We start from the raw sequence: 57671 nt of genomic DNA on the forward strand, positions 1-57671 counted from the left end.
TGGAGTTTCTGCAGTCCCTCGGCTTCGCTATGCCATGACGTAATTTGGGGCATCCTGACGACACGCCGTTCCTGTACTCACAGCAATACTCCAGCAGTCGAGTCGGTGCTCGAACTTTCACGATGGTCTTCATTGCGGCTGCCGGGAGCCCTCCTCGTCATTGAGCTGATGCGTCAGACCTTCGCGCAACGTGATCGGTGCTCCAGTACAGATTCACCTACCCGCGTGTGCCACGTGGCGCTAGGTCGTGGAACCGATGCGAAATACTCGCGATGCGGCATTTTCTGGTCAGGAACTCGGCCTCGGCACCGTCGTGCGTAGACACGCATGATTTGGTAGCCCAGACCGGGCACCATCTGCAGAAGTAGATCCTTGAATTCACTGGCATGAATTACGTCGTTGTGTTGCAGCGGCTCACCCTGCAGGAGCCCAAGCCGACGCCGCTGCCCGCAGTGATCTTGCAGATAAAGCCGCAGCCCTCGACCCACCTGCGTAGCAAAGAAGGATCTATGTCATGTTCGCGTGCTACTGTCTTGGACCCTCTATTGCCCTCAAGATAGTCCAGGACGGCAGCCCGCTTGAAATCTTCGTCACATCTTCCCATCAATCCTCCCAAAAGCTAGATCGGTGTCCAACTTCTGGGGGTCAGTTCACACTGGGGAGGCTCTTTTTTCGGTTGTGGAGCCATTCTAAGTGGCGGGCTACAAGCGCCCCACATTCACAAGTCAGGCAACGTCGTCCACTGCCATCTGCTTCCTGACGCGCGGGATCTCGTAGTGTTGACCTGGAAAGAAGGCTCTCTCGATCTCGCGGAGCCTGTTCACACCGATGCCTGTGATCTTGAGAAGCTCTGCCGGCTCCACCGCCTTCAGCTGCTCAGGAGTGGTGATTCCAGCCCTCAGCAAGGCCATGACTATGGACGGGTCGAGGGCGCCATTAAGAGATGAGCCGTGGATGTGTCGCACTGGCGAATAGACCCGTGCCGGTGTGAACGACTTACCTGGGAAGAACGCTCTCTCAATCTGACGGAAGCGGTACATGCCCAGGCCCCATATCTTCACGAGCTGATGCGGATAGGCCATGCGCAGCGCTTCCACCGTATGAATACCATTCCTTTCGAGAATACGCTTCACTCTTGGTTGAAGTATGTCGCCTAGGGGTGTTTCGGCTTGCGGCGTGGTTGTGTCTTCTTGCATGTTGCATGCATCATAAATTTGAATGCGGAGTCATCCTAGCTCCTGGATCCAGCTTGTGCCGACTCCCTATCTTCCCTCTGCAGTTCCATGAGCGCGCGCCATAGAGCAGGGCGGTACTTTGATTTCCCATCCAGAGCATCGTTCTTCAGATCGTCCCGGAAGTGAGGCACGTAGTACTGACCAGGGAAAAGAAGGGCTTCAATCTTTCTGAATGTTCGGGGGCCTATATCGGGCATTTGTAGCAGTTCTTCCGGGTAGAGTCGTCGTACCTCTTCCATGGTTTTAAGCCCGTTTCTCGCAAGGGCCCTCCAAAGTCTTGGGGGCAAAATTTCCTTCAGCAATGCGTCTTCTTGATCGTGTGTTTTGTGGATCATCCAATTCATGAATAAGATCATACAAATCAGAACTGACGAACACTTACAAACCCTTCTATTTAGTTGTTAACGCAACAGAATCGGATGGAAGATGTGATCAATGCCCAAGAAAAAGCCCTCCGAAGAGGGCTCCCAGATCAGCTAGATTTCCGTCGGCGCATGAGGCCTGCCAAACCAGCAATTAGACCAGTGAGCAGCATCGCTCCCATACCACCGAGTCCCGGCACCGGTGTTGGAGTCACAGGCGCAGTGCGCACCAGCGTGTTGACGAAGGAGGCTGTGTTGCCATTGGCTGCCGTGACCAGCGTCACCGGCGCGGGCAGGCTGGTGCTCCAGGTATAGCCCGAAGGGGCCGCGGGCATGGTGGGCGCTTCGCTCACGGTGCAGCTGGCGCCCTGAGGCACGTTGGTGATGGCGATGGCCCCTGCGTTGCTGCCGCTCAAGCTCACTGCCGTTGTGAAGCTGCCGTCTGCACCGCAGTTGGCGGTAAAGCTGAAGCTGCCGCTGATACCCGCTGGCGGGCCGCCGGCCACGGTCTTGCTGATCGTGATGTCGGTGTTGGCACGCGCCAAGGTGTTGACCAGCTGCGCGCTATTGGCCGCTGGCGGTGCTGCCATCGCCACGGAAACACTGGGCGCGGGATCTTCCACCCAGAGATGGTTGGCGGGCGGCGTGGGGCGTGTGCCTTCGGTCACCACGCAGCTGCCGCTAGCAATCACCGGCGTGATAGAAGTGCTGCCCGTGGTGGCCGTGTCCAGCGTGATCGAGGTGTTGATTGCTGGCGCGACCACGCCATCGCTGCCGGTGCAGACCACCGAGACGGGAAAGCTGCTGCCTGTCAGATCCACGGGCGTGATGTTGGCCGGCCATACCACCTGCTTGGAGATGGCAAGCTGCGCAGCATGGCAAGCGAGGCTTGCGGTGGCTGGCGTATTGACCTGGCCGGTGGGCGAGACAAAGTCAGAACCCGGCGTGATGGTGTTGGTCACCGACGGGGTGCTGATGCAGGCCTGGCGGCCGGCATCGGTGTTAGGCCATTGCACGGGCACGGTGATGGTGCAACCGCCTGAAGGGATGGTAAAGCCGTTGTCGCTGATGGTATTGGAGCCGACCGCGGCACTGAGGTTGCCCGCGGTGCAGGTGCTGCTCACCGCACCTGCGGCCACTACCAGAGGAGCCGGCAGGTTGTCGGTCAGGTTCACGTTGGCAATCGGGTTGGGCGTGCCGTTGGACAATGCGATGGTCAAGGTGGCGGTGTTGTCCACTCCGCCAAGATATATATCGGATTTATCAAAAGATTTCGCCACCTTGGGAAGTCCGCATGCACCCGTTTCGGAAGTGGCGGCATTGACGAAAGATTGAGCGACTTTACCTCGATTGGCAGTCCAACCTGGATCAATAAATGGTGAGACATCAACCACTGCAAACACGCAGGCGCCATTGCCAGAATTCGACTGAGTAGTAGGAACTAGCAAACCATATACGTTGTTGATAGGTGTTGGCCCTGCTGGTGGAAAGCTGGTTGGAGGTGTACCGGACGCAAGGTACAAAGCATTGCTTGCAGGAACATTGTTGATGTAAGTGATGTCACCACCCACAAATGGATTCAGAGGGGTGAATGAAGGCGAAAAAGGTGAGTTTGTATTCAATGGATATGAAGCGAATCCTGACGCTCCACTTCCCAAAGTGAAAGATGTTGCTGCGCCTGCGTTAAGGGCCGTGACCATCTTCGCTGCATTGCCTCCATTCCCGGCTTCACAGCAACCATCCACGAAGAAAACAATTGAATTTGCCCAGCGGTTAGCGACTGCATTCTGGATCACAGTCCAGTTGGTGTTGTCGATGGGGCGATATGTTCCGGCGACGACGACTATGTCGTATGGGCCTGGAGCAGAGGTGAACGTAGCCTGCGAGATCGCATTGGCATTCCCCAATATAGACATTCGAGTCAAATTCGCGGCACCCACGACGCTCTCAAATTCGTTTTGCAAATTCGTATACGCAAGTATTGCGTCAGCGTTTTCCGCGTTGGGCGCTGTCACATTTGTTGTGAGCAACAGAACCTTCTGTGCGAAGGCTTGTTGACTTCCTCCCCATAGCAATGTTGCTGTGAGCACAGCACCTAAAATCCGTAGGATGTTCCGCATGATCTCTCCAAAGCGTCTAAAAAGTTTGCTAAATTATGTTTGCATCCGATAGGGAATGTCCATTGATCAACAATGAAACGATGCTGATCGAACACAAAAGTGACATTTGTTCTACGTTCGCTTCCATAACTTCAGATCTTCGACAGATTTCCACTCATGTTTCCTGCAGTTATCTATAGACAATGTTGATTGAATGTTTCTAAATGTCAATAGGCGATATTCTTTGTAGGGTAAATGTGTGCCTTCGAGAGCCTTAGGGACTTTTCTCGTTCTAGATTAGGCTGGGATGACACCGAACTGGCACGGGAGTCTGTACCTTGGAGTCAGGAGGCGCTGATGTGCAACCGCTACCACTCCCCAGACAAAGGCTACATAAAGCAGTACTGGCGGCTAAACCCCCGGCAGTTGGGTCTGGTTGCCCGTGACGTGTTCTCGCGCTCGGCAGGGGGATTCATCCGGCGCGCCGTTGACGATTCGGGCTACAGCAAAGAGCTGGCCGTGGGCCGATGGGGCTTGATCCCCTGGTTCAGCAAGACACCTGACATCAAGTACAGCACCAACAATGCCCGTGCCGAGGAAGTGGCAGACAAGGCCAGCTTCAAAGACCCGTGGAAGCGCGGCCAGCGCTGCATCATCCCGGCGACCACCTTTGATGAGCCGAACTGGGAGAGCGGGAAAAATGTGTGGTGGAGGTTTGCCCGGGTCGACAGCGACCCTTGGGGCTTGGCAGGACTGTGGAACACCTGGAAGGACCCGGTGACCGGCGAGCTGATTGAGAGCTACACCATGCTCACGCTAAACGCAGACGGTCACCCGCTGATGAGCCGCATGCACAAGCCAGACCCGAAGCTTGCACCTGACAAGCAAGACAAGCGCAGCGTGATCCCTATCGAGCTGGGGGATGTTGACCAGTGGCTGGAAGGCTCGATCAAGGACGCGCGGGCGCTGCTGAAGCTGGCACCAGTCGAAGTGTTCGCGGCAGGGCCTGCCTAACTCTCGACATCCTCAGCAATCCACTGGTGGATCGTTTGATATGCCTGCCCTGGCATGTCGAGTAGGTGAGGGTGGCTGGCCTGCAGATACTCAGAGAACAGATGGATCTGCTTTCCCGAGTCGTAATACGGGAACCAGCCGTCGCTAAGGTCGCGCATGTTCTGGCGCCAAGCCCGCCAAAGACCAATGACAACACCGCGGCGTTCAGAAGTGGACATCTGGCTCCAAGCTTTAATAAAGGGCCACAGCATCAGAAGACAGTGGCGTGCTGCGGAAGATCATAGTGCCCAACACAGGCATAGCCTCCGGGAAGTCTGGCTTGATGCCATCCCATCGCTCGTGCTCTGTGTTCTACGACGACCTCTGATCATTCCTAACGTGCCACCGCCAGTAGTTCGTGCCCGATCGCACCTACTGAATTCTCCTATAACCGCTACAAAAAAGCGGTTCCTGTGCCGACGTCAGGATGCACTGGCAGCTTCGAGGTTTAGAGCAGCCATACAAGGATGACTTACTGCAATGACTGCTCTGTGTGTCACCAGTCATTGAACTCATTGAGCCGATAGACTGCAATCAGCCTCAAGCAGACATCTGTTGTGTATTCGTGAATGCTGCAACCCTGCAAATGTAGAGTTGCTGTCAATAATTAATAGATCAATTATTCAACAATTGTTGTATCATTGGTAAATGCAAGAAGCCCAAGTGATCCGCTCCCTCTCTGCCTTGGCCCATGAAGCACGCCTGCGCGTGTTTCGTGCATTGGTGGTCGCCGGGCCTGAAGGCCTGACTCCCAGTGCAATGGCCGAGCAGTTGGGGATAGCCCCCAATGCGCTGTCGTTTCACCTCAAGGAACTCTCTCACGCTGAGCTCGTGAGCCAGGAGAGACAGGGGCGCAATGTGCTTTATCGCGCGGCGTTTCCCGCGATGAATGGCCTGCTCGCGTACCTCGTCGACAACTGCTGTCAGGGCCAGGTTTGCACGCCAAATGCCTCGGCTTCGTGCCCTTGCTGAAGCTGTCTTTGCTAGGTGCAGTTCATCATGTTGACGGCGATTCTGATCTTCATCTTCACTCTGACCCTGGTTATCTGGCAGCCACGCGGCCTGGGCATAGGCTGGAGCGCCACGCTGGGAGCCGGTATAGCATTGCTGCTGGGTGTCGTGCACTGGACCGATATACCGGTGGTCTGGAACATTGTCTGGAATGCCACGGCGACCTTTGTCGCTGTCATCATCATCAGCTTGTTGCTGGACGAGGCCGGATTCTTTGAATGGGCCGCGCTGCACTTTGCACGTTGGGGAGGCGGAAGCGGCGTCAAGCTGTTTGCCCTCATCGTGCTGCTGGGTGCTGCCGTGTCAGCCTTGTTCGCCAACGACGGAGCGGCCCTCATTCTCACTCCCATCGTGATGGCTATGCTGGTCGCGCTGGGCTTCTCGGCGGCCGCCACGCTGGCATTTGTGATGGCGGCAGGCTTCATCGCCGATACAGCCAGCCTCCCGCTGATCGTCTCCAACCTGGTCAACATCGTGTCCGCCGACTTTTTCAAGATCGGGTTCAACGACTACGCATTGGTGATGGTGCCGGTCACGGTGGTATCGGTCCTGGCCAGCCTTGGTGTGCTGCTGCTGTTCTTCCGGGAAAGCATTCCTGCGAGCTACAACCTCGGCCAACTCAAGCTGCCTTCGGCAGCCATCCAGGACATGGCCACTTTCCGCGCGGGCTGGGTCGTCCTGGTCTTGCTGCTGCTGGGTTTCTTCGCGCTGGAGCCCTTGGGCGTTCCCGTCAGCGCTGTGGCAGCGGTCGGTGCTGCGATCTTGTTGGTGGTGGCGGCACGCAGCCCTGTGATCAGCACCCGGAAAGTGTTGCACGGTGCGCCTTGGCAGATCGTAGTGTTCTCGCTTGGTATGTATCTGGTGGTCTATGGGCTGCGTAACGCGGGTCTGACGGATTACATCGCGATGCTGCTGAACCAATTTGCAGCTGGTGGCATATGGACAGCATCGCTGGGAACAGGAGTGCTCTCTGCAGTTCTGTCATCCATCATGAACAACATGCCCACGGTGTTGATCGGAGCCTTGTCCATCGATGCGTCGACGGCCAGCGGAACCGTCAAGGAGGCCATGGTCTACGCCAATGTGATCGGCTGCGATCTCGGCCCCAAGATCACGCCCATTGGCAGCCTGGCCACGTTGCTGTGGTTGCATGTGCTCGCCAAGAAGGGCACAACCATTGGCTGGGGCTACTACTTCAAGGTGGGTGCGGTGCTGACCATGCCGGTGCTGCTCGTCACACTGGCGGCGCTGGCGCTGCGGCTCAGCCTGGCCTCATGAACCTTTGCAACGGGAGAGCAACTGCGATGAGCGACATCACGATTTACCACAACCCGGCCTGCGGCACTTCCCGCAATGTCTTGGCGCTGATCCGCAACAGCGGGGAGCAGCCTACGGTCATTGAATACCTCAAGACCCCGCCTGATCGCGCCACCCTCGTAGGTCTGATCCAAGCCATGGGCACGCCAGTGCGCGAACTGTTGCGCCAAAAAGGGACGCCCTATGACGAACTTGGACTGGGCGAGCCCAAATGGACGGATGGGCAGTTGATGGATTTCATGCTCCAGCACCCCATCCTCATCAATCGCCCCATCGTGGTCACCCCGCTGGGAACCCGCCTGTGCCGCCCATCAGAGGCTGTGCTGGACATCCTGCCGCAGCCCCAGCAGGCCGCATTTTCCAAAGAAGACGGAGAAGCCGTCATTGACTCGAATGGACATCGAATTGGCAAACTCTGATCTACCGAACCTGGACGAACAAGCTTTCGAAAAGCCCCTGCTGGACGGCCTATTGCCCGCACAGCGTGCGACACATGCGCCTCGCATTCTGCTGCTGTATGGCTCTGTTCGTGAGCGCTCCTACAGCCGGCTGCTGACCGAAGAGGCGGCGCGATTGCTGCGCACGATGGGTGCCGAACCTCGGGTGTTTGATCCCTGGGGTTTGCCGCTGCCTGATGCGGCACCGGACGACCACCACAAGGTCCAAGAGCTGCGCGAGCTGGCCCAATGGGCGGAGGGTATGGTGTGGACGTCACCAGAACGCCACGGTGCCATGACCAGTATTCTCAAAGCACAGATCGACTGGATACCTTTGTCAGTGGGTGCGGTTCGTCCGACGCAAGGCAAGACATTGGCCGTGATGCAAGTCTCGGGCGGATCGCAGTCCTTCAATGCGGTCAACCAGATGCGCGTTCTGGGCCGCTGGATGCGCATGATCACCATCCCCAATCAGTCGTCCGTTGCCAAGGCATTCGCAGAGTTCGATGAGTTTGGCCGTATGAAGCCTTCTTCGTATTATGAAAGGGTGGTGGATGTGATGGAAGAGCTGGTTAAATTCACACTGCTCACCCGAGACTGTTCGGACTATCTGGTGAGCCGCTATAGTGAGCGCGGTGAAAGTGCCCAACTGCTGTCTGATCGGGTCAACCAAAGCAGCATCTAAGAGATAAGGCAAGTCAGCCCAGAATTTCTTTGAGGCCAATCCAGCAGCTGCATCTTTGCTTCTTGATGGACGGCAATATGTCGACAGCGCCACTTCATCGCTGTTGAGAGCGGACCTTGCTATGTGTTTGTTTGCAGCGGCGGCTTTAAGTTGTAAGGCAGACCTATAAGGATGACTCGCTTCAATGATGCTCTGGGCGCTACCAGTCGTCGAACTTGTTGAGCTGGCGGACTGCAACCAGCCTGTAGCGGTAGTACAAAATCCGTCGATCCTAAATATTTTCAGTCATATATCCCTGACCTGATGCGGTAGCGGTTTGCTGCAAAGCGAGCTGTTTCGCATTGATTTCATCTCTCTTCCATCCATCTAGCGCCCCTGGCTTTCGAGTCCGGGGCGCTTTTCTTTATGTCAGGAGTTTCTATGTCTATCCAATGTCCCCACTGCCATTCTCTGAATGTGCGTGCCAAGGGTATCGCCAAGGAGCTGGGCCAACGTGTTGGTTCTGCCGCTGGTACAGCCACGGGTATTGCAGGTGCCATGCAAGGTGCCACCACTGGCGCATCCGTCGGGTTTGTGGCTGGCCCCGTCGGTGGTGTTCTCGGTTCCTTGCTCGGCGCCATCATCGGTGGTGTGCTCGGCGGTACCGTGGGTCACGAAGTCGGCGGCCGCATCGGCGAGCAGATCGACGAGACCTATCTGGACAACTACGAATGCCAAAGCTGCGGCAATTCGTTCAAGGCTTGATGCAAGGAGATCACCATGTCCCATCTCGTCGAAACCATGGCCTACGCAGTGCAGGCCCCCTGGCACCAACTGGGCAATAACCTGCCTCGCAAGCAATCCCTCGATGTCTGGGCGCAGGCCGCAGGCATGCAGTGGCAGATCCTCGAAACACCTGTTCGCTATCTGGCGGCTGACAACTCGGAAGCGTCTTCTTCCATGTATGCCGAGCCCATGGAGTTCCCCGACCAGAAGGTGCTCTACCGCAGCGACACCAAGGCACCCCTGTCAGTGGTCAGCAACCGCTACCAGGTGGTGCAGCCCCGGGATGTGCTGGAGTTCTACCGGGATCTCACGGAGGTCGCAGGCTACGAGCTCGAGACGGCTGGCGTGCTCAAGGCGGGCCGCAAGTTCTGGGCCTTGGCCCGTACCGGTAAGTCAGCGGCCCTCAAAGGCGATGACGTTGTCAACGGTTATCTGCTCTTGGCGACCTCCTGTGACGGCACCCTGGCCACGGTCGCCATGCCCACCACCGTGCGGGTGGTCTGCAACAACACCCTGGCGATTGCCCTGCAGGGAGCAACCAATGCCGTGAAGGTCTCCCACTCCACCCGCTTCGATGCCCAGGCCGTCAAACGCCAGTTGGGCATTGCCGTGGGCCAATGGGATTCCTTCATGTACCAGATGCGCACCCTGGCAGAGCGCAAGGTCAAGAGCCACGAGGCCATGAACTTCTTCCTGAAGGTGCTGTGCGCATCGGACAAGCCGGGCTCCAGCGGAGCAGGGCAGTCCACGGGCCTCACCAACGAGCGGGCCTTGCAGAAGGCGCAGATGCTCTTTGACGGCCATGGGCGCGGTGCCACCCTGTCCGCGGCCCAGGGCACGGCCTGGGGTTTGCTCTGTTCCATCACCGAGTACGTGGACCACGAACGCCGGGCCCGCAGCCAGGACAACCGCCTAGACAGTGCCTGGTTCGGTGTGGGGGCTGCGGTCAAGCAGCGGGCACTGGAGCATGCCTTGCAACTGGTGGCCTGAATCCACGGTCTTGCGGCGCGTCCTTTGCCCTTCGGCCCTTGGCCTTCTCCCTCGGTCCCTTCAGTTCTCCTTCAAAGCTTCCCAACGCCATAGGCCCTCACCACTGCGATGAGGGCTTTGTGCTTTGGGCTTTCGAGAATTTGAGGGCAGGGGCTTGAAGAAGGGGGAGGGGGGCAGTCGCCTGCTTTGGTCTTTCCTTGCCTGTTTCTTTGTCTATTTCTTCACCCATTTCACTGGAGGCACCATGCCGACACCTGTTTCTACACATATCCCGGCCTCACAGGCCAGACGTCCTGCGCTACGCCTCGTTTCTACCCGGGACATGCCTCGCGAGACCTGGCTGGATGTACGCCGCCAAGGCATCGGTAGCTCCGATGCGGCCGCTGCCGTAGGGCTCAATCCCTACCAGTCCCAACTTGAGTTGTGGATGCACAAGACCGGCAAGGGCCATCTCCTCCCAGTTGTGGATCCCAACGAAGAGACCAGCCCCATGTACTGGGGCACTTTGCTCGAACCCATCGTCGCCGCCCACTACACCAAGCGCACCGGCAACAAGGTGCGCCGGGTCAATGCGGTCCTGGGCCACCCCCAGGTTCCCTGGATGCTCGCCAATATCGACCGGGAGGTGGTGGGAGCTTCTGATGTCCAGATCTTGGAATGCAAGACTGCAGGCATCAACGGTGCCAAGCTCTGGAGAGATGGCGTTCCGGAATACATCCAGCTGCAGGTCATGCACCAACTGGCTGTGACAGGCAAGCAGGCCGCCGATGTGGCCGTCCTGATCTGCGGGCAGGAGTTGCAAATCCACCGCATCGAGCGGGACGAGACCATGATCACCCAATTGATGGCCTTGGAGGCGCAGTTCTGGGAACGAGTTGCGACTGGACAGGCGCCAGACGCAGATGCGTCGGACAGCACGGCAGTTGCGCTGCGCAGCCTGTACTCGCAGGACAGTGGCGACACCGTCGATCTGTCCGGGGACGAGAGTGCTTGCCATGCATTTGCCAAGCTGCTTCATGTTCGCAAGCTCCTGCAGGACTGGGAGGTCCAGGAAGCATTGCTGAAACACCAGATCCAGCAGCGCATGGGGGCAGCGTCGTACGCGAACTTCCCCGGCGGCTCGGTGAGCTGGAAGCGCTCCAAGGACGGCAAGGCCTTCAACACCGCTGCATTCGAGAAAGACCATCCGGATTTGGCCAAGGCCTACACGAGCGCCAAAGCCGGATCGCGGCGATTCCTACTGCAGGAGTTGGGCTGAACTTGCAGTCAGCTCAACACCCCGTAATCACTGGCCACCAATATCCGATCGCCAATCAGCGGTCAGCAATTCAACCCATCCGCCCTTTGCTTCTTCTCTGGAGCAAGGGGCTTTTGCATTTCTGGAGAAACACCATGATCAAAGGACTGATGATGACGCCCCCTGTGGTGGGGCGCATCTCCATCGGCAAGGTCATCGAGCGCAATGGCAAGCGATTGCCGCAGAAAGATGACGAATTCACCATCACCACCCAGGTCCAAAGCCGCATAGGCTGGGTACTGCATCCCATGGATGCCATCTTGCGCACGGAGATCACCGACCGGGCATTGATGACAACAGGCGTGGAGGTGACGGAGTTGCAGACACTGCCGCCAGAGTTCGACGGTGCAATGCAGCAATCGAAGCAGACCTTGCAGGACAAGCTTGCTAGGCGGGCGCGAGCAACACACTCATCTCAGGCCACGAAGGGAGATGGCGAGCAAGGTACCAACCCGGCGCAGAAAACGATAGCGGAGGCTGTCAATCCAGCCGGGAACGATGCTCCAGTCCATGCCCACGCTGCCAAACCCAAGCTGCGCAGTATCCCCATCCGCGTGCTGTTCAACGACCCGGCGCTGAACCTGCGGGCCAACTACACCTTGTTCGACCGGGCCACGGCGCGGCCCCTCTGTGTGGGAGATGGACGGACCTGCAAGCGGATGACAGCCAAGGGCATTGAGGCAGGCCCTTGCGAGGGCCCGGACCTGTGTCCCTTGGCCGTTGAAGGCGGCTGCAAACCGTTTGGCCGATTCCACATGCGCATTGACCATCCGGACAACCAGGCAGACGCCATGAGCACATTTGTGCTGCGCACCACCGGCATCAACTCCCTGCGCACCTTGATGACCCGCATGCAGTACCTGCAAGCGGCCAGTGGTGGATTGCTGGCATATCTCCCGCTGGAATTGCGCCTGCGCGCCAAGTCCACAGCCATGTCGCACCGCACGCCCATCTACTACGTGGACCTGGGCATCCGCAATGGAATGCCGCTTGACGCAGCCATCAGCCAGGCAACGCAGGCTGCAGAATATGCGCAGAAGGTCGGTCACGACCAGGAAGCGCTGGAGCAAGCAGCCAGAGAAGGCTATGCGCTGGGCCTGTTTGAGGAACTGGAGCAGGAGGCGACGGAGATCGTTCAGGAGTTCTATCCGCAGGCAGCAGAGCCCACGGGGCAGGGGATGCATATGCAGGAGATGCGTCAACCCGAAAGAGGGGGGGCAGGCAACATGGCTGACTCTGCAGACAAGGGACTCATCCACCGCTACATGCATGGCATCCGGTTTGATGGTCCGTGGGAGTACAGGGTAATGAGCCCGGCGGGGCGCAGGCGCTGGAGCTACATGTTTCCGGATGCAGATCGCGGCAGCGTATCGAATCCGGGAGGCCTGGAATGGTGCCAGAGGCGCTGTGCGGCAGTGATGACGCAACGACCTCTGCGCAGCATTGCTGTGTCTTCGTCCTTGAGCACACCCATAGATGACCACCATGGGTGGAACGCACTATTTCCGGGATGCGAGATCCGGAGCGCCACGACCAGCGGAACCGAGTCGATGAATTGTCTAGGAACTGTTCTGGAGCGTGGAGGATGTGCACTGCTCAAGTTGGTGTTGCATCGCAGGCTCCATGGCAAACTGGAGGAAACCGCCTGCTGGGTCTGGGTGGTCGGAGTGGAGATGATGGCGTTGCCTGAGACGACAGGGGAAAACACACCCCGACCAAGCCATGCCATCAGGGCTGCACTGGTTGTCAGTCATGCGTGGAGCGCGCCATGGGGCAGCGGCTTTGGCGCTCGTGTGTCATGGGGTGCGCTTGGGCAATGCATTCTTTGCTCTGTGGACGGAGGGCGTTTGCAAGGCCGATGTGTGGAGGTTGTGACCATCGTGCCGAAACACTCTCGACAGGCGACGTGAGAAAAGAAAAGGATGAACCCGGCCAGCGCCGGGTTCATCCTTTCTGATTCTCTTTTTTTGGCGGCTATGGCATTCCTGGAGCTAAGAGTGCGTCTCCGGCGGCTTGATCAAGGTCCATGCCTTCACATCCAGCGCTTGCGCGATCCGCTCGATATTGGCCAGCGAGACATTCCAACGCGATCGCTCCACGGCTGACACGTATGTCCTGTCCAATTCGCATTCGAGCGCCAGTCGCTCCTGCGACCAGCCTTTCTCGACACGTTTGAGGCGCACCCAGTACGCAAACACATCGCGCAGGTTGTCGGGATCGGGAAGATGAGTAGGGGGAGTGGGTTTGGCAGACACTCCCCAAGCATCCGTTTCTGATACATTTACATCTACGGAGTTTGCTTCACATATTGATGCAAGAAGAAACCCAATCTTGCATCAGCGGGGCATCTCCGAATACCGAATACCAAGAAAAGGAGTGCGCGCATGCGCTTGGAGCGTCTGTTGCCTTGGGTGTTGATGCCCAATATCGCCATGGCAGGTGGTGGAGGGGGAGGCATCGTCCTGGGCCTGATCATCTTTCTGCCCATCCTGGTATGGGGCTTCATCAAGCTTTGGAAGTTCTGGTTCCAGATGATCTTTGGAGGCCTGGGTCGTGCGCAGCCGCAGCAAGGTGGATCACACCCCATCGCCCAGTCCATGGCGCAAGCCAACAAGGATTGTCCCTATTGCGCAGAACCCATTCTGGCCAAGGCCAGAAAGTGCAAACACTGCGGCTCTGATTTGAGTTGAACATGGGGAGGGGCATCGATCTGGTGGAGCAGCCGGCATTTGCCTTTCGTTTTCCATCTGCGAATCCCTGCGTCCCAGCTTCATTGCCAGTCTCATCACTGGCGCATTTCCACTGAACCACTCCTGGCAGGCCGCTGAATAGATGCGCTGCATGTTTCAGTCTTGGCCTTGGTGCGTTCTTATTTGATGAGTTTGCTTCACTTTTAGTGCTGTAGCAGACAGACCGCTGCTGGTTATGTCCTTCTACAGCACCACCAATAACGACAAAAGGAAGAGTCACCAATGCAAGAAAAATACAACGTTGTTCTGAGCGGAAGACACCCAACCGCAAATTCACACGAGGTAGCGCAAAAGCTCGCGACCCTTTTCAAGTGCACGCCCGAGCAGGCCGGACGCTTGCTGTCGCAACCATCCTGTGTGGTCAAGAAGGATGTGAAGGCAGATGTTGCTGACAAGTACAAGCGGGCTATTGAGAGCACGGGTGCGCAATGCATCCTCGAGTTAGTTCCTCAGGAAGCACCGTTGGACTTTGATGTGGTGCCTGCTATCGCGGCTGTTCCTGGTTCGATACCTACCTCGCTGTCCGCTTCTGCGGGTGAAGTTGAAGTGCAAGTGGTTTCCGGAGTTGCTGCTGACACCATACAAGCACCCGCAGCGGTATCCATTCCTGCATCTGCTCCTGTTGCACTTCCAACTGTCACACCTGCGCCGGCAATGCAGCCGCGATCTGCAGCAGCTACATCCCTGCCTCGCCAGGAGGCCATCAAGATCTTTGTTGGCAAGAACCATGGCTACTTCGAGCGCAAGTGGAAGGAGGCTGCGCAGCGCAAGCAACAGCTGTCCTGGAACTGGGCTGCATTTCTGGTCGGCTTTGGTTGGATGGGGTACCGCAAGATGTATCTCTATTCCTGGATCTTCATTGGCGTAGTCGTTGCTGAACTGATTGCAGAACTTGCCATTGGCGTTCCCAGCTCCATTACAAGCAGCATCAATCTTGGCATTGCGATCGGCTTTGGCCTCAAGGGCAATGCCTGGTACCAGCAGCATGTGAATCAGCGGGTGGACCAGATCCTGGCATCCCACGCGCCCGAGCAGGCCCGCATCGAACTGGCCCGGCAGGGGGGCTCCAACATAGGTGCCGCAGTCGGCTTTGTGGCCGCACTGCTTGTTTTGCTCGGAATGATCGGCGTCATTGCGGAAGGTTGACCCCTCTGATCCAGCAAACCGTCCTGGTGAATCGCATCAACCGGTGCGACTTCCATGGTTCCCCGATTCCCATTTTCCGCGGTGCGTTAGATCGCCGGGCTCCTTTGACCACCAATATCCAACTCTGACTTCCCTATGAAACTTACAACATGCAGCGCGCTGCTCATGGCGGTAGCCCTGGTGGGGTGCACCGACCGTGCACGAGATCGCTTCTCTTCTTTGGTCGAGCGGGCCCAATCGATCGTTGGCTCCAAAGACGCGGCAGAACAAGCGCCAGCCGCGCCGGACTTGCTCACCCAGCTGATCTCCTGGGATGCCATCGGTATGAATTTGGCGTATGTGCACCTAAGGGCAGGGCCTGCCGTTCGGTCCGAAGACCACCAGCATCACTACATGGTCCAAGGCTGTCAACTGGTGCTGGGGAGCGATCAACAGGACAAAGCCATACGCTCGGTCCAGGTCGCACTCTCGCCGGGTTGCAATGTGGATGTTGGCGGATTGTTGGGCTTGCCGCAGCGGCAACCACTCAATACTCTGACCTTTGGGGTGTTTGATGGAGTCATAGGGGCAGGGCAGTACTTGGCGGACTGCCTTCGGGACTGCGGCAATGCCTATGTTCCCAGTGTCTACCTAGTAGCGCAAGGGAGCAGGGCATTGCAGTTCAAGCAGGTAATGCTCACTGCCGAACTGGCAACCGATCCGGCCATGGAGGCGGGAGAGCAGTGGGCTGACGCCATGGTGGCGAAGGAATCTGAAGATTGGGTGGTGAGAGATCTGGGGTTCAACTGCCAGCCACAGAAGTACCGTGATGTGGCGGCGCAGGCGCTGCGCACTGTCAAACCCGAGTTTTTCAGTTTTGGGGACGAGTTGGAGTTCCCCAAGTGTCCAGCAGTAGAGGCGGCAGCAAATAGTGAACCGAAGGCAGGGGCATTTACTGTTCCCACCGGCATGGTGATGGTCCCGCAGCCCGCAGGCCCGTGCGACATGGACTACGACAAGCGGCTATGCGCTGCAGGTCTCAAAGCGAACGAGGTTTCCATCCATGGACCGGAGGACGAAGACTTCAAGGGCTATGGATGTGCCTACCGCATCGTGCCTGCTCCAGGCAATGCGGTACCGTCCGGCTCGACGGTGACCTATCGAAGTGCGTGGGAGGCCGGATGAGTCTCAAGCATGCCAGCTATCCCTTTGGACGTCTCTCTATGGCTTCGCTCCGTAGGCCGCGACAGCGGTCACATTCACCTCTCACACACCTATGAAAAATCTCTCTCTCGTTATGGCTTGCTCCGCTATCGCTCTTTCTGCTTGCAGCAAAAGCCCCGTTGACATCGTCAAGTCCAGCTATATCGATGGTGCTCGCACCACGACAGTTGCCAACGGCCTGGGCAATCGGCCGCTGTGCAAAAGTACTCATTGGGATAGTTTCAAGGACGAAAAGGGCCGCGCGGTTGTGCAGTACAAGTGCAGCATCGCAGATGGCAATGATTTCTTGAAGGAGAGGAGAGACTACTATCTGGAGCGCACAACCAAAGATGCGGAGATTGCTTTGAGGCGTGCGGTGAGGGAGCGTGACAGCATCGCGCAACGAATAAAAGAAGACTATCCCGACTCCCGGCGAGACATTGAGCGTTTGCAAAGGGGGATCGAGAGGTTTCGGGCAATGCCCAAACAGGGACTGACCGAGAGGGAGCAAATAGACGGCCTATTGTTCCAGATACAGGAAATAGAACGGGTTCTGGGCGAGAGGCGACGTGATGCTCAGCGCGAGCTGGACTCATCGGAGCGAGACATTGTGAGTGCCCAGAAGAGGAACGATCCCGAGACCTTGAAGAAAGAGGCCTTCGCACGGCACCCTGTTTACAAGGAGGCTTCAGAGATTTTTCAGTGGATCGTGAACGGGGAAGGGCAGGTAGCCCTCACCTATGGCGAGATCCAGGCGGTGGGTGCCAATGGTCAGGAGCAGACGCTGATGAAATACAACCAACCGCGAGCAATGCTCAATTTTGCGGCCCAGACGCAGGAAAGCAAGATCCTGGACTACATGCGTGGGATCGGTCTGGCTTCTTTTACGGGAGCACTCGAAAGGTAATTTTCGCGCCAAACATGAGTGGTAACTGGCCAGCATTTCCGCAAGTGCAGATTGCGCTGCGACGTCGGTTTTAGGCTGGTTGCAGTCTTTTGGTCGATGCTCGGTGAGCGACCGCTTGCCCCCCTTCCTGCCCACACAGGTTGCTTGGAATGGACGCCTAAAGCATGCCTTTGAGAGGTTAGCTCAAGCTGATGCGTGCCGCGGAAATACGCACGCAATTCAAGGCGGGCTTCCTCCACGCCAAGCCCGGGGCGACGGGTACTCTCCGCGCTGCTCCTGCACCTTCCTCACCGCAGGCTCACGCACCTCAGGCGAGAACTTGTTTGTCTTCTTCATGGCTCAATCCTCTCAGAATGTTGAGTTTCCGCAAAAACCGGGGCGATTCACGACTGTGATGAACACACGCCTTCGCATGGAAGAGGGAGACAGGCGTTGCCGAAGTCTTCGACCGCTGCCATTGACTTCAGAGCGCTTTGGCGATAACCCGTAGAGGTCCCCTTGATAGCCCTAAGACAGGATATTATTAAGCGGTTACTATAAAGTGCGCGCCGATGGAGGCGACGGCGAGAACAACGATGACAGTTAAGAGAGCGGCAGATGCATTTACACCTGAGGCCCGCATCAAGCGACATCTCCGGCAGCACTTGGCAGAGCTTGGTTTCACTAAGGACGCGAGTGGTGCGCTCATCCTGCCCGACGACTCCAAGGACACTGTTCGGGCTTTGCATCGCAAGCAGCGAGAGGACAAGGCTTCAAAAAATTCGTCCTTTGTCGAGCGATTACTGCCGAGCCTGCGACAGTACTTCGCTTCGGGCGCAGACGTAGAAACTGAAAAAATCCGACCGAAGCTGCAGTTGGTTACTGGAGAGGGGTTGGAAGCTCGTCTCTTCAGGCTTGCCGCTCTTACTTGGTCCGTTCCCGTGTCCGCAGGTTTTGGCCGCCGAATGCGATATCTCGTCTGGGACGAAAACAACGGAAAACTGATTGGCATTTTCGCTATCGGCGACCCCGTCTACAACATGGGCGTCCGGGATGACCACATCGGTTGGACCGTCAAGGACCGTGAGAAACGGCTAGTCAATCTCATGGACGCGTACGTGCTTGGTGCCGTCCCACCGTACAACATGTTGCTCGGAGGAAAGCTTGTGGCTTGCCTCATCCGAACACGCGATGTGTATGACGACTTCCGCGCGCGGTATGGTGGAACAGAGGGCATCATCTCTGGCGCGGCGAAGAACGCACGGCTGGTTGCCGTTACCACCTCTTCTTCAATGGGCAGGTCGGCCGTCTACAACCGGTTGAAGCTTGGGGAGACCTCGTACTTCAGTTCGATTGGATACACTGGCGGATGGGGGCATTTCCACATCCCTGACGACCTGTTTGAGGAGATGCGGAGCTACCTTCGAGCAATCGACCATGGATATGCGGATATGCATACCTTTGGCGAGGGGCCGAACTGGCGGCTGCGAACGGTACGCGCGGCACTCAACGCATTGGGATTTAAGGAAGACATCCTGAAGCACGGCATTCACCGCGAAGTATTCCTTTGTGAGACCGTAGGCAACAGCTTTGACATGTTGAAGGGAGCGGCGAAACGCCCCAAACTCGATGGCCTTCTTTCGGTGAAGCAAGTCGGAGAGCTCGCTGTCCAGAGATGGATGATTGGCCGAGCTGGGCGTCGGTCCGAATACAGGGCGTGGAGCAATGCCAGTCTCGGCGACCTCATACACCAAGGGTCAGTCACCGCCGCGGTTGAAGTGGGCGTGACCAAAACAGAGAGCGCCTAGCGCCAGGCCGTCGCATGAAGTCCACGTTCTTGGAAGGTCTGCAAGCGAAGCTTGAGCGCCATTTTGAGCGGCTTGCGTCGGAGCGGCGGGACGTTGGACTTCCTCTATTCGCACTCGAGCACGGCCTCGACAAGGAGCAGGTTTCAGAGCTCGCAGCCGGCTTACGTCGGCATATCGCGTTTGGGAATCGACTAAATCCCATCTGGCTCGTTTGTGTGGTCTATGCGACCGAGATGGGCTACAACTTCGACGGCGAGGAATATTGGCAGTCCTTTGAGCGCCGGACGCCGCAATGGAAGCAAGAAATTGGTCGTCGAAACCTGTTGCGCAGCTTCTTTGAGAGGTTTGAAGCCAAATTTGGAGGGGTATCTCCCTCGGGTCCTTGGGCTCGGCAGTTCTCCATCATCGCTTGGCCGATTACGCACGCTGTGCTCCCAAAAGACCTCCAATCGCAGATGGCGCGAACTCTGTTCGATTCACGGAATGAAATTGCAGAAGCTGCAGACCGTCCGGCATCTGTTTTAGGGGCACTCGTGGCGCGCTGCGCCGAGTGGCCGTCTTCTCGGTTCCGGAACTTCCTCGAGCAAGAAGAGTTGACGGGCCATATCACTAGGGCTCTGCTTTTTCCAGATGACGATGACTTGGGTGCGGTACTGACGGCGAAGACGCAAGCTCGCATCATTGCTGACCTTGAAGCATCGTGGGAGGCAAAGTCCTGGCTGAGGGAGGCCAGGAAGGTCGCAGGTGAAGTACGCATTCGCCTAATGTTTCGGCGAGCGGCCGACGTCTTGAAAGGGCGCAGACCGGACGGTCCAGACCCACGGGAGTCTGCAGAGGTTGCCTGTGTCACGCCCAAGGTGCTCATGAGAAATCAGGCCGGCAAGTGGCAGGCGTTCGTGGAAATTCCGACATTCGCTGGATGGGCTCGGTCAAATCAAGGTATTGACGGATTTATCCGCCGCTCGCGATGCAAGGTCGCCGGAGGGGAGGACATTTGGCGGAGCAAGCGTTGGTTGCTTTTCGGCGCGCAACAGTGCCGAGTCCTTGAGTTGCCAAATGCTGGAGCCTCCTGGCTTAGATTTGAAGAGTGGGAGGAAGGGACGGTCCACGCAATTGATGACGCGTGTCGAGTCCAACCCAAGCCCTGGCTCTTCAAAGTTGATGACGACGGATGCGCCTTTCAAGCAAAGTGGAAGAACGTCCAGCCCGGTTCAAAGTACCTTGTCATCCATTCGTCGATGTATGAGGAATGTGAGCATCTGTCCCCAGTTCCAATGGATGTCAGAGGAGGGTTCGGATACCTCCTAAGTGTTCCGGCCCAAGCCACTGATTCCTTGAGCAAATGCCTCAGTCTGTTAGGGCTTTCAACTGCAAAAATGCTAAAGGTCTGGCCGGCCGGGCTGCCTCCACTTGGCTTTGGCCGTGACGACCTCCTCGAATGGTCTGAACAACATCCGCTCATGCTCGGCATCGAGCACGATGAGACCTGCGAGTCGTTCACGTTGCAATTGGACGGCAAGAGCTCAGTATTCCCAACCGGAGGGCGCACGGTCTCGTTTGTTGGGCTCGGAAAGCTCGCAGTCGGTGTTCATCAGGTCACCATCGCGGCGTCATATAGAGCATCAAACGGAAAGGCCGATGTGCGGACCCAAGCGAGCCAGCGAGGGTTCTCCATCGTCGTTCGCTCACCCGTCTCCGGCACAAGCAGTCGTGTCCATGCGCCCGTCTTGGTTGTGGCAACGGACCCCCATGAGCCTAATTTGGATTCAATAATGTCAGGTGCTGCTGCTTGCACCGTTCATGGGCCACGCGGGATGGCGGTCGATTTTCATTTGAAGCTACTAAGCGGCTCTGGTGATGCCATCCACAGTGAGTTTCTCGGAACGTTGGCGCTGCCGGTGAATCAGTCGGACTGGGGTCAATTGGTTAAACGTCGCGACCATGCTGATGTAGTCAATGAGGCCTATTTCAAGGCGAACGCTGGGCTGCTGGTCGTGGATGCGCATGCTCTCGGCAAAGCTAGCGTCGCCCTCAAGCACGCCATGTCGCCCGTCCGTTGGCACGTTTCTCGGGTATCGAAGCGAGTCCGGCTGAGCGTCGTTGATGACACGGACCACTCCCACCCTGTCCATGCGTATCGCGCCTGCTTTCAGCGACCTTCGTGCATAAGCGACTCGTGGGATGGAGTGCACGAGCTCGATGTTGAAGGTGATGGCGGCCTCTATGTCGTATCGGTAAATGGTCACCGAAGCTCTGTTGTAGTCAATGCCCCGCCCGCCAAACTATCCTGGGACGACTGGAGGCACAGTGCTCCAAAGCTGTCGGCCCACCTTACCTGCGCCCAAGAAGTTGGCGAGCTTCTCTGCTGGATTCGAGACTGGACGGACGCTAGGCTTGTTGGACCGCTTGCTGAGCACCGCCGAAACTCGGTTTTACGGGAGATGCACCGCCAACTCGTCGCCTCAATGTGCGATGTAGCGTGGTCACGGCTAGAACTGAATTTCCTGGACTCGAGCGGTTCAATCGAGGCGCAAGAGTCGCTTGAAGCATCTGTATGGCGTGGACACAACCCTTCCTTCGCCATCGGCATTGGACGGAACGCGCGGTCCATCATCACGGATTCATTGGACGAGACCTGCGAGAAGTTTTTGCAACATGTAGGTCCATACTCAATTTGCAGCGACCAACGCCTTTGCAAGTTAGCGCTCCGGATGGCCGTGGCCCCTCATCGATTTGCGGATTGGGCGGGCAGCGGGGCGTGCGCGCAGATTGACGAATTGGTCAATAAGAAGACCTTGCTCAAGGCTGCCCGCCTTCTAGCTTTGCTCAACGGTCCGCGTCGCCTACTCGCTGCTCAGAACTGGTGAACAAATGACCATGACCTTGCTGACTGCAGACGCGGTGGTCGCGGAGACGAGAAAGGGACTCGGCCTCCCGGCCGTCGCCGCAAGCGTCGCGGTAGACGACACCTTGCTTGCTCAGGTACTTCGGGCGGTAGCGTGGTCGCATTGTCCCTGTCAGCCCTTCATCCTTATGAGAGAGGCTGAGCGCCATTTGAACGGGCTAGTTCCGCCTGCGACGGATTTGGCAGACAGACTTTCCGCAGTCCTCGAGGCACTCATCGCGACTGGAGACCTTGTCGAACCGGGTCAGGTCACGCAGGCTGAATTCTTCTCACGTGGAGTCCTGTTCCCTGCGCCTCCATCGTTCGCGATGCTCTCTCAGGATGTAGCCCAACTTTTCGGGCTCGCGAATGAAGGGGGTTGGGGCAGTCTCCCTGACCTACATGGCCGAGTCGGCTATGACGGGGCATCGCGGCGCATCGTGGCAAAGCCTGGGGAAGAGCTTGCTGCCAAGCTACGCGCAGCGGGGCTGCGCGAGTTGTCAGTCAAGGCATGGCTGAAGGAGCCGCCAGCCGTCTCCGCAACTGACCTGCTTTCTGCGGCGTTGGCGAAGATGAAGCTGGCCGAGCCTGGAGATGCCATCGGCGCTGACATGGAGGTTTTCGTGGCGGGCGGCAGCATTTATTCGAAGTGTTGGGTGCGGCCGTCGTGCCAGTCGGGCAACTTCATCGCGAAGCGGGCAAAGGCCTTTGGCGCTGCACAATGGATGTTAGTCTCACTTGACGCCGGGCGGCTCCTGCGCCTTGCGCACCTGCCATCGCCGGGAAGTTCATTGCGTGCGTGCGACGAAGCTTGGCGCCTTCAACTCGCCAAGGACGCGGTTGAAGGAAGGCCACAGGCGTTCCGCCTGACCTTGCCGGGCAAAGTCGCCCACTTCGATTTGACGTTCCCGATTCCGCAGTGGGCGCATCGCCGCATGCTGGCGTTCGGCCGGCAGGTACCAAGTCGAAAGTGCATCTGCAGTTACGACATTTCAGAGGGCCTGGTGGCCGAAGCCTCGAGCTTTCTGGAGCGGCAGCTCTGGATGAAAAAGACAACGAGTTGAGGGAGAGAGCATTGAGTTCAACGATTCACGAGACCATCGAGCAGCTTCACGTATCGCTCAAGGATTACATTGAAGCCACGTACCACATCGCGGACCCGAAGCTCATCAGCCAACGGCGAAGTCTCCTCGACTTGCCCGGCGTAATCCACCAGGTTCCCTACCTTGAATCGACACCCAAGTACCGCTCGGGGCGAATGTTTCGTGAAATCAAGGGTCTTTCTGCGGGCGCAAGAGAAGCGTTCGAGCTGTTGTCTACTGCTAGCGAAGGCCAGCCAAAGGTAATTCACGACCCTGCATACACGCATCAGGTCAAGTCAATTGCTTCGACTCTGGTCGAAGGCAGAAATCTCGTCATCATGACGGGCACGGGCTCTGGCAAGACGGAATCTTTCTTGCTTCCAATTCTGGGCAAGCTCGCGCGCGAAGCTTCTGAACGACCGAAGGTTTTTGGAGAACAGCATGCGATGCGGGCGCTCGTCCTGTATCCCATGAATGCACTGGTCAATGACCAACTTGGTCGCATGCGGGCAATGTTCGGCGACCCTCGTCTTGCGCACCTGTTCGCCAAGTGGTCGGGAAGACCGGCAAGATTCGCTCGATACACGAGTCGCACTCCCTATGCTGGTGTCCGTTCGCGAAAGAAGGACCAGACCCGGCTGAAGTCATTTGAAGAGTTCTATGTGGACCTCGAGCGAGCGACGAAGAATGCCGATGACCCAAAGCACGAGTTAGCTGTTGGACTGAAAAACGAGCTCAAGTCTCGGGGGAAGTGGCCAGCTAAGCCGGACTTGGTGGATTGGTTCGGAGCAAAGAATTCTCTTTGGGAAGATAAGGACAAGAAGCCACTGAGGGCAGTAACCAAACCTTTTGACGTTGAGCTTGTCACAAGGCATGAGGTGCAGTCCGCTCCGCCAGACCTGCTTGTCACGAACTATTCGATGCTTGAGTACATGCTCATGCGGCCAATCGAACGGGCGGTGTTCGACAAGACCGCAGAGTGGCTGAAGCGGAATCCGAATGAGACCTTCCTGGTTGTTCTGGATGAGGCGCATCTGTATCGGGGCGCACCTGGGGCAGAGGTTGGTCTTCTACTCCGTCGCCTGCGGGCACGGCTTGGGATTGGCGTTGAGCGACTGCAGGTCATTTGTGCGACCGCAAGCTTTGACGATAAGAACTACGCCCCTTCGTTCGGGGCGCAGCTCTCCGGCGCGCCGTCGGACTCCTTCGTGCCGATAACTGGAGACCTTGCGACTGCTGAGTTTGCGACCGTTGGTTCAGAGGCCGACGCCAAGATTCTTGCGGCCGTCGACTTGGATGCCTTTTATGGCGCGCCGACTCTTCGCAAGCTTGCGGTAAAGAGGTTGCTGACTTACCTCGGTACTGAGGAGTCCAATGATGTCGAGCGCGACCTTTTCAATGCCTTGGCTGAGTTTCCTCCGCTTGGGCAGTTGATAAACCTCACCATGGGAAATGCGACGCCGCTAGAAGAATTAGGCGGGCTCGTGTTCCCTGGAGTGGCAGAGGATATTCGCGACCGAGCCGTGACGTCGCTTCTCGCACTTAGTAGCGTTGCTAGGCCAACGGCATCCGCTGCCGGTCTATTGCCCTGCCGTGTTCACAACTTCTTCCGCGGGCTGCCAGGACTATGGGTTTGCCTGGATGCTGCTTGCAGTGAGCTCGCGGAAGATGAACGCAACGGTAGTTGCGGGAAGCTGTACGCGCAACCTAGGGAACGCTGTGGTTGCGATGCTCAAGTGCTCGAGTACTTCACTTGCAGAAACTGTGGCTCTTCCTATGCTCGAGGTTACACGGACAACGTTGAATCCCCGCGCCATCTTTGGAGTCATGCGGGGAGCAAGCTCAAGCTGAATACTGGCGAGGTTGAACCTTTGTTCCCGCTGGACTTGATGCTCGAGACGGAGCCGCTGAAGACCGACGTCGTCGAGCTGAAAACGCTCGACCTGGTGACGGCTGCGCTGGACCCAAAAAATGGCGGTTCTCGAACTCGAGAGGTCTTTCTGAGGAAGAACAGAAGTTCGGGTGCGGCGGACGAGGACGGCAATCGTGACACGCGCGTTGAAAGCAGGGGGCAATTTGTACCGTGCGGAATGTGCGGCGGCTTTGCTGCGTTCGGTCATTCAACCGTGCAGGACCACCAGACAAAGGGTGACCAGCCATTCCAGACTCTTGTCGCCCGCCAGCTCCACGTGCAGCCGCCAGGCCAGCAGGAGGGAAGTGCCTTTGCTCCATTGCAAGGGCGCAAAGTGCTTGCGTTCTCAGATTCACGGCAAGTTGCGGCAAGACTCGCGCCGAACTTGCAGATGTACTCCACGCGAGACGCCCTGCGACCAATGCTCGTATTGGGCTTCGAGCGTCTGGGAGCTGTCGAGGCTATTCGACCGAAGCTTAGTCTAGATGATGCGTACCTGGCGGTGCTGCTCGCAGCGGCAACCAGAAACGTCAGATTGCGACCGGAGTTGATTCCGGGGGAATCAATTGCGGCCGTCGACACGGTGCGGGCGGCCATCAGGGCAGATGGAAACATCGATGACGAAGCCCTATTCAACCTGTGGATTGATATGAAGGCGAACAAGGCGCCTTCTTCGCTGCTCGAAGACATCTACAAATCCCTGTTCGACAAGCACCTAGGCCTTGAGCCGTTGGCGTTCGCTTCTCTTTCGTTGAGAGGGGACAAGCTAAAGAAGCTCTCCGAGCTTCCGATGATTGCAGGCGTTGCTGAGACTTCCAATGAGAAGCTCGAGCTCGTAGAGGCATGGCTGCGCTGCTGGTGGCGGGCGTCCAGCGGCGGAGTTTGGATGCGCGATATGCCGCAGCTATGGTGGCAGCGGCCAAAGTCCTCCGGAACATCGGTTCAGTCGCACAAGGGAAGTTTTGAGCCTCTGAAGAAGTTCCTGAATGACAAGAACTCGGTCAAGTGCTTCACGAATGAATGGCTGCCGAAGCTAATGGCCGAACTTACGGAGCAGGTCGAGGCGAGTCAGCGTCGAATCCTTGCCAGCAATCTAGCACTGAGATTTGGTGGAGCCTGGCAGCGTTGCGCTACTTGCACGTCGGTTCATCGACCTGTCTCAAGACTACATCGCTGCCTTGACTGCGGCAGTAGTCGCGTCTCCGTACTGGACCCAGATTCGGATGAGGCTTTCATGGCCCGAAAGGGCAACTACCGCAAGCCCGTCATCGAGACCAAGGCTGGAGCGCCGCTACTTTCACTCATCGCTGCCGAGCACACCGCTCAATTGAACTCGGCAGGTAGCGAGGAGGCGTTTTCTCGAGCGGAGGAGCATGAACTACTCTTTCAAGACGTTGAACTGGTCTGGAACGACATCATTCAGAACCCGACGGCAATCGATGTCCTTTCGAGTACGACCACGATGGAAGTCGGTATCGACATCGGCGCGCTTTCAGGCGTTGCTCTGAGGAACATGCCACCCGGTCGGGCCAACTATCAGCAGCGCGCGGGCCGTGCAGGTCGTCGTGGGAACGCGGTGGCAACGGTGGTCTCTTTCGGAAGTGCCGACAGCCACGATGAACACTATTTCTCCAATCCTCAAGCGATGGTTAGTGGCAGCGTTGTCGACCCCAAGTTGGCTCTGGCCAATGCCGATATCGCTCAACGTCACGTGCGCGCGTTCCTCCTACAGTCGTACCACCAGTCGCGGGTTCTCCAGGTGAATCCTGGGGAAGCCAACGACCTTTTCTCGGTCCTCGGCACGGTGCATGACTTCAAGTCAGATACAGGTCGACTGAATCGCCTGGACTTCGAGGCATGGCTCGGCGAGAACAAGGAGCGCTTGCAAGAGTCACTTCGCGACTGGCTACCGGTTGAGCTGGGCGACCTTAAGGAGAGGCTTGTGGCCGGCATGGCCGAGGACTGTCTGGAAGCAGTCGACACAGCAATCGCCGACGATGAGGCACCAAGGAACGAGAGGGAGTCAGACGAGGAAGGTGACGTCGATGCCGGCGAGAACGGGTTTGAGGAAGGTGAGGAGCGCCCAACGGTCGGTGCGGCGCCCGCCACGCTCTTGAACCGGTTGCTGTACTTCGGAGTGCTCCCCCGGTACGCGTTCCCGACAGACGTTGCGACCTTCACTGTTTTCGATGAACGCTCAAACAGCTTCAGGCATATAGCTAGGTTCTCGCCAAGCCAGAGTCTGCCAATTGCACTGTCTCAGTACGCGCCTGGTAAGGAGGTGTGGATTGCGAACAAGTGCTACACCTCGGCGGCCGTCTACTCGCCAATACGGTCTGAACGGACGAAGGCATTCAAGGAGCGAATGACTTATAGGGAGTGCAGTACCTGCGGCTTCGCCGAGACGAAGGACGTCTCGATAGTTCCCAAGGGCACAGTTAGCAACTGCATCGCCTGCGGCGACACAGAGACGTTTGGGCCAGCCCAGTATTGGATGCGCCCCCCAGGGTTCGCCCATCCGTACAACCGCGCTCCAGTCACGTCACCTGACGATTCGCCGGACACGGCCTATGCGACTCGTGCAAAGCTGATGATTCCGACGCCTGCTGAGACTGCGGCGTGGCTCGATGTAAACGAGCGCGTTCGGGTCTATTCGTCGCGTCCACACCTGCTGGTGTCGAACACTGGACCAGAGAAGAAGGGGTACACCTATTGCTCATGGTGTGGGTGCATAGAAGCTGACACAGACCCAGCCCCAAAACTTCGGGGTCAGCACACCAAGCCATTCCCGGACGATGAACCGGACTGCGATGGTATGCACGCGACGAAGAACTTGGTTCTTGGAACAAAGTTCATTACCGACGTAGCGCTGTTCTCGCTCCGCCTGGCTAGGCCCTTGGAATTGCGGCCTGGAACCTACCCAACAAACGTGGCGCTTCGAACCGCATGCGAGGCATTGGCAAAGGCTGCCGCCTCAATGCTCGGCGTAGAACCTGGCGAGGTTCTGGCCGAGTACCGGCCGGCAATCACGGAGGATTCGCTCGGTCGCGAAGGCCTTCAAGCGGAGATATTCTTGTACGACACACTTCCCGGCGGTGCAGGGTTCTCTAGGCTAGCGTCACTGGAGGCGCCGCGCCTCTTGTCGCTTGCCCTAGATGCAGTCCGGAACTGTCCTGGGGGCTGCGATTCGTCCTGCTATCGATGCCTCAGGAGCTTCAAGAACAAGATTGAGCATCGGCTTCTCGACCGTCATGTAGGCGCGGAGCTTTTGGGACATCTCCAGACGGGTGACATCCCTGGCTTTGAAGCGGCGCGGATTGGCGCTGCCACCGACCTACTCATGAGTGCGCTGGCCCAACAGGCTGACGGGGAGACATACGAGGGGAACGTAGTCGTGCCCAATGTCGGAACCGTTCCATTGGTGGCAACTCGCGCAAACGGAAGCAAGGTAGCCGTCCTTTTAGCGGCGCCGCTGTCGGGTGAGGTCCCGTTGGATGAGGAGATGTTCGAGAAGTTGAGTGGAGCCAGTGGCTGGACTGTCGTCGTGGTTAACGAACTGCTCGTGCGCCACCACCTGCCAGCTGCGTGCCAGCGAGTAAGAGACGAAGTAGTGGCCTGACGCTGGTCGTTTGAGCCATTTGCGCTTGGCCAAATAACTTCAATATGAGTCGCCTGAAATGGGCCTAATTCAGTTCACGGATGCTCCAGGAGGGGTTTCCTCCTCTGGTGCAAAAGCCGCGAGGCTAGAGGACGCGGTCCTATTGCTAGAACTGGCTTGGAAAACTTGGTTGCGCGGGGTGATGTGCGGCAAGGTCGTGCGAACCACCACCAGCGACAGCAAAGCACCCTGCCCGCGGGAGAGGGTCAACCGCCAGTTCAAGGCCGATAGGCCAAATCAACTGTGGGTGAACTGCGTATTCCGGGTGCACTTGAACACTGAGTCCATTTCGATCTGACAACTCCGCCGGCACCGATGACAGGTCGCCAGCCGCGTGTCCAGGCGCTCCTCTACGGCACAATTCGGTAAGCGAACGGTGAACCCATATTGACACCAAGCAAAGCGTGGCTGACATCTGCTTCGCCGGGCTTGCTCAATGCGCCGCGAACGCCAGCAGGTACTCCCAGCTCATGCTGGTGGTGCGCGGATCGTTCGCCACCGGCACGCGGCGTATGGCCAGCAGTTGGTTGGGGCCGGCTGCAGGCGTGATGGTGGCCGTACCATCGGCCGCCGTGATGACGGCCGCCCCTTTCTCGCCCAGCGACAGGCGGATGATGGAGCAGGTAATGAGTCTCTTCACCATGAAGAGTGTCCAGCTACAACGTATGCCGACTATCATGGTCGATTTGAAGCGGGCAGATCGCAGACCGCGAGGTCAGATTTCAGACTGAAGCTTTCGTTGGCTGCCACGATTTCAAGAGCAGCTTCAGGCTGATCTGAGTCATTCACGATCCAGGGCCTCAACGGCAGCAATCGCCCACATCTGTCGTTGAGCTCCGCCAGTTCTGAGTGTCCGCTTCATGTACGGAACTGGCCATTCGGCAGTTCGGTTCTCTGCACACCGCCTCGAGTGACGGCTTTTGCGCGCACCGACAGACTCATATCGACCCTGAGCAGACCGTCACTAACACCTGAATTAAGCCGAGCCGCGAAGCGGAGTCGGCTTGAACGAGTTGCTAGGCACCTTACCGAGGAGTGGAGTAGCAATAGACTGACACCTGGGAAGCATGAGGGGCAACTCTGCACGAAGGAGTTGTACCGCACGGGATAGTTCGTTGCAATCATTCAACAAATGGTCTAGACGATAACCAAGCATGACAAACGGATCGTCTAGATCCTCGCCCATCGCATGATGCGCCGCCCACCGGGCAAGGCCCAGCATAACTGAATCAGACGATGCATCAGATGCCAATGCCAAGGCTGACAGTAGCTCGACGAAGGAGAGTGAGAGGGGGCGCGCAAAAAAGTCACGTTCCGGACGCTTTAGGCAAGCCTCAGGACCATAAGCCGATAGCTCCAGAAGCTCGTAGGCCGGACTGCTGGATACAAGGATTTGTTCGTCCGCCCATGCAATGACCGCATCGGATGAAATTAGTCCGATGGTCCATAGGGTCAGAACGCGCTTGATGGACTCCATACCGCTGCCTAACTGAATCTAAACGCTAAACAAATGCGACTATCGCTCAAACAACATAAGCTAGGACATTGAACACCCGCTCTTCGCTAAACCGCGCCTGCCATTGGGCAGCCTTTGGTGGAGATACTGCAACTGTTACTACTCATAGTGCTTCGCGCCATAGAGAATTGCTGCGCAAATGTGCCAAGGGTTGTTTGCATCCCCCCTCAAATCGACCATCGCGCGGTCTATCCCAACAGCGGCAGCTGCGCCTAGAAATCCGTCTATGGATTTGTGCTCCCAGCCGAGTGCACCTGTGCCAAATGGGTTAGTTGGCTGGAACACTTCGATGTCACGCCCCTCGGCAAAATCTGTCGCCAATGCGTCGAGGAATATGCGGAATGATCGCTCATCTACGACTTGGCTCAACAGTGTTTCGAGGTCTGGGTGCATTATTTTTCCAGCATTTATACTTTTAAAATTAGTCACGAATGGCCATCTTCCCATAGCCTAAGCATGGCGAAACCATAGATGCTCAAATACTTCCCGATTGATAGATATGGCTACGAATTGTCGGTCTTGGTTGATTTCATCCAATGTTGGAATCGCAACAATCCCGAGCCTTGTTTGTGATGTTTCGCGATCGCAATCTGCAACACCCACGGTTCCATCACGGAAAAACTCCAGCTTGCGCAATTCGAAGCGGTTAGGATCCAGCTCAGACACCAATCGAATGGGATCATCAAGGCTCTCATGATGCCAAATTACGTCGATGTAGTGGTTTAGCTTGTTCATTGTGGGTCGAGGTTGAATGTCAGATACTGGCCGGCATTGCCAGTTCGCGGCGTCCCCGGGAACTTGCCCTCCAGCATATAGAGGGCGCCCGGTGCATGTCTCGTAGTTGAACGCTCGCGAGCTCATTATGAGGGTCCCTCAACTCGACGGGAGACCATCATGGAATCCACAGACAACACCACGCATCGCGAGCCGTGGAACAAGGGCAAGATCGTTGGGCAAAAACTGCCGTTCAAACCGAAGGATATCTGGGCGCTGCGCGTCCGGCTTCAGATGGAATCGCGGGTGCGCGAGCTCGCCCTCTTCAACCTGGGCATCGACAGCAAGCTGCGCGGCTGCGACCTCGTCGCCCTAAGAGTGCGAGACGTGTGCCATGGAGACCAGGTCGCCTCTCGCGCCGTCGTCATGCAGCATAAGACACAGCGACCGGTCCAGTTCGAGATCACGCAGGCAACGCGGGACATTTTGCAGGCTTGGATCAAGCAAGTCGGTCTGAAGTCCGAGGACTTTCTGTTCCCTAGCCGACTGCATGAGTCACCTCATTTGGGCACCCGGCAATACGCTCGGATCCTCGGGCACTGGGTCGAAGAACTCGGCCTCGATCGTGCCGAGTATGGCACGCACTCTATGCGCAGGACAAAGGCAACGCTGATTTACCGGCGCACCAAGAATCTTAGGGCGGTTCAACTGCTTCTAGGACACTCCAAGCTCGAGTCGACTGTAAGATACCTCGGCATTGAGGTCGATGATGCACTGGAAATCTCGGAACAGACGGAAATCTGAAGTGCTCAATGACGGCCGCACCGAGCTAGCCCCGGTGTGGCTGCATTGAACGGCAGCTATCATGTGTCGGGGCGAATTGGAGATTTCGGCCAGAAGCGGTCATTTATGTTCGCATATGCCAATGAATAGATTGCTGTACCCACTGCTATGAACCTCATTCTTGAACGGACAGAAAGAGTTCGCTTCTACACGGACATGCGCTTGGTTTTTGAGGCCACGGGGCTTCATGCGTCTGATTTTGATTGGTACATCAGCGATATCGAAACCAATTGCGGCAGCGACGAATTCTCAGACACCGACAGATGGCTTCCTGGGGTAGAACTGGAAAACTTTTTGGCTACCCGTACCGTTCAGTTCATTTGGGCGGTCTTTAGCGCCTTTCCTATCGGTTACCGCCGAAATGTCGAGCAAGCACCGTATGTGGATAACAACCCCCTATATTGGCAGGGTGTCGAGGTGTCTCCGCAGCTCGATGATGCGTTGTTTGAGGTTGTCTGTTGGGATAGCAGTGCAACACTCTTAATCGGCCTTCCGGAGGAGGCTGAAAAGAGGTTCAAGCGCATGTATCCGGAAACTCGTGACTTGCGCATCGCTTCTCAACAGCGAAATTTCTAACTGTCTAGAACCGGCCAAGAGCAGCCAGTCAACTCAAAGGAAAGCGGGTGCTCAACGCTCGAGCTAAGCTGCCTGCTGTAGCGAATCAACTTGAGCGAGGGGTTAGGCGTCACCGCGTCGCTACTTGGTGAACCATCTGTGTGTAGAGCCGTCCCATCCGTGATACTTGCCTTTGAACGCTTGCATGGCGGCTACGTACTGCGAAAAGATCAGCGTTACATCGCTAACCTGCGGTACGTCATCCTCGTTCAGTAAATCAAGAAACTGGATTGACTCTTCATCTGCTAACACCTCTCGGATCTTCTCGAGAAGTCGGTTGGCAATGAATAACTTGCTCTTGCTTACGGCGGACTCCGGCTTCTTCTTTGATAGTTCTTTGAACTCTTCATACATTGCTGCCAGAAGAGGAGTCATAACATCATGTGTTGAAGCCTTCGTGGCTGTCGTTGTTGCCTCTTTTTTTGCCATCTCATTCCCTTAGATGTTTCGGTCTTGTGGTTCTGACTAAGGCAAAGCCCTTCTCGTCAACTGGCTCACCCTTTTTGCCCTTTACCCTCCAAAACCAAGTGCCGCTACGCTGGACTACGTTGTCAGCTCTAAGCTTCTCCATGCATTGAAGATACTGCGCGACTATGAAGACAACATCGCTATTCTGTGGAACGTCGTCCTCTGAGAATTGATCAAAGTCGTCGAATGGACGGTACTTTGTGGACAGCATAGTACTGCACTCTGTAATCTGCTGATTGACGAACTTGAGCTTGAACTTGTTTACAGCATCGGTTGGACTTTTCTTTGATAGCAGTGACATTTCATCGTAAATACCTGTAAGCTGTCCGAAAATCTTCTCGAATCGATCAACATCGTCTGTATTCATTGTGGTCCTTAAGAGGGGCATCTGCGGCGAAACTCAATGTACTTCTTCTTTAGAACTTCAATCGGCGTTCTCTGCTTGCTCTCGTAGACATCGACCATCAGTTTCAGATCGCTGTCTGTCAGTGCAATGATGCATTTTCTCTGCGACGACCATAAGTCAATCGTATTTGAAAACATTGCCTTAGGAAGCTCATGTCTGGTTAGGAAGACGCCAAATTTTCCGATTCCATCCTGTAGATATCGAGTCAGCTGATTAATGTGGTCTCGATCGATCTTTGCGACATTCTTCATCTCGAATACAAGTTGGCGATTCCCGTAGTCGGAGAAAATCTCGTCAAGAAAGTCTATGCTTCGATTGTTGTAGAAGATGAGATCGCGAACGTGCCTACCGGACTCTGTTCGGCTTTGCGCTTGTGCGAAGTCCAAATGCGGATACAGGAGCGTCGCAAGCAGGTCGGTGCATAGCGTCTCGTACTGAGTGTCGGCATTGTCGCCCTTGCCTGATTCGAGTTTAAGTAGGTCATTTAGCTTCCGGCGCGCGGACAGGACAGGTATCTGACTGAACAGAGGGTCGTTCCGACAATCCGCAGCTTCCTTGTGCTTAAGGTCAATATAACGTTCGACCGCATCATAATTGTCTCGATTGTACTTTAGTACTTTTACTCTATCGACTGGTTCATCCGGGTTGAAGATCTCATCTCGCGGGCAGGCTGTCTTGAAGTAGTCGTCAAAGTTGATCCATGGGGAGAATCGAAGCCAGCGTTTGGGTGTGAATATGAGCGGCTCTCCATTGACGGGGTTGACTGGGAGCCTGACCTTGGCCAACTCATCGAACGCGTTCTTGCGATAGTTGTAGAGTGTCGGAAGGGTAACAGCTTGAAGGGGAATGCCTAAATCTTCGCACTGCTCGATGGTGTAGTCGACAAGAAAGGACTTGAGATAGTTGCAAGCAATGTCGCTGATTCGATCCTTTGAGATTCCAGCAACATATAGCTGAATCACCTCAAAGTGAGTGAAGCCATATTGGCTATACGCTGGTATATCATTGAATAGACGCAGGGCCTCTAGCGCCTGCTCGCTACCGATTCGGCTTCCTTGACGCGTCTTCGAGACTCCGAGTCCGACCTCGGAACACTCGGACAGCGTGATTAGTGTGGCGGCCGCCTTATCTTCCGCCCCCTTCTTGACGAGATAGTTCAGGTTGTTGAACGAGTTAGTGATCGATGTATGAAGCGCTTGGTCTTGCTGTGAGGGTGATTTCCACAGCAAGAACGGGTCGAGGTAGAGCGGAATGTCCTCATTTAGAAACTGAATCGCGAAATCCAGTTCAGCTTGGCTCTTGTGAATGCCGAAGTGGTCCGTGAGTCTTGGTCGAATGAGCATATTTGGGTGATGAGTCTGGGCGGTTGGCAGATTGGTTTGGTAGACGTTTGCGTCCCATGGCAAGAAGGCGACCGAGAAGCACGACAAAAGTTATTGTGACGCCCGACTCAATGTAGACGGAAAAACATGGTTGATACATTCGGGGCGTGACGATACAGCTTTTGAAAACACCCTCAAAACCCGCTTGTCTGTTGGCTTGCGAATCAGACTACTGTATAAATAGACATATGCAAATTTCTCATGAAACCCGGCAAGTGTTAAGTTGGCAAACTATAGCGTGACAGTAAGCCCAACCGAGCTCGCCTACTGCGTGCTCTGCAGGCACCGATCCATCTGCTTTGAATCAACGGCAGCTTTGAGGTACTGCTGTCCACCGACGGCTCAGGGTCGGCAGCACCAGTTCGCAGCTTACGAAAGCTGCCGTTCAGGTTGTCTGGCACATTGCGTCCAACGAGTTTCCGGTTTGAGGCGTACAGCGGACGTCTGATCAGACAGCGGGTCAACTTCTGGTATCGGAGGCAGCGGTCACAGGCTCGCCAAAGCTCAGCGGCGGCAACCAGCCTGAAGCCGCCGACCGGAGGTGCATTGCGGCTGACTGCTCCTGGCCGATAGCGGACCTTGGACAAGGACACGCTATGCCGCAAGGTGTAGGCCTAGTGCATTAAAAAAAGAAGTCGCCTCGAGTTCATCACTCAGGCGACCTTTGGTTTTATCCGCAACAGCACCTCGGCATATTCGCCACTTTTCTCACTTTTTACTGTCACCTACAGTGTGGTTGAGACAGCCTCCGAACGGTCCAGAAAGTGTTCGATTGGACAGAACGATGCTTTATGGCGCCGCTGTTTCGAATCGTACCGAACGAAAAATCTCGCTCTGCTGCACAGCCGCGGCTCGACGGTCGCCCATGTCCACGAGTTGGTCGAGCGCTCGCAAGATGGTTTGTGCCATGGCGTGCGGCATCGAGGGGACCTTCTCGCTGAACCTTTGAATCAGCCCTGCTAGCCTAGCTGGCAACTCCGAGCTGCGCCACTCGGCTCGTCGGTTCGCGTCGGGTAGAACGTGCTGTAAGCTGCTCACGAAGTGGTAGACAGGATAGTGCTCTAGGCTCCTTTCGCAAAGCTGCATCCAGTACTCCGCCACAAGTCGCGAGCTGCCTCGCGCACGCAGTACTGGGTCAACCAGAAGGATGACTACTCCAACATCGCTCCAGTTGTTGTTCGCGAAGCGCACAGGTGTCTTCGCGCTAAGATTCACGGAGAAAAAAAGCTCCCTTACGATGTCTGCCAGTTCCCGCTCGACGCGCCAAGCCCCTTCCCATGACTGAAGCGCGCGGTCACGGGCCACGGCCAAAAGTTGCAATGCGTTCTCCGGAATGGCTGCACTGTCGGCAACAGCGGCCGCCAACTCCCAGACGTATCCCTCCGCCAGTTCGCAGTACGTTTCGTCGTCGGCGGCTGCGGCCTTTTGCAGGAAGCGACGGTCGGCTTCCTCAGTAGGCAGGAGAAGGGATACTTTGGCGAGGAACTGAAAGAGGCTCCGCTTCCATTCGTACAGGTATGACGCGTTCTCCTCCAAGCCTCGCCTGTTCGTTGTCCAGAATGGCGCGATGCGTTCAATGGTCCATGCTGCCAGTCGCTCGCACCAAGCGAGAAATTCGCCTGCGTGCCTCCGGTCCCCAACAGCTTTATTTAACGGTATGGTCTCGAGCACCTTCGCTAGGAAGGTTGTGTCCACCTGCAAAGGATTCGTTCTCCAAGGCTCATTCCGTTGTCGACCGTATCGGCTGGTTTCCTCCTTCGGCGTGTCTTCCGCAGGAATTGGGACCCACGGCTCGGGAAGCGAGGGCAACACGTCTTGCGGAGCAGCGCCGTCTATCACCCTGTTCATCGAACCCGTCAAAACTTCCTCAAGGTATTCCTGGCGGGCGTCCTCGGCTGCATGGCCATACCGCACTTCAACGAAGGCGAGCTCAGTGGCGACGCGCAGCGCCTCCCAGGCAATGTTCGGATGTTCTTCCCACGCCTGGAGCATGCCCTGTAGCGCCATGACCTGGATTTCCTCGTACGGATGGCTGACGAGCTGAATGAGCAACTGCTGCACAGCGGGGATGTCTTCACCTTCCAATGTCTTGAGCAGCGCGCCGAATCCTTTAGCCACGTAGAGCACAGGATGGAACATGAGATGCGCTCCACGAACGAAGAGATTGCCGTGCGCGTGAGGCGTCTTCGATGCGTATACGCAGGTTTGGGCCGCCCACTCAAAGTGCTCCGACGCTCCTTCAGAGACAACGACGGCCGCTACGCCCGCCACAGCGGCTTGAAGTTGATGCAGCGTGTCACCGCTCGGGTGTCCTTCATTGAACAAGTCCCCGACGTATAGTTGCTTGGCCGCTGCCACAGCTTCATCGATGGTCAGTGACGGCTTGAGCGACCCATTGTCAAAGTAAAAATCGGCCCATGTCAACAGCTGAAATTGCCTTCCCATCTCAGCATGCTTGGTCTCAATCTCTTGGACGTCTGCACTTCGCGACTGGGGGTTGTCTATGACGATGGCAATCCTCGAATCGTCTTCGACCAACTTGGCGTGGTAGTTCTCAGGCTTGCCGTTCTCCGCCCAGATTTCGGCGGTGCGGTGCAGGTCATTCCTGTGCGCGTCGCTGGCACGCTCCTCAACGAATTCGAAGGGGAGGTCATTCGGGAACTGTTGGATGGCCGTGGCCGCTCGGTCCCCAAGCTCCCCGCCGCGCACGAGCATGAGACTCGCAAGCGAGCGCAGGTCCGTTTGCCGAATCGCGAGGTCGTTGCCGGCCTTCACAGCACGAGCGTGCTGCATGTCATGCGGTCTGAAGAATCCAATCAGGTTGCTTTGACTTAAGTCCTCCACACTGCGCCTGACGTCTAGGTGCCAGAGCCTCTGACTGGTCGCAATCGGAAGGGTGGTGGCGGAGCATTGTTGTGCCTGCAGGCTGACTGCAACCGCCACAGCCAATGCCCCGACAGAGGTCTGCCCTTCCAGGACTTCGCGAACCACATCGTCTGCTGCGACATCGGCCTTCAACTGCGCGAAAGCCCAGACTTCAAGCGCCATGAGGCCAGAGTTCACCGCAGTAGGCGCCCAATTGCCACGCGCGCCCATGTAACGCTGGTAGTCCCCCCAGAAGACCTGCCGTCCCCACGGGAACTCAAGGACGAGAGGAATCGGGGTCGCCTCATCGCGCGAGAGTCGATGATATTGGCGCCAGGCCCGGATGGAGTAATTCGACAATTCTCGAACGAGCCGCCGCGCCTCGTCTGGCGCATGCTCGAACAGCGCGGCAAATGGCTGCCGCGTTGGCGCAGACGGCGAGAACATCCCCTCATCTCTGATGCCCGGTGCATTCCCGTGCAGGCTTGAGAATCCGCTCGAGATACTGTAATGCTCCTGGTCTCGCATCTGCCGTTCTATATCGACAGGCAATTGCCGACACAAGAACTTCAGTGTCAACTCTATGAGTTCCGTAGGGCAGACCTGCGACAGTAGTGGCGCGTGATTGAACACCGCAGTCATAACGCCAGGCGGTATGCGCCGTAGATGCTGCAAATCGCGGATGTACTGCGCCACCAGCCCGGGTTGCCCGAAGGACGAACTCAGGACCAGGGAGCGCAGCGACTTCTCGAGCTCCTTCACCTCTTCGTCGCTGTAGCCCGTTTCGCTCAGCTGCCGCCACACCTCATAGTCTCGTTCCCCGTCTTCCCGGTAGCGAACATGCTGGATGTGATACAGCCACGCCAGACAAGTACGCACGATGGAGTCCGAAATCCGGTTGGAGCGGCGCCGAAACCGGTTCTGCCAGACCTCAAAGGCGGCGACGACGTCAGGAATGGCCGTAACGGGAACACGGACTGAGTGCTCCAAGAGCCAGGTGCAAAACCTCACCCAAGCCGGCAAGTCAGCCGGGTAGCTCAGCATGTCGGCATACAGCATTCGCTGCGCCAGGTCCAAGTCTGTGGCGTTTGCATTCGTCAGCACGGAGGAGTCGGGCTGAGACTTGGCTGCTTGGTACCAGACGACAAGCTGACGCACCCGCTTGGCGTCACCCTCGAACAGCGCCTCCGTGTACGCGTCAGCGTGCTCTTCGAACGTTTCGAGACCGAAGGGGCCCGCGAGCCAAGCGCGCAGCCACTGGGACCGAAGTTGGGTGCTGCTCTCCAGCAGTTGTAGGTAGCTGACCCAGCTCTCCCCAAGGAGCAGCTCCGCCTGCGACAGCAGTTCGACCACACGCCCAAGCGCCGGAGGCTCCCCTACCTGTCGCATGAAGTCGGGCCATCGCTCCTCCTCCCCGACTAAGAGCTGCAGGAACGCCCATTCGAAGAAGATGTCGTGTGTAAACTGCACCGAGTGACCAAGCCGCTGAGACCGGATGATTCCGTCAGCCTCCAGCTCCACAAGTGCCTGCGGGTCGATGCCACAAACAGGAATCCGCCTGCCCAAGCGAGCAGCGCCTTCTCTGGCCAAGCCAACGAGTGCAGCACGCCTATATTGCACCCGGGCCGCGTCGGCCGAGTAGCCTCCACCACCCCACCAAAGCTGCGCAAGGTCGACTTCCGAACTCGCGGTGACTTGGCCTGCGCCTACGCTCTTGGCGAGAACTGCTGCAAAGAACGGCCGGCGCACGACGCTGCGTACGGCTTCGCTCCCAAATAGGAGTGGGGCAAGAGAAGGAACCGCGTCAGCCAACAGAGTGGCTTCAGCATCATCGAGTGCTCTTACCTCCACTGTCCGCACACTGCTGAACAGCTTTGCAGGCAGCCAGGTTCTGAGGGGTTCAGCGCCCGTGTCCCGGACGGTAGCGACCACCAGCCAGTCTGAGAGCAGCGGGGAGTTGAGGACGGAGAGCAGCACGTCCTTGAGCACGCCACGCCGCGCCACCTCAATTCGGTCGAGGCCGTCGATGAAAAGAACCCTTGGTCCCGTTGCGCCCAGTTCGACCAGAAGCTCCTCAAGGTCAACGTTGGGTAGTCCGGAAGCAGCCGCGTACTGCGCCCACGTACTGCCTTGGAGGCGGTCAGCCTTCAGGAGCAGCACCGGGCCTGACTGCAGCAGCCTTTCTACAGCCAAGCGCAGGACGACCGACTTGCCTACGCCGGGCAGACCAGTGAGTTGAAGCAGTCCTGGGGCGCTGATCGCCTGGACCACCTGGGTGACGCTGCTCTCACGCGGGATATTCAGCCCGTGGATGTCGTTCGCAATCTCGCCCAGAGCCAGCCGCGTCTCCTGCTCGATAGACTGCAGCGCGCCTGAAAGGCTCGGCGCGCCAGCTAAGCGAAACGCGCCACTCAGCCTTGCGACCAGCGTCTTGCGGTCAAAGCCTGCGGCACGCCCCTCCGCACGGCGCACCAGCGACAGGAGCCTGCGCCAGAGGTCGTCGGCACGGCCTCGGTCAGCGGGTGCGAGCATGTTGGCCAGGTTAGCGACCGAGTTGTTTTCCGTCACTGAGCCTTCGGCCAGGAGCTCCATGCGAATAAGAACGAAGTGCGCGAGGAGCTTGTGGACAGCTGCATCAAGCTGCTCCGAAGCCACGTGGTTGGTCAGAATCTCCCTAACCACATCGAAGTGTGTGGCTTTGTCCCCAGCCACGCCCGGCGTACGGAGCTTGCGCACAAGTATTTCCGTGGAGCTCTCATCCCGCGCCCACTCGCACAGAGTTTCGAACGTCCGTCGGCTAGCATCTGCAATCTGGCCGGTAACCACACCTACTCTGTCCTGCCCGACCTGAAATGCAAGTGCGGACACGGTGAGATGCGCTCGCTCAATGGTCTCGCGAAAATCCGTGTTCGTGTCCGCCGCGCTAATCCGGAGGCTCTCCTTGACCTGTGCGCTGAAGGTGGCTACTGCTTGGTCGACGCCCCGCGCTCGAACAACCAGGTCATCCAAGGGTTGGCCTAGCGGGCCCTGCTGCACGGCCACATGGATGACCGAGCGTGCCGTGAGCCCGAGCGCTGGCGCCTCACCCAAGAGGGCGACCGCGTACACCGCTGCAACCGTGTCTTCATAGCTGAAGCCCTCACCGCCTGTTAGTCCAGGAGGCGCACCTCGTTGCGTTACAGTGCTTGTTGCAGTCATTCCCTGAGCCGGTTGCGAATTCATCCAGTGATTGCCCTTTTAGAATCGAGTCAGGTCTTTCTGGTTGTCTCGCGTGGACCTGTCGTTCTTCACCTTTAGATACTCCGCCTCCAAGGCAAAAACCGATTCTGGCGCAGACAGGCGTACCCAAAAAAAACAGCCCTTCAGCACCTCGTGGACGTGTTCCACACAGTACTCTCTTGATTTGAGGCTTCTTCCATGGATAGTAGCGCCTTCTGACTACTCGACGCGTAAGGCGTTAATTGTGCTGTGCGACCGTTACCAGTAGCGGTCACTCCGATCAACCTAGTTCCCGCATGCAGCGCGTGCAACAAGATCAAGCTTGATTTCCAGCCGATCGAGGCGAAAGACCTGATCTTGCACCCCTACTACGATGATGTCCCGAAAGACATCTGGCTAAAGGCCCGTGTTTTGGATGTCGACTGTAAACCAGTTTTCGAGTACTTTGCTGACCCGCCTTCGGAGTGGCCAACGCTTTGGGCTTCTCGCGTCAGAGCTCATTTAGATACCCTCAAGCTGCCGACGCTTTACGCCTCGCACGCGGCAGAAGAGCTCATTAACAATCGCCAGTCTCTCCAGGACCTTCACCTCGCAGGTGGGGCAGCCGCGGTGAAAGCACATTGCCGAGATATGCAGGGCTCGCGCCAAGCGGCTTACCTCAATAGCTGGCAGGCTGCTTGTTACGGCGCCCTGGTTGATTCCGACTGGTTTTGCGCCAGTGGGGTCCTTGCGATCGAAGCGTCTAAGCCTGTTTGGCCTACCGATCCGTCGGACGAAATCAACGCTCTAGCCCTAGGCCAAATTGCTGCGTTGTGAGTATGCGTTGCCGCGGATCGGTTTATTCCCCTGGACCGTTTGCGGTCGTCCGAACACCGACGGGTCAAATGTCTGCTTCCTCGAGGCCTAATTGACGGCGTAAATATCGGCTGAGGGTCGTTTGCTGGTCGACACGAACGACAACAACGGGTCGTAGCGTGAGCCCACCATTGTCGGCAGCGGTCATCTGTGGGCTCCGTCCTCGGAGAGCGTCACGTTGCCACGAATGACTGCTGCACCTCTCGGACCGGGCGTTCGTCTGGTCGTTGAGCGGATGGTGCAATGACCGGATGGAGGCCAACAAGATACGGCCAACCGCTGCGACCGAAGGGCAGCAGTCGCTGCGAAGGAGTCTTCGCCGGTCAGAACCGATACATAACATCGCCAAGCTCTTTTGTGCAGCTCGCACTCCCATGCTCGCGCCTCACAAACTAAGAAATTCAGTGCAAATTTTCAAAACAAGAAGCTAACGTTTAGCTCTCTATAAATGGCCCCAGTGGATACACAGCATCTGAGGATCCCGCCAGTCACTGCAGCTCACAGCTATTGGCGTTTTTCCACACTCAACGGGGACATAGCCATCAATTTAGCCGTTTGCGACGAAAGCCAATGGCAGCTAGTCCCGCCATTGCAGCGGAAAGCAGCATCAGCGCTAACTGGCTCAGCGACGGGACCGGTGTTGGCTGTGTCACAACCGCAGCGGGCGTTACCGTGATGTCGTAAGACTGAGCTTGTGCGGGTGCATAGTTGGCGTTTCCATTTTGTGTGGCGGTAATCGTGCAGGTGCCTTCTGCACCAAAGGTCACCGTGCCTGCGTCAAGCGTGCACACGTCGCCTGCGGCCTTTTGCATCAGGCGCTGCTGATTGGTCACACCGCTTGCCGTAACGATAACAGGATTTGCTGACGCGCCCCCCTCTACAACGGGTGTGTAGCGCGCCCCCACTTGCACAGTCGAGGGCGGAAGCGGGTTAAAGCGAAGCGTCTGCATCGCTTGCTCCACAACCAAGACATGCGACACGTCGGGCGCTGCTTGATAAGCGGCGTTGCCTGGTTGCGTTGCACGAATCGTGCAGCTTCCAACACCAGCGAATGTGATGGGGCCTGATGGCTGCTGGGCTACACAAGGCCCGGAATCGACCACAAAGCTCACGCTCAACCCCGAAGTGGCTGTAGCTTGCGGCTGATAGGTCGTACCAAATTGATGCGGCGCTGGTGGCGCAAAGTTGATGGTTTGAGGACCAGGTGCCGCAAGGGGCGTCACAGGTGGAGAAGATGTGGACTCTGGCCCCAGGCCATTGGCGTGCTTGGCACGCACGGTGAACGTGTAGTCCGTACCAGCGGTCAACCCGCTAACGGTGCATTGTGTCTCTGGCGCGACTGCGGTACAGCCTGCACTCGCTGGATTGGAAGTCACTTCATAGCCGACCGGAGGATTGCCTCGATCATCGGCTGGTGCAGTCCAGCTTACGGCGATCTGCAGTTCACCCGCAGTGCCCGTTGGCGCACCTGCTGGATCGGTGAATCGAACTAACTGGGCGACCGTAGAGGGTTCGCCAGCCACAATCAGGCGCGCCATATACAGCCCTGCAGGCAGATCGGGCAACGGCGTCGACACGAACTGTGTCGTTGAATGAGAAGTAAAACCTATCTGGTAGATGAATCCATTCTCTACACGTTGTAGCTCAAGTCTCGGTACGTCGGTACCTCCAGCGCCCTTGAACCCAGTACCTGTAAGAGTCAGTACGCCCCCTCGCCGTTGCAAAAGCGGCAGGGGATCCAGCACGGCTGGAGTACTGACCGGCACAGGAGGCTGATAGCGATCTGTGTTCGCAAAAAAAGTCAAGCTGGGATTCGAGCTGAAACCACCCGTAATCAGCACCTCGCCACTTGGCAAAAGATTCGCTGTTCCATTTTCCCGCGCTTGAGTGACTGCATCTGAGTTGGACCAAGTGCCAGTTGCAGGGTCATAAACTTCCGCCACTGCCTGGGCATTGCGTGCCCCGTCTGAGCCGCCAGCAATCAATACCTTGCGGGACGGCAGTACGGTTGCATGCGCCATTGGAGAGCCCATCGTGCCGTTGCGCGGATAAATTAAAGAACCAGTGGCTGTCCAAGTGTTGGCGACCGGGTCATAGAGTTCTGCATGATTGGTCACACCAGCGGATGTGAATCCCCCCGCCAGTAGCAGGCGCCCGTCAGGCAGTAGATTCATGCTTGCATAGTGGCGCGGCACCAGGGGCGGTGCGGCCAGTGACCACGTGCCTGCAACAGGATCGTAGATTTCTGCACCCAGGACTTCTCCAGCTCCTCCGAAACCCGACGCCACCAATACACGGCCGTCAGACATCAACACGGCGGCGTGGGCGTTTCTTCCCATTGCCATACTGCCAGTCATTGTCCACGTGCGAGTTCGAGGATCATATATTTCCGCCGAAGTCTCTCTTACACCACCACTGCTCACCCCACCGGCCAAAAGAACTTTGCCATTGGCCAGCAGTGTCATGGAGGGCATGCTGCGCGTAACACTCTGAACTCCCGCATCTGACCAAGAATTGGACTCTGGGTAGTACAGACGAGCCTGCCGGCTACCGTCTGCGCGCACAAGCACTTGGCCAGTACCCAGTGTCACTGCCTCCATTACGTTGCCAGTAATGCCAATGGAGCCGATTGCGCTCCACGTATTGCCTGTCAGCCGCTCTGCTGTAGTAACGAATCCGGTGCGGTTAACTCCTCCGAACACCGCAAAGGTGCCATCATCGAGCAACGCGCCTGCATGCTGCGCACGCTCGGTCAACATGGGGGCGCTTGGTACCCAGGCAGCTACAGCCGCATGACTAAACGCCATAGACACTGCGGTTAAATAAGCGCCTGTCGCGAACGTTGAAAGCTTTGTACTCAACATTGTCCCCTCAAGTAGACCGTGACACTTGGGGATACTTGTACCCCTGCTTTTAACATTTTATACACACGTAGAAACATATATATGGCGCAAAGGTGCCAGGCCAGCTGTCTGCTGCCAGCCTCATAGCTTCCGCTCGAGCCTCGCATGCGAGCGGCAGCAACCGCTGCAGAGCCGAAGTGAGTGTTCGATAGCCTGCTTCAGGCTGATCTGAGCCGCTCGCGGACCAGTGCCTGAAGGGCAGCAACCGCCAACACCAGTCGTTAAGCGCCGCCTGTCCTGAATGGCCGCTTCACCCTTGAAACCGGCAACTCGACTACGCGACTCGTCGAGTACTGGCTCGAATGACTGCTTCCGCGCGCAGCAACAGGCTTATGTCGACCCAAAGAAGACATTCAAATTACGGTGAGCAGCGCAGGAGCGGCGACGGCGACCGCTCCATCTAATGGTTAGCTTATCCGAGTCGAAGCATTGACATCCCTGTTGAACGACCAGTCACGAGGCTGTGGTGCGTAGAGGTGACGTTGCCCTTGCATTTTGAACAACGCATTTCACAGGTGCTCAGCAACAAAGCGAGTTATGTCGCGAATCATGTCACTCACGTCGGCCTCGCTAAAATCATCGGGTTTGCCGTGTGCTGCTGAATTTCGAACGTCTGCGATGGCCGTGATGCGCTTCTGTTGAAGCTTGTTGAACACACCTTCTTTTGCAAGGTCGGCATTCATTTTGTCAAGCTTGCCGTGCGGGATGCTATGTCGATCGCACAGCTCGCGTAGTGAGGTTTCTAAGACAACACCAGCAACTACTGCAGAAGGTGATTTGTAGCCAGCATCGAGTAAAGCTTGTGCTTGTTCCAATTCGGAATCAAAGACTTCCGCTTGAATCAATGACTTCGTAGATCTGAGATAGCCTCCTTCGTAGTCTTCACGCGCGGCCATAAAGATGGCTTTTAGCCGCTGAAGAGTGTCAAGGTTACTTTCGTAGAGGCCTGAACTCTCGTTCTTTTCAAAGGCCTGATAGTGCTCCGACTCCACCCCGCAAGCCTTATTAAGCAAATTCTTTGCCTTAATCTTCCATTCGAGCAAGGCAGTGCTCTCTATCTCGATTTGGTTGCGGCCGAGAAATTCGTTGTAAACATTCTTCTGAGTTGCGAGGAGCGACTCCATTTGTGCATGCACTTCAGAAAAACGTTGTTTGTATAAATCGCTCATATGGTCAGTTAGCACCTGAATTAAGCCGCCTCCAGAAATGGAAGTGAGTGACCTGGGAGGCTTTTGGGGCAGGTTCGCTCGACTGTAGGGTTAGGCATCAACCGCATAGTGCCTAAACTCGTTTCCAAGCCGTAAAACGCTGTCCAAATAGGCCAGAGCATCTTCGACAGAAATACTGAATTCTGAAAGGTGAGTTGCTTGGTTTCGAATATCCCTCAGCTTCAAGAACAATGGCATGGCATCTGCCTCAATATGTCCAGCCCCAATGAGCGCAGCGACTCTCTTGGTTGCTGAACGTTCCTCGATCTGTGCTTTGTTCGCCGCAGCCAATATGGCAGCTTCAAGGTCTATCCAATACTCGATGATTGCGGCTCTTGGAGAGGTTGCAGCTATTCGCTGGAACAATTCGTAAGTTGTTAATACCCCGCTAAGCGTCGCATCATTCCAAATCTTGGTTTTTTGGGGTTCTAGACGACGCGATTGAACTTTAGCAATAGCAATGTCTCGCTCGAACTTTGCTTCCATTTCTTTATATTTGAAAGTGGACATTCGCCCTAAAAGAGAGCGAAGCTCGGCGCGGAAGACGTAGGAAATCCAAATCGCAGCCAAAGGCCAAGCAAAACTGGTAAGCAGTTGGAACAATGCGTCCAGCAATTTTGCCCAAGAGATCGGTGTTTCGAGATCGTCCTTTGGGTGCTTGTCTTTCGATTCGAACGGAACTGCTTGTGTTGTGGTTTGAGATCCGCAATAAACAGTGATCTCGCCTACCGATGGCTCAGTGGCTTTTGACCGCGGAGTTGTGATCTTCTTGGATGTGGCACTCGTGCACTCGGTCTCACCTTCGAAGGCGTACCCGGCCATCGCCACAAAGTGCGCCAAGCTGACCAAAAGCAAGACTCTTCCCATGCGCATGATGTTGATGCCTACTATATTTAGACGACAAACCAAACGCTGTTGTCGCTCGAATAACAAGAATTTGTCACAGCAATGATAGTAACCAAGTAAACGATAGATTTTTAGGCAAACCTAACAATTTCAAGTCCACACCCGAGTGACTGCTCTTGACTGTGGATTCAACAGGTCGACGCAACGCAATGACCGCCTCTGGCGGAAGGAGTGTTGGCATGAAGCAAAGACCGTGGATTTACTACACCGAAGCGCAGAAGGCCCTGATGTGGGATCGCTGGAAAGCGGGCGATGCCTTGCACGAGATCGGCAAGCTGTTTGACCGACCGCACACTTCCATTCACACCATTCTGAGTGCAATGGGCGGCATCCGGCCGCCTGCAAGACGGCGCGCGCGCTTGGCCCTGTCTCTGGCCGAGCGCGAGGAGATATCGCGCAGCCTGGCCGCCGGTGAATCCATCCGCTGTGTAGCTAGGCGGTTGAAACGCGCAGCGTCCACCATCAGCCGTGAACTCCTGCGCAATGGCGGGCAAGACGTGCTACCGGGCGGCGAATGCCGATGAGGCAACCTGGAAGCGGGCATGCCGCCCAAAGACGTGCAAGTTGGCCAGCAACCCAGCGCTGGCTCACATCGTGGCGGTTAAATTGCAGAGCCAGTGGTCACCCGAGCAAATAGCCGGATGGCTCAAACGAACTTACCCGGACGACAAGGATTTGCAGGTGTCTCACGAAGCCATCTACCGCACGTTATTGGTCCAAACCCGCGGGGCTTTGAAGAAAGAACTGCTGGAGCACTTGCGGCGCAACAGGGGGATGCGTCGCTCACGCCACTACACACAGAAGACCCCCATCCATGGACGGATCGTCGATGCCGTACCCATCAGCGAGCGGCCAGCCCGCATCGAGGATTGGGCTGTGCCAGGACATTGGGAGGGCGACCTGTTGTTCGGCGATGCCTACCGCCAGCTTGCGACGCTGGTGGAGCGTCAGACGCGCTACGTGATGCTGGTCAAGTTGGTGGACAAAGACTCCTACACCGTTGCTGCGGCGCTGGTCAGGCATGCACAGACCTTGCCGCAAGAGCTCTATCGTTCCTTGACCTGGGACCGGGGATCGGAAATGGCGGGGCACAAGCGATTCACGGCGGCCACCGATATCCAGGTCTACTTCTGCGATCCGCAAAACCCCTGGCAGCGCGGAACGAACGAGAACACCAATGGCCTACTGAGACAGTACCTTCCCAAAGGCATTGACATCTCACGCTACTCGCAAGATGAACTGGATGCGATTACGAGAAAATTGAATGAGCGGCCCAGGAAGACCCTAGGGTACAAAACCCTGGCTGAGATGTTTAACGAATGCGTTGCATCGACCGGTTGAACCCACGACCAGAAGCAGTCGTTCCATCATTGGTCTTTGGGCTACTTACAATAAGCTCCAAACTCGAAATTTTTAGGTTTTCCTAAAATTTTCACTTGTGATTGCTCACTCTCAAAATTGGGAATAGACTCATTTCTATAAGAACAACAAGCCTATTTTCCTGTCGTTTAAATCTAGTTATGCATCAAAGGAAATTTAATGGATCGTCGAGCCCTCAAAATCCCTTTCACGCGTGAGAACACGCCAGATTGGCACTGCCCTCGATGCAAGAAAGGCCTGCTTCGCTTTGTTGAAGGGCAATTTCATGCTGAAGAGCGAAAGGATTCAAAGGATGCCCACAACCATGAAGCTTGGGATCCGGATTGGATCGAATACGTGTACAGCGGACTTCTCCGATGCACGAACGAAAGCTGCAGTGAGTGCGTTGCCAACTCGGGAACGGGTGGAGTGGGCATAGACTTCGAAATTGGTGATGACGGAGAGCCAGAGCAAACATGGGGAGATTATTTCCGTCCGAAGTATTTCGAGCCGCCGCTGTATCTAATTGATCTACCTAACGGTTGCCCAAAGTCAGTGTCTGAGCCTCTATCAGAGTCTTTTCGGTTGTTCTTTAGTAGCCCTCCAGCGGCATCTAACAACGTCCGAATTGCACTTGAGGCTCTATTAACAGAGCTTGGGGTAAAGCGCTTCAATACAAAAAATGGGAAAAGAATTTTTCTAAACTTGCACTCGCGAATAAGTCTATTGCCGGAAAAATATTCTGAACTCGCGGATTTGTTACTTGCGATCAAATGGCTCGGTAATGCAGGAAGTCATGCAGATAGCCCGGTAACGATCGATGACGTGATGGACGCATATGAGCTGATAGATCATGTTCTACAAGAGCTTTACACGCAGAAGGCTAAGAAAGCAAAGGCATTGGCCAAGTTAATTAACAAAAAGAAAGGGCCAAAGGGTGACGTATAACAATTCATTCCAGCCGACGTCGCTATGCGGTACGGTTTAATTCATACGTTCGTGGATGTCTGCTCTGGGTCGGTAGCGTGAGCCCACCGTTGTCGGCAGCAGTAATCTGTGGGATCAAATCCCGAAGGCTGTCACATTGCAACGAATGACTGTTGCACTTCTCGGACCGGGCGTTCGTCCAGTCGTTGAGCGGATGGTGCAATGACCGGATGGAGACCTACAAGATACGGCCAACTGCTGCGACCGAAGGGCAGCAGTCGCTGCAAAGCCGGCATTGATTGAACCCTAGTATCCTTAGGATGGATAGTGTCTACCCAGACGACGTCATGGCGTCTCGTTTCTCGCTGGCAAGTCGCTTCTCCAGCATCACCTTCTGCTGGAGTGTGAGTGACGACCTGCGCAATGTCTGTGTCAATCCAGGCACCGCTAGCCGCACGATGGGATCCTTCTTCGCGAAATACTTGGCGATCTCCTTGGCTCCTACCAGGAAATCCGCATCATTCCTCTTGAAAACACCCACCGCACAGTGCTTCATACGCACCTTGTACTCCAACGTGTTCGCATTGAAGTAGATTCCCGCCCCCTGGGTGATAGTGTTCTTCCAGTGTTCACCCAAATGCTTGGCTATCGTCACATCCTGGCGAACGGCAGAGCCATCAAAGAACAGAAGCGTGTGAATGTGGATGCCCTTGTCAGCTCCGTACTCAAACTTGGATGCGTAGCCAATAAAACTGTCCTTGAAGCTATTGGCTGTATAAGTATGGAATAAATCCCAATCATTCAACACTCTGAGCTCTGACTCCCAGTCATCGGTATAAATCTCTCCGTAGGAGAGGTCGATTCGAATGACCATCAGCTTGGAGTAAATCTTGTTCAGGTCTTTGATGTACTCGAACAGAGAATGCGCCAGTTGTTGCTCCTGGCGAACATAATTCTTATAGATCTTCTGAAAAGCAGATGATTTCACCCATTGATCCAGGCTCTCAAGGAATTTAGCCTGATCGATGTAGTTGTCTGGATGTTGATCATCATTAAAAATTGCATTGAATTGCCCTTCATGGTTGGAAGGGTCAATGCCAACAAAACAATGGCCTGCCAACCAAAGCCAAGGATCCTTGCTCTCGATCAGCTTGCGCAGGACTTGCGCGAAGGCATAAGGCGACATCAAGCCACACACTTGAGCAAGTTGCTTTTGAAGGCTCTTCTTGGTGAGAGCCTTTTTCCACTTCGTGCTCTTCATTTCATGGTGGATCCCTTTCATGCAAGTTCTCACCTGAATGAGTGCTGAAAGATGAGTATGCGAGTCTTGCATTTGGATCATTCTGAATAGTGTGCGGCTTTGTATTGTTCGCGATGATTGGTTGATATGTAGTTGTTGGCTTGTTGAATAGTGCTTTATCACTCTAAGGAGGTGTATATTGATAGGTGCCTATGCTGACTATTGATTAATATACCTTTTAAATATATTAATTTCAATAATATACACTCCATGTCTGGTTTGTATTAAATAGAGTGATAAGTGACCAGTTTTCTGTTGGTTTAGTTGTGTTGGTTGTATAAGTTGGTTGAATAAGTTAAATCGCTAAATGGGAGAGCGTTTGAAGGTGCCAGTAGTGTCAGAGCTAAGGAGACCTCGGTTCTCGGTAAATTCATTGGAGAAATTTACGCTTTCCAAGTTAGACAAGGTATGGTTGGTGTTGCTTAATTGAAATTCTTTATCGCTGCCGAAAACTAACTGGATATGTCCATGAGTCAAAAGGTACTGCAATACCAGGCTGACAGATTCGGGGTCACGAGGGCGAGGGCCGGATTGTTGAATTTCACGACGGGTGAAGGTTCTCCGGGTGCCGAATCCGGTGAGAGGGCTCTTGCTATGCATCCATGCCAGAATCTTCTCGGCATGCTTTTCGATGTTCTTTTCCTCGGGGGACTTTGCAAACAAGCGATCAAACTCCTCCAGATACCATACGATGATGGCAATGGCTCGCTGTACGGAGTCTTCCGAAATGGTTTGTGCATCGCCTTGTGCCATTTCGAAAATGGCTGCCATGCGCGCTGCGTGTTCCGCTGCTTTGGAGGCAAAGTCCTTGATGGGTGACAGGCGACCGAATTGCGGATCAAGGAGCTTCTCGATTTGATTGAGGAAAGTCACCCAACGGTGCTTTGCCTGCGGCTCAAAAGTCAGAACACGCCGGGCCTCGCCATTGCGATGGCGCTCAACGGCTTTCAGTAGAAGCTGATGAACTTGGGATTGGAAAGTCAAAATGCCTGATGGCAACGAATCGCTGTTATCACTCCCGTTGACAAACCGCTGACCTGCCGTGGATTTGGGGAAGGCGACGAGGGTGCGAGCAAGATAGCCGACCTCGCGTGCGTAGTTGCCGCCCTTGCCGCAGAGGAATTCCAACACATGGGGCTGCACAGCAAGGCCCGTGCTCAGGCGCGCGCCTTCGACCCATTGACTATCGGCCTGGTCTTTGCGGTCCATGTCGAGTGTTTGACCATCCCAGGCTCTGTTAAACATGGGAAGGTTGCTCATGGTGCGGCCTTTGATCAAATCAGCCGCTTCGTTCGAATGGAGAACTGCCGTGCAGGGATTGAGGCTCAGCTCCGAGATCAATGCTGCAGGGGTGATGTCTGACAGCATGAAGCGCATACGGGCGGGGAGCATGGGAGCAGCTCGCATGAGCTGGCCCAATTCTTCTTCTGTGGCTGTGTTGTCACGGCCAGCCTTAGCATTTTTTTCCAGCCGCTGTGTCAAGCCTCGGACTTTTGCGAGCCGGATTTTTTCATCCAATTCGAAATTGACCGAACCCTCGGTGTACTGCTGTCGCATGGTTTTTTCCAAGCGCCGGATGGGCTCGAAAAAGAATCCATCGGCAGCAGTCTTGCGCTCTCCCGAGTCGGCGAGAGTGAGAAAGTACAGGGAGATTGGCGTGACCCCGGGAAGGCTAGGGCGTTTCACATCAGCTAAGCCCTGGCATGCTGTTGCCAGGGCGCAAAGCGCAGAGGCTGCGATCAAGGGAGTAGAGGCTTGGGTCAGGCGGCGCACATCGTTCACCGCGTCCAAAAGCAGTGGTGGCAAGTGGTGCGCGGGGTAGTTGTCCGTGACGGAAGGCGAGTTATTGAACATCGCCAACTCCTTACTGCTTTGCCGACCGGGCATTCAGCCAGGCGTCGATGTCATGCAGACGCCAGCCCTTGGCACCACGGAGTTGCGTGCCACCGTAGAGAGGGAAGGGCTTGGGGAAGGTTGGGTCGTACTGCGAACTAGTTTTGTTGAGACGACCATAGATAGTGGAGCGGCTCAGACCCGTGATGCGGATGACGTCCTTCAAGCGGCACGCCGCATTGGGCGCAAATTCGGTGCGATTTGGATTTGACATTGAAGTCCTTTCGTTAAAAAGGACTTCATGCTGCTGGGGCTCCAATTGCCAGTCGACTGCGCTGTTTGCTTGTCGGCTATGTTGCTGAGAGCGCGTCATCGATAAGTTATTGACCCTACGCGACCTTTTGCTGGGTTTGTGCAATGACGAAAACAGGCAAACACTAGAAGGTTTTGTCTGGCGAATCCCTTGGGTTACTGGCTACTTTGGCTACGTCGCCACGCAAAAGCGGCTACAACCGATCCCCAAAACGCGGTTTTTGGCATAAGAGGAGCTGCGCCAAACAAGCAATCTGGCTGTCAGTTGGGGGCGTGTTGAGGCGGCTAGAGCGGGTCTATCAATGACTTGAACTAACCCATTGAGGAGAAGACGTTCGGGGAGGGAGCCTACCTGGCTTTACCTGCGGCCGCCTCGCCGAGACGGCGTCAGGCGAATGATGGTGGAGATGGACTTTGCGTCAGTCTCTGTAATCAATTGGCCAGTTTTGCCAGCGACTGGAGATCCCTTGATCTGTAGCTTGACAAGCCAGCTCTCATAATTGCTGCTAGTCCTGAACTGCCTAACGTGGGAAAGATCTTCCTGCAGTTGTTTGACAAGGTGATCCAAGACGACAGGCAGCCCATCTTTATAAGCCTTGCGCTTTTTGGTCCTCTGACCATCCTGGGGCGGGTATATCAGCTTGATTGCGACATCACGCAGTTTCGAACTTTTCCAGTCAGTTGAATTTTTGGCCTCAAGCTGTGTATGCAGCCACGTCTTGACCTCATCCGAATGCAAGGGAGAATTCTCTTGCCGTCTCTCTTCAATCAAGATTTGCAATTCATTGAAAACTTGAAGCAATTGACCTAGCTGAGGAGATATGTGATCTCCGGTGATGGGCATTTGTGCGGGTGCGTTTTTGGGTGCTGGTTGACTCAGCAGATGACGGAGCCTGGCTTCATCGGCTGGTTGCAAACGTAGGTTGCCAAGTCGAACAAGAATGCCAGCGTGACGTCGAAAATTTTCAATGGTCAGGTCATCCCATCGAGCACCTTCGCTGTCGATAACGGTAAAACAAGGGAACAAAACAGGAGGTACGAGGGGATTGCCAACCGATTCGGTTTGCCACTGATCTAAGCCATGTGCTTTTTGCCTTTGACGAGCTGTCTGTATATCCCAGGTTTTTTTGCCGATTCCCCCTAAATGAATAATATCGAAGACTTTGATCTGGATACTTCCATCATCTCGCAATTTTGTGTAGTCATTGTGGCTTAGTTGGATACACTCCACATCTTCGACTGGGTAGATCTTTGTTTTAGGCAGTAAAAGGCTGGAGAGTTCGTCTCCGTTGGAAAGCGCAGAAAAGCACACCAGTCCTATTCGCCAGTTGGGTTCAATGGCCACCACGGGGGTAATGCCATTTTTGAGGGCAAAGTCCAACAGTTGAGTCGCTGAGTTTTCTAGCTCTTGGGCAAGAGCTTCTAGTTTTGTGAATTGATTCGCAAGGCTCATGAAATGAAGATCAAAGGCGCACTCGGAACTGTAGAAGGTAGTTTGCGACCGGTCGCATCTGCAGGTGCATCCATCATGCCATGACCTGTGTTGGGCTGTTGCCGGCTTCTAAGGCATAGAAGATGAGCCCGGGGCTAATTCGTGAAAGGGTGACGTGATCGTGTGGCTTCTTCTTGCCTTCTGAATAGGATGCTGCAACCAAGCGAGTTGTCGTAAGTCAACGATCATTGGAATCTGGTACTAGAAGCGTTACTTGTTCAGGCGTTGTATTTCTGCAAATCTGTGCGCAAAGGCTTGTCTGGTTTAGGGGCCGGTAGACCGGGGAACAAACCGGGGAACATAGGCCTGTAAGAAAGGAGAGAAATCTAGGATTTATGATGACTTTAGAGGTAGATTCAATTGACGCCAGCCCACCATACAAGCCAAAAAGGCGCTCACTGGTTTTTCAGTGGGCGCTTTTTTTATGCAAAGCAGAGTCCGCTATTTTGGGGTGTCTGTTGTTCGCAGGGCACGGTGGGCTTGAGCGCATTCGTGACGAAAAAGCCTGTAAAGGCCGTGTAAACATGGCATAGTTGCGCTTTGTCGCCAGCGGCATCCCATGGTTGATGGATCGGTGGGCCCTCCTGTTTGCCATTGACGCGTGCATCCGCTTTGTCATTGGTGCCAGCGGCGCGTTCATTGCGCCTCACCTGCCATCGGCATGGTGGTCCCAGCCCGCTTTTTTTGATGATGCGTAGGGCGACGGATCCCGGAAAGCGTACAGCGTGTGCTGCAGTCGATCCACGCAATCGGGCTGAGCCAAGGTTCAGCAGGTCCGTGGTGTTGTAAAAACTACGCCAATCGAGGACGACCGCCATGGGGCGAACGATAAGCATTTATGAAATACACCATTGGACACTACCTGGAGGTGGCAGGCGGCGCAGAGGGGCGCAGGGATAATTTTCTGCTGATACGCCTGGTGGCAGCAACCCTCGTCATCTACGGGCATGGCTTTGCCCTTGCGGCATTGGGCAGCGCTCAGCGCGATTTTTTTACCCAGTACCTGAACTACCGCTATTCAGGCGATGTCGCGGTAGCGGTATTTTTTCTGATCAGCGGTTTTCTGGTCGCCGGCAGCTTGGACAGAAGCAAGTCCATCGTGCGGTTCGCCCTGGCGCGTGCTGTTCGCTTGTTTCCTGGCTTATGGGTCTGCGTACTTGTCTGTGCGCTCGTGCTGGGCCCCCTTGTCACCGTGCAATCGCAGGCCGATTATTGGTCATCTCCGCTGACGTGGACGTATGTGTGGTCCAACGCATCCCTGGCGGAAATACAGTGGCTGCTCCCCGGAGTTTTTGAGGGGAACCGTTACAGCCCCGCTGTCAATGGCTCGCTTTGGACTTTGCCCATTGAAGGGACTATGTACCTCTATATGGGGGTGCTGGGGGTCTTGGGTATTTTTTCCTGGCGCTGGCTGACGAGCGCGTTGATTGCGGGATTTGCTATCTGGACCTACCAGTCCGCACAGCTCCAATCTGTTCCCTTGCAGGAAGCCGCCCGGCTGGCCTTGTTTTTTGCTTGTGGCGCGCTGTTCTACATTCACAAAACTCGTATTCCACTGCACCTCTCCATCGTGGCGCTATTGGCACTGGTGGCCTGGGTATGCCGGCACACGGTTCACTATGAGTGGGTTTTTTCCGTCGCGCTTGTCTATTTCATATTCTGGCTGGCATATGTTCCACGCCTGCCTTCACCGCCCTGGATGTTGGATATCTCCTATGGCACCTACTTGTATGGCTGGCCGATACAGCAGTTGATCGCCAAGTTCTACCCTGCCGCTACGCCGCTGCAGATGACGGCGGTGGCCATCCCCCTGACCTGGATAGTGGCACTGGTGTCGTGGAAGCTTGTCGAGGAGCCCGCATTGGCGCTGTTCAAGACATGGAGCAAGAAGGAGTTCTCGCTGGGATTCAGGCGCAAATCGATCTCTAGTGTTTCTTGAAACGGACGCGGCAACGCGGATACTAAAAACCGCGGGAGGAACTGCACCTCTGAAGGTGGACACCAGTTCAAGCCATGGGGTTTTTTCCAAGGCGAAATAAGATGAGAGCGCCAAACTGGGAACACGCAAGCCGAGGTTCCTATGGTTTGGCAGGTTTGGGGGCATCGTTCAACTGTCTAAAGGGCTACAAGACAGCATTCACAACGACAACCTCATCCGTTTGAAGCTCAAACTAAAAGGCCTGGGTCCGATAGAGTACCGAACCCAGGCCTCGAGCCTTTAAGATTCAACTGTCCAACTTCTTGGAGGCAGTTGAAAAGTGGGGTCTGAGAGCGCTGTCGCTTATTCCACTTGTGCTGCCACGCTTTCGATGGCCAGGCGCAGTTGGTCTGGGCTTACCACAGCTGCTGCAGCTTCTTCACTCGACTCGGATTTCAGGAAAATCCCTGTGCCGGTGTCTGTGCGGTTTGCCAAACGGCGCATGGCGGCAATCGACGTAGCCTGGCCAAGGCTATTGAGCAAATTGCCTTCTCCGTCATTCACGCTATAGATGAATTGGTAGCCGCGCAGAACTTTACCTGCCGAGTTCACCTTGACACAGAGTACGGTTCCGGCGGCATTACCGGTGACTTGGTGTTCGCAGCCAAAGCTGCCATCTGAGCTGGCCATGAGGCCATTGCCATACTGCGTCGCTGGTTGCGCCTTTTCGAGCCTGAAAAAGTCTGCCGTTGGCGTCAGTGAATTGAGGGGACTGAACAGCCATATGCCTTTGAGGCCTTGGGGATCATTGCCGTAAGCAAAGTTAAAACGCGAAATCTCTTTCTCTGCCTCGCCAGGAAGCGTTATGTAGCCTTTGGTACCCGAGACAAAGCGCATCGACACAGTGCCTGCACTGCCATCTTCCTTGCCGGACAGCTCGCCGCTACCGAGATAACGACCGCCACGGTATTTGTTGAGGGGTGCTGCGTAATTGTCATTGGCCAAGGTGCCGCTGGTCATATAGAACGTAGCGTTACCACTGGCATCGTATGCATACATTTGCATGACCAAGGTATTGTCCTGCACATCAATCGCCAAGCCACGGCCTGGCTTGCCATTGACTTCGCTGGTCACAATCCAGGTGCCTGTCTGAGGCGCAAACGCCTGTGCCAAACCGGTGCCGAGCAAGGCGCCAACCAATGCAATTTTCTTGAAAATCATCATATCCCCGTTGTTAATCTTTACATTCTATCAACCTATCCTTACATATTGCTTGCCTGAATGTCAGGGACTGTCTTGAGGCACCCGTGGAGGCTTACTCGCAGGCTGGGCTGGGTAAAGGATCAGTGCAGAACGCTTGGTATCCGGGGAATAAGGGACGATCCTATATCAGGATGCGCAGCGGCGATACAGCAAGGCCCATGCAGCCAATAGCATGCTGAGTCCGGCCAGGCTCCATTGGTTCAGCGTCGGAACGCTGGTGGGTGCAGCAGGTGGAGCGATATAAGGTACCCCAACGAGCTGGCCACTGAAGAACGCGCGCAAGCCGGTGCCATTGGTGGAGCAGGCTGCATTGCCGCAGGTGGTGGACATGCCAAACGCCAGCTCGACGGTACCCGGTGTATTGGAGAGGGGTGCCGACGGTTCAATGTCGAGGTAGGTCACATTGGTCAAGTCGCTCTGGTTGCTGGAGGCGACAAAGATAAGCTCCGGCAGGGCGTTGATGCAGTGGGGCGTGACACATTTGCTGCGAAAGTCTGAGGCGCCTCCGACACTGCCTGCCGTGGTGCTCAGCTGCACGTTGCTGTAGGTGTCGCTGTCGGCGTCATAGACAAAAGAGCCGGTGGCCGTGCCGCCATCGTCAAAGGTCACGTCCTTCAAGGTCCACTGCAGCGGCGCGGCTTGGGCGGCGGCAGTGAACGCCAGAGAACTGAGCGCCAGCGCGGCGGATGCCAAAAGTTTGTTCATGGTGTCTCCCTCGGTGTAAAAGGAGACGAAATTAACAACATGTAACTTTAATAGCAATCCATATATTTGCTGGTTTTCAGAAAATTCTTTGTTTCGTTGTCTA

At 55.9% G+C, this 57671-nt stretch carries 47 protein-coding genes and 3 pseudogenes; 26 read left to right on the forward strand and 24 right to left on the reverse strand.

Annotated features, from left to right (window positions below; translation table 11 throughout):
* Positions 1-391: 391 nt before the first annotated feature.
* The 4 genes from ACPEE1_RS08975 to ACPEE1_RS08990 form a co-directional block, all read right to left on the reverse strand.
* Entirely contained in the window at positions 392-604 is a 213-nt protein-coding gene (locus ACPEE1_RS08975) for a transposase (protein WP_423936004.1), read from the reverse strand.
* A gap of 121 nt (positions 605-725) precedes the next feature.
* The gene (locus ACPEE1_RS08980) at positions 726-1196 is read right to left on the reverse strand and encodes a helix-hairpin-helix domain-containing protein (protein ID WP_423936006.1); all 471 of its coding nucleotides are present in this window, start codon (positions 1194-1196) and stop codon (positions 726-728) included.
* Between the two features lie 35 nt (positions 1197-1231).
* Positions 1232-1579: a helix-hairpin-helix domain-containing protein gene (locus ACPEE1_RS08985; protein ID WP_423936008.1), complete on the reverse strand. Its 348-nt coding sequence runs from the start codon at positions 1577-1579 to the stop codon at positions 1232-1234.
* A gap of 128 nt (positions 1580-1707) precedes the next feature.
* Positions 1708-2817, reverse strand: a complete 1110-nt coding sequence (locus tag ACPEE1_RS08990) for a DUF5979 domain-containing protein (protein WP_423936010.1) — start codon at positions 2815-2817, stop codon at positions 1708-1710.
* Positions 2818-3184: 367 nt separating this feature from the next.
* On the opposite strand from ACPEE1_RS08990, the gene ACPEE1_RS08995 reads away from it, so the two are divergent.
* Complete coding sequence (locus ACPEE1_RS08995; protein ID WP_423936012.1) at positions 3185-3655, forward strand: hypothetical protein; 471 nt, start codon at positions 3185-3187, stop codon at positions 3653-3655.
* 398 nt (positions 3656-4053) lie between these two features.
* A complete protein-coding gene (locus ACPEE1_RS09000) occupies positions 4054-4710 on the forward strand; it encodes an SOS response-associated peptidase (RefSeq protein ID WP_423936014.1) in 657 nt (218 codons plus the stop codon).
* On the opposite strand, the gene ACPEE1_RS09005 is transcribed toward ACPEE1_RS09000, so the two are convergent.
* Positions 4707-4928: a hypothetical protein gene (locus tag ACPEE1_RS09005; protein ID WP_423936016.1), complete on the reverse strand. Its 222-nt coding sequence runs from the start codon at positions 4926-4928 to the stop codon at positions 4707-4709. The genes ACPEE1_RS09000 and ACPEE1_RS09005 overlap by 4 nt on opposite strands.
* A gap of 469 nt (positions 4929-5397) precedes the next feature.
* On the opposite strand from ACPEE1_RS09005, the gene ACPEE1_RS09010 reads away from it, so the two are divergent.
* From ACPEE1_RS09010 to ACPEE1_RS09045, 8 genes and pseudogenes are all read left to right on the forward strand, one after another.
* The gene (locus tag ACPEE1_RS09010) at positions 5398-5721 is read left to right on the forward strand and encodes an ArsR/SmtB family transcription factor (protein ID WP_423936018.1); all 324 of its coding nucleotides are present in this window, start codon (positions 5398-5400) and stop codon (positions 5719-5721) included.
* A gap of 27 nt (positions 5722-5748) precedes the next feature.
* Positions 5749-7038 carry an arsenic transporter gene (locus tag ACPEE1_RS09015; protein WP_423936420.1) on the forward strand — a complete coding sequence of 430 codons (1290 nt, stop codon included), beginning with the start codon at positions 5749-5751 and terminating at the stop codon, positions 7036-7038.
* Positions 7039-7064: 26 nt separating this feature from the next.
* Entirely contained in the window at positions 7065-7496 is a 432-nt protein-coding gene (gene arsC / locus ACPEE1_RS09020; RefSeq protein ID WP_423936020.1) for an arsenate reductase (glutaredoxin), read from the forward strand.
* A complete protein-coding gene (gene arsH, locus ACPEE1_RS09025; RefSeq protein ID WP_423936422.1) occupies positions 7483-8199 on the forward strand; it encodes an arsenical resistance protein ArsH in 717 nt (238 codons plus the stop codon). The genes arsC and arsH overlap by 14 nt, the downstream gene beginning before the upstream one ends.
* A 420-nt stretch (positions 8200-8619) precedes the next feature.
* Positions 8620-8943: a hypothetical protein gene (locus ACPEE1_RS09030; protein ID WP_312986702.1), complete on the forward strand. Its 324-nt coding sequence runs from the start codon at positions 8620-8622 to the stop codon at positions 8941-8943.
* Between the two features lie 15 nt (positions 8944-8958).
* Entirely contained in the window at positions 8959-9954 is a 996-nt protein-coding gene (locus ACPEE1_RS09035; protein ID WP_423936022.1) for a DUF932 domain-containing protein, read from the forward strand.
* Between the two features lie 244 nt (positions 9955-10198).
* Positions 10199-11212, forward strand: coding sequence for a YqaJ viral recombinase family protein (locus tag ACPEE1_RS09040; RefSeq protein WP_423936024.1), 1014 nt, complete (start codon positions 10199-10201; stop codon positions 11210-11212).
* Between the two features lie 134 nt (positions 11213-11346).
* A pseudogene (locus tag ACPEE1_RS09045) lies at positions 11347-12405 on the forward strand (phage capsid protein); the annotation flags it as partial.
* Between the two features lie 837 nt (positions 12406-13242).
* Here ACPEE1_RS09045 and ACPEE1_RS09050 read toward each other — a convergent pair.
* Positions 13243-13506 carry a helix-turn-helix transcriptional regulator gene (locus ACPEE1_RS09050; RefSeq protein WP_312986699.1) on the reverse strand — a complete coding sequence of 88 codons (264 nt, stop codon included), beginning with the start codon at positions 13504-13506 and terminating at the stop codon, positions 13243-13245.
* A gap of 129 nt (positions 13507-13635) precedes the next feature.
* Here ACPEE1_RS09050 and ACPEE1_RS09055 point away from each other — a divergent pair, with 129 nt between their 5' ends.
* From ACPEE1_RS09055 to ACPEE1_RS09095, 9 genes and pseudogenes are all read left to right on the forward strand, one after another.
* Positions 13636-13941, forward strand: a complete 306-nt coding sequence (locus tag ACPEE1_RS09055) for a hypothetical protein (protein ID WP_423936026.1) — start codon at positions 13636-13638, stop codon at positions 13939-13941.
* 282 nt (positions 13942-14223) lie between these two features.
* Positions 14224-15147, forward strand: coding sequence for a DUF2628 domain-containing protein (locus ACPEE1_RS09060; RefSeq protein ID WP_423936028.1), 924 nt, complete (start codon positions 14224-14226; stop codon positions 15145-15147).
* Between the two features lie 135 nt (positions 15148-15282).
* Positions 15283-16311 carry a hypothetical protein gene (locus ACPEE1_RS09065; RefSeq protein WP_312986696.1) on the forward strand — a complete coding sequence of 343 codons (1029 nt, stop codon included), beginning with the start codon at positions 15283-15285 and terminating at the stop codon, positions 16309-16311.
* 91 nt (positions 16312-16402) lie between these two features.
* Positions 16403-17236 (forward strand): hypothetical protein, encoded by an 834-nt coding sequence (locus ACPEE1_RS09070; RefSeq protein WP_423936030.1) that lies wholly within the window; start codon positions 16403-16405, stop codon positions 17234-17236.
* 575 nt (positions 17237-17811) lie between these two features.
* Positions 17812-19023, forward strand: a complete 1212-nt coding sequence (locus ACPEE1_RS09075) for a Druantia anti-phage system protein DruA (protein WP_423936032.1) — start codon at positions 17812-17814, stop codon at positions 19021-19023.
* 14 nt (positions 19024-19037) lie between these two features.
* A complete protein-coding gene (locus tag ACPEE1_RS09080; protein WP_423936034.1) occupies positions 19038-21890 on the forward strand; it encodes a hypothetical protein in 2853 nt (950 codons plus the stop codon).
* Positions 21891-21894: 4 nt separating this feature from the next.
* Complete coding sequence (locus tag ACPEE1_RS09085; protein WP_423936036.1) at positions 21895-22971, forward strand: hypothetical protein; 1077 nt, start codon at positions 21895-21897, stop codon at positions 22969-22971.
* Positions 22972-22982: 11 nt separating this feature from the next.
* Positions 22983-28520 (forward strand): DEAD/DEAH box helicase, encoded by a 5538-nt coding sequence (locus ACPEE1_RS09090; protein WP_423936038.1) that lies wholly within the window; start codon positions 22983-22985, stop codon positions 28518-28520.
* Between the two features lie 169 nt (positions 28521-28689).
* A pseudogene (locus ACPEE1_RS09095) lies at positions 28690-28812 on the forward strand (IS3 family transposase); the annotation flags it as partial.
* 180 nt (positions 28813-28992) lie between these two features.
* Here the strand turns inward: ACPEE1_RS09095 and ACPEE1_RS09100 are convergent.
* The 4 genes from ACPEE1_RS09100 to ACPEE1_RS09115 form a co-directional block, all read right to left on the reverse strand.
* A complete protein-coding gene (locus tag ACPEE1_RS09100; RefSeq protein WP_423936040.1) occupies positions 28993-29202 on the reverse strand; it encodes a hypothetical protein in 210 nt (69 codons plus the stop codon).
* A 333-nt stretch (positions 29203-29535) separates the two neighbouring features.
* Positions 29536-30036 (reverse strand): hypothetical protein, encoded by a 501-nt coding sequence (locus ACPEE1_RS09105; RefSeq protein WP_423936042.1) that lies wholly within the window; start codon positions 30034-30036, stop codon positions 29536-29538.
* A gap of 138 nt (positions 30037-30174) precedes the next feature.
* On the reverse strand, positions 30175-30504 hold the full coding sequence (locus ACPEE1_RS09110; protein ID WP_423936044.1) for a DUF7660 family protein: 330 nt from the start codon (positions 30502-30504) through the stop codon (positions 30175-30177).
* 21 nt (positions 30505-30525) lie between these two features.
* Positions 30526-30810, reverse strand: a complete 285-nt coding sequence (locus ACPEE1_RS09115; protein WP_423936046.1) for a DUF6881 domain-containing protein — start codon at positions 30808-30810, stop codon at positions 30526-30528.
* A gap of 159 nt (positions 30811-30969) precedes the next feature.
* Here ACPEE1_RS09115 and ACPEE1_RS09120 point away from each other — a divergent pair, with 159 nt between their 5' ends.
* Together ACPEE1_RS09120 and ACPEE1_RS09125 are read left to right on the forward strand one after the other, a co-directional pair.
* Positions 30970-31593 (forward strand): tyrosine-type recombinase/integrase, encoded by a 624-nt coding sequence (locus tag ACPEE1_RS09120; RefSeq protein ID WP_423936048.1) that lies wholly within the window; start codon positions 30970-30972, stop codon positions 31591-31593.
* A 147-nt stretch (positions 31594-31740) separates the two neighbouring features.
* Positions 31741-32208, forward strand: a complete 468-nt coding sequence (locus ACPEE1_RS09125) for a hypothetical protein (RefSeq protein ID WP_423936050.1) — start codon at positions 31741-31743, stop codon at positions 32206-32208.
* A 120-nt stretch (positions 32209-32328) separates the two neighbouring features.
* On the opposite strand, the gene ACPEE1_RS09130 is transcribed toward ACPEE1_RS09125, so the two are convergent.
* From ACPEE1_RS09130 to ACPEE1_RS09145, 4 genes are all read right to left on the reverse strand, one after another.
* Positions 32329-32676 (reverse strand): hypothetical protein, encoded by a 348-nt coding sequence (locus ACPEE1_RS09130; protein ID WP_423936052.1) that lies wholly within the window; start codon positions 32674-32676, stop codon positions 32329-32331.
* Between the two features lies 1 nt (position 32677).
* On the reverse strand, positions 32678-33082 hold the full coding sequence (locus tag ACPEE1_RS09135; protein WP_423936054.1) for a hypothetical protein: 405 nt from the start codon (positions 33080-33082) through the stop codon (positions 32678-32680).
* Between the two features lie 8 nt (positions 33083-33090).
* On the reverse strand, positions 33091-34464 hold the full coding sequence (locus ACPEE1_RS09140) for a hypothetical protein (RefSeq protein WP_423936056.1): 1374 nt from the start codon (positions 34462-34464) through the stop codon (positions 33091-33093).
* Between the two features lie 828 nt (positions 34465-35292).
* Entirely contained in the window at positions 35293-40566 is a 5274-nt protein-coding gene (locus ACPEE1_RS09145) for an ATP-binding protein (protein ID WP_423936058.1), read from the reverse strand.
* 270 nt (positions 40567-40836) lie between these two features.
* On the opposite strand from ACPEE1_RS09145, the gene ACPEE1_RS09150 reads away from it, so the two are divergent.
* Positions 40837-41403, forward strand: coding sequence for a hypothetical protein (locus ACPEE1_RS09150; RefSeq protein ID WP_182344399.1), 567 nt, complete (start codon positions 40837-40839; stop codon positions 41401-41403).
* Between the two features lie 581 nt (positions 41404-41984).
* Here ACPEE1_RS09150 and ACPEE1_RS09155 read toward each other — a convergent pair.
* The 3 genes from ACPEE1_RS09155 to ACPEE1_RS09165 form a co-directional block, all read right to left on the reverse strand.
* Positions 41985-44201, reverse strand: coding sequence for an IPTL-CTERM sorting domain-containing protein (locus ACPEE1_RS09155; RefSeq protein WP_232539491.1), 2217 nt, complete (start codon positions 44199-44201; stop codon positions 41985-41987).
* Positions 44202-44854: 653 nt separating this feature from the next.
* Positions 44855-45514 carry a DUF4145 domain-containing protein gene (locus ACPEE1_RS09160; RefSeq protein WP_423936061.1) on the reverse strand — a complete coding sequence of 220 codons (660 nt, stop codon included), beginning with the start codon at positions 45512-45514 and terminating at the stop codon, positions 44855-44857.
* Between the two features lie 90 nt (positions 45515-45604).
* Entirely contained in the window at positions 45605-46426 is an 822-nt protein-coding gene (locus ACPEE1_RS09165; protein ID WP_423936063.1) for a hypothetical protein, read from the reverse strand.
* A 212-nt stretch (positions 46427-46638) separates the two neighbouring features.
* Between ACPEE1_RS09165 and ACPEE1_RS09170 the strand changes: the two are divergent.
* Together ACPEE1_RS09170 and ACPEE1_RS09175 are read left to right on the forward strand one after the other, a co-directional pair.
* A pseudogene (locus ACPEE1_RS09170) lies at positions 46639-47800 on the forward strand (IS30 family transposase).
* A 198-nt stretch (positions 47801-47998) separates the two neighbouring features.
* Positions 47999-48766 carry a DUF4145 domain-containing protein gene (locus tag ACPEE1_RS09175; RefSeq protein ID WP_423936065.1) on the forward strand — a complete coding sequence of 256 codons (768 nt, stop codon included), beginning with the start codon at positions 47999-48001 and terminating at the stop codon, positions 48764-48766.
* A gap of 310 nt (positions 48767-49076) precedes the next feature.
* Here ACPEE1_RS09175 and ACPEE1_RS09180 read toward each other — a convergent pair whose 3' ends face one another.
* The 5 genes from ACPEE1_RS09180 to ACPEE1_RS09200 all read right to left on the reverse strand — a co-directional run bounded on the left by ACPEE1_RS09180 (position 49077) and on the right by ACPEE1_RS09200 (position 54518).
* Positions 49077-50027: a YagK/YfjJ domain-containing protein gene (locus ACPEE1_RS09180; RefSeq protein ID WP_423936067.1), complete on the reverse strand. Its 951-nt coding sequence runs from the start codon at positions 50025-50027 to the stop codon at positions 49077-49079.
* 321 nt (positions 50028-50348) lie between these two features.
* Positions 50349-51899, reverse strand: a complete 1551-nt coding sequence (locus tag ACPEE1_RS09185; RefSeq protein ID WP_423936069.1) for a YfjI family protein — start codon at positions 51897-51899, stop codon at positions 50349-50351.
* A gap of 10 nt (positions 51900-51909) precedes the next feature.
* On the reverse strand, positions 51910-52152 hold the full coding sequence (locus tag ACPEE1_RS09190) for a helix-turn-helix transcriptional regulator (protein WP_423936071.1): 243 nt from the start codon (positions 52150-52152) through the stop codon (positions 51910-51912).
* 396 nt (positions 52153-52548) lie between these two features.
* Positions 52549-53643 (reverse strand): hypothetical protein, encoded by a 1095-nt coding sequence (locus tag ACPEE1_RS09195; protein ID WP_423936073.1) that lies wholly within the window; start codon positions 53641-53643, stop codon positions 52549-52551.
* A 461-nt stretch (positions 53644-54104) separates the two neighbouring features.
* Entirely contained in the window at positions 54105-54518 is a 414-nt protein-coding gene (locus tag ACPEE1_RS09200) for a hypothetical protein (protein ID WP_423936075.1), read from the reverse strand.
* 2 nt (positions 54519-54520) lie between these two features.
* Here ACPEE1_RS09200 and ACPEE1_RS09205 point away from each other — a divergent pair, with 2 nt between their 5' ends.
* Both ACPEE1_RS09205 and ACPEE1_RS09210 read left to right on the forward strand, forming a co-directional pair.
* Positions 54521-55621, forward strand: coding sequence for an acyltransferase family protein (locus ACPEE1_RS09205; RefSeq protein ID WP_182342437.1), 1101 nt, complete (start codon positions 54521-54523; stop codon positions 55619-55621).
* 163 nt (positions 55622-55784) lie between these two features.
* Positions 55785-55904, forward strand: a complete 120-nt coding sequence (locus ACPEE1_RS09210) for an IS3 family transposase (protein WP_423936424.1) — start codon at positions 55785-55787, stop codon at positions 55902-55904.
* Positions 55905-55963: 59 nt separating this feature from the next.
* Here ACPEE1_RS09210 and ACPEE1_RS09215 read toward each other — a convergent pair whose 3' ends face one another.
* A complete protein-coding gene (locus ACPEE1_RS09215; RefSeq protein WP_232539385.1) occupies positions 55964-56824 on the reverse strand; it encodes a hypothetical protein in 861 nt (286 codons plus the stop codon).
* A 165-nt stretch (positions 56825-56989) separates the two neighbouring features.
* Positions 56990-57568: an IPTL-CTERM sorting domain-containing protein gene (locus ACPEE1_RS09220; protein WP_423936077.1), complete on the reverse strand. Its 579-nt coding sequence runs from the start codon at positions 57566-57568 to the stop codon at positions 56990-56992.
* Positions 57569-57671 lie beyond the last annotated feature (103 nt).

The sequence above is a fragment of the Comamonas sp. 23 genome, from assembly GCF_049601575.1.
Classification (GTDB): Bacteria; Pseudomonadota; Gammaproteobacteria; order Burkholderiales; family Burkholderiaceae_C; genus Comamonas; species Comamonas squillarum.

Coding starts and splice junctions, on each gene's coding strand:
- ACPEE1_RS08975 (WP_423936004.1), bottom strand. CDS start 604: ATGGGAAGATGTGACGAAGATTTCAAGCGGGCTGCCGTCCTGGACTAT.
- ACPEE1_RS08980 (WP_423936006.1), bottom strand. CDS start 1,196: ATGCAAGAAGACACAACCACGCCGCAAGCCGAAACACCCCTAGGCGAC.
- ACPEE1_RS08985 (WP_423936008.1), bottom strand. CDS start 1,579: ATGAATTGGATGATCCACAAAACACACGATCAAGAAGACGCATTGCTG.
- ACPEE1_RS09000 (WP_423936014.1), top strand. CDS start 4,054: ATGTGCAACCGCTACCACTCCCCAGACAAAGGCTACATAAAGCAGTAC.
- ACPEE1_RS09005 (WP_423936016.1), bottom strand. CDS start 4,928: ATGTCCACTTCTGAACGCCGCGGTGTTGTCATTGGTCTTTGGCGGGCT.
- ACPEE1_RS09010 (WP_423936018.1), top strand. CDS start 5,398: ATGCAAGAAGCCCAAGTGATCCGCTCCCTCTCTGCCTTGGCCCATGAA.
- ACPEE1_RS09015 (WP_423936420.1), top strand. CDS start 5,749: ATGTTGACGGCGATTCTGATCTTCATCTTCACTCTGACCCTGGTTATC.
- arsC (WP_423936020.1), top strand. CDS start 7,065: ATGAGCGACATCACGATTTACCACAACCCGGCCTGCGGCACTTCCCGC.
- ACPEE1_RS09030 (WP_312986702.1), top strand. CDS start 8,620: ATGTCTATCCAATGTCCCCACTGCCATTCTCTGAATGTGCGTGCCAAG.
- ACPEE1_RS09035 (WP_423936022.1), top strand. CDS start 8,959: ATGTCCCATCTCGTCGAAACCATGGCCTACGCAGTGCAGGCCCCCTGG.
- ACPEE1_RS09040 (WP_423936024.1), top strand. CDS start 10,199: ATGCCGACACCTGTTTCTACACATATCCCGGCCTCACAGGCCAGACGT.
- ACPEE1_RS09055 (WP_423936026.1), top strand. CDS start 13,636: ATGCGCTTGGAGCGTCTGTTGCCTTGGGTGTTGATGCCCAATATCGCC.
- ACPEE1_RS09060 (WP_423936028.1), top strand. CDS start 14,224: ATGCAAGAAAAATACAACGTTGTTCTGAGCGGAAGACACCCAACCGCA.
- ACPEE1_RS09065 (WP_312986696.1), top strand. CDS start 15,283: ATGAAACTTACAACATGCAGCGCGCTGCTCATGGCGGTAGCCCTGGTG.
- ACPEE1_RS09070 (WP_423936030.1), top strand. CDS start 16,403: ATGAAAAATCTCTCTCTCGTTATGGCTTGCTCCGCTATCGCTCTTTCT.
- ACPEE1_RS09075 (WP_423936032.1), top strand. CDS start 17,812: ATGACAGTTAAGAGAGCGGCAGATGCATTTACACCTGAGGCCCGCATC.
- ACPEE1_RS09080 (WP_423936034.1), top strand. CDS start 19,038: ATGAAGTCCACGTTCTTGGAAGGTCTGCAAGCGAAGCTTGAGCGCCAT.
- ACPEE1_RS09085 (WP_423936036.1), top strand. CDS start 21,895: ATGACCATGACCTTGCTGACTGCAGACGCGGTGGTCGCGGAGACGAGA.
- ACPEE1_RS09100 (WP_423936040.1), bottom strand. CDS start 29,202: ATGGTGAAGAGACTCATTACCTGCTCCATCATCCGCCTGTCGCTGGGC.
- ACPEE1_RS09105 (WP_423936042.1), bottom strand. CDS start 30,036: ATGGAGTCCATCAAGCGCGTTCTGACCCTATGGACCATCGGACTAATT.
- ACPEE1_RS09115 (WP_423936046.1), bottom strand. CDS start 30,810: ATGAACAAGCTAAACCACTACATCGACGTAATTTGGCATCATGAGAGC.
- ACPEE1_RS09120 (WP_423936048.1), top strand. CDS start 30,970: ATGGAATCCACAGACAACACCACGCATCGCGAGCCGTGGAACAAGGGC.
- ACPEE1_RS09125 (WP_423936050.1), top strand. CDS start 31,741: ATGAACCTCATTCTTGAACGGACAGAAAGAGTTCGCTTCTACACGGAC.
- ACPEE1_RS09130 (WP_423936052.1), bottom strand. CDS start 32,676: ATGGCAAAAAAAGAGGCAACAACGACAGCCACGAAGGCTTCAACACAT.
- ACPEE1_RS09135 (WP_423936054.1), bottom strand. CDS start 33,082: ATGAATACAGACGATGTTGATCGATTCGAGAAGATTTTCGGACAGCTT.
- ACPEE1_RS09140 (WP_423936056.1), bottom strand. CDS start 34,464: ATGCTCATTCGACCAAGACTCACGGACCACTTCGGCATTCACAAGAGC.
- ACPEE1_RS09145 (WP_423936058.1), bottom strand. CDS start 40,566: ATGACTGCAACAAGCACTGTAACGCAACGAGGTGCGCCTCCTGGACTA.
- ACPEE1_RS09155 (WP_232539491.1), bottom strand. CDS start 44,201: ATGTTGACCGAGCGTGCGCAGCATGCAGGCGCGTTGCTCGATGATGGC.
- ACPEE1_RS09160 (WP_423936061.1), bottom strand. CDS start 45,514: ATGAGCGATTTATACAAACAACGTTTTTCTGAAGTGCATGCACAAATG.
- ACPEE1_RS09165 (WP_423936063.1), bottom strand. CDS start 46,426: ATGCGCATGGGAAGAGTCTTGCTTTTGGTCAGCTTGGCGCACTTTGTG.
- ACPEE1_RS09175 (WP_423936065.1), top strand. CDS start 47,999: ATGGATCGTCGAGCCCTCAAAATCCCTTTCACGCGTGAGAACACGCCA.
- ACPEE1_RS09180 (WP_423936067.1), bottom strand. CDS start 50,027: ATGAAAGGGATCCACCATGAAATGAAGAGCACGAAGTGGAAAAAGGCT.
- ACPEE1_RS09185 (WP_423936069.1), bottom strand. CDS start 51,899: ATGTTCAATAACTCGCCTTCCGTCACGGACAACTACCCCGCGCACCAC.
- ACPEE1_RS09190 (WP_423936071.1), bottom strand. CDS start 52,152: ATGTCAAATCCAAATCGCACCGAATTTGCGCCCAATGCGGCGTGCCGC.
- ACPEE1_RS09195 (WP_423936073.1), bottom strand. CDS start 53,643: ATGAGCCTTGCGAATCAATTCACAAAACTAGAAGCTCTTGCCCAAGAG.
- ACPEE1_RS09200 (WP_423936075.1), bottom strand. CDS start 54,518: ATGCTTATCGTTCGCCCCATGGCGGTCGTCCTCGATTGGCGTAGTTTT.
- ACPEE1_RS09205 (WP_182342437.1), top strand. CDS start 54,521: ATGAAATACACCATTGGACACTACCTGGAGGTGGCAGGCGGCGCAGAG.
- ACPEE1_RS09215 (WP_232539385.1), bottom strand. CDS start 56,824: ATGATGATTTTCAAGAAAATTGCATTGGTTGGCGCCTTGCTCGGCACC.
- ACPEE1_RS09220 (WP_423936077.1), bottom strand. CDS start 57,568: ATGAACAAACTTTTGGCATCCGCCGCGCTGGCGCTCAGTTCTCTGGCG.